General features: G+C 65.2%; 56 protein-coding genes and 1 tRNA gene (1 of these 57 only partly in view). 19 read left to right on the top strand and 38 right to left on the bottom strand.

Annotated elements, in window-relative coordinates; genetic code table 11:
* The 7 genes from PKE71_RS08660 to PKE71_RS08630 all read right to left on the bottom strand — a co-directional run.
* Positions 1-378, bottom strand: partial view of a DUF192 domain-containing protein gene (locus PKE71_RS08660; protein WP_271186567.1) — the 5' portion only. Its footprint begins 261 nt before the window's first position; 378 of the gene's 639 nt are visible here — the first part of the coding sequence; its start codon is at positions 376-378; its stop codon lies off the left edge, out of view.
* A 98-nt stretch (positions 379-476) separates the two neighbouring features.
* Positions 477-1,001 (bottom strand): cold-shock protein, encoded by a 525-nt coding sequence (locus PKE71_RS08655; protein WP_271186566.1) that lies wholly within the window; start codon positions 999-1,001, stop codon positions 477-479.
* 337 nt (positions 1,002-1,338) lie between these two features.
* A complete protein-coding gene (locus PKE71_RS08650; protein WP_271186565.1) occupies positions 1,339-1,842 on the bottom strand; it encodes a 6-pyruvoyl trahydropterin synthase family protein in 504 nt (167 codons plus the stop codon).
* A 111-nt stretch (positions 1,843-1,953) separates the two neighbouring features.
* Positions 1,954-2,028, bottom strand: a tRNA-Glu gene (locus PKE71_RS08645).
* Between the two features lie 66 nt (positions 2,029-2,094).
* On the bottom strand, positions 2,095-3,900 hold the full coding sequence (gene recJ / locus PKE71_RS08640) for a single-stranded-DNA-specific exonuclease RecJ (RefSeq protein WP_271186564.1): 1,806 nt from the start codon (positions 3,898-3,900) through the stop codon (positions 2,095-2,097).
* A 12-nt stretch (positions 3,901-3,912) separates the two neighbouring features.
* The gene (gene glpX / locus PKE71_RS08635) at positions 3,913-4,869 is read right to left on the bottom strand and encodes a class II fructose-bisphosphatase (protein ID WP_271186563.1); all 957 of its coding nucleotides are present in this window, start codon (positions 4,867-4,869) and stop codon (positions 3,913-3,915) included.
* Positions 4,870-4,916: 47 nt separating this feature from the next.
* Positions 4,917-5,255, bottom strand: a complete 339-nt coding sequence (locus PKE71_RS08630; RefSeq protein ID WP_271186562.1) for a hypothetical protein — start codon at positions 5,253-5,255, stop codon at positions 4,917-4,919.
* An 83-nt stretch (positions 5,256-5,338) separates the two neighbouring features.
* Between PKE71_RS08630 and phaC the strand changes: the two genes are divergently transcribed.
* The 3 genes from phaC (at position 5,339) to PKE71_RS08615 (ending at position 9,321) form a co-directional block, all read left to right on the top strand.
* Positions 5,339-7,216, top strand: a complete 1,878-nt coding sequence (gene phaC, locus PKE71_RS08625; protein ID WP_271186561.1) for a class I poly(R)-hydroxyalkanoic acid synthase — start codon at positions 5,339-5,341, stop codon at positions 7,214-7,216.
* 119 nt (positions 7,217-7,335) lie between these two features.
* Positions 7,336-8,040: an SET domain-containing protein-lysine N-methyltransferase gene (locus PKE71_RS08620; RefSeq protein ID WP_271186560.1), complete on the top strand. Its 705-nt coding sequence runs from the start codon at positions 7,336-7,338 to the stop codon at positions 8,038-8,040.
* A 96-nt stretch (positions 8,041-8,136) separates the two neighbouring features.
* The gene (locus tag PKE71_RS08615) at positions 8,137-9,321 is read left to right on the top strand and encodes a GGDEF domain-containing protein (protein WP_271186559.1); all 1,185 of its coding nucleotides are present in this window, start codon (positions 8,137-8,139) and stop codon (positions 9,319-9,321) included.
* On the opposite strand, the gene PKE71_RS08610 is transcribed toward PKE71_RS08615, so the two are convergent.
* The 4 genes from PKE71_RS08610 to PKE71_RS08595 form a co-directional block, all read right to left on the bottom strand.
* Positions 9,318-9,827: a DUF6702 family protein gene (locus tag PKE71_RS08610; RefSeq protein ID WP_271186558.1), complete on the bottom strand. Its 510-nt coding sequence runs from the start codon at positions 9,825-9,827 to the stop codon at positions 9,318-9,320. The genes PKE71_RS08615 and PKE71_RS08610 overlap by 4 nt on opposite strands.
* A gap of 15 nt (positions 9,828-9,842) precedes the next feature.
* Positions 9,843-12,278 carry a M1 family metallopeptidase gene (locus tag PKE71_RS08605; RefSeq protein WP_271186557.1) on the bottom strand — a complete coding sequence of 812 codons (2,436 nt, stop codon included), beginning with the start codon at positions 12,276-12,278 and terminating at the stop codon, positions 9,843-9,845.
* 70 nt (positions 12,279-12,348) lie between these two features.
* Positions 12,349-13,671, bottom strand: coding sequence for a hypothetical protein (locus PKE71_RS08600; protein WP_271186556.1), 1,323 nt, complete (start codon positions 13,669-13,671; stop codon positions 12,349-12,351).
* 66 nt (positions 13,672-13,737) lie between these two features.
* Complete coding sequence (locus tag PKE71_RS08595; RefSeq protein ID WP_271186555.1) at positions 13,738-14,508, bottom strand: hypothetical protein; 771 nt, start codon at positions 14,506-14,508, stop codon at positions 13,738-13,740.
* 270 nt (positions 14,509-14,778) lie between these two features.
* Here PKE71_RS08595 and PKE71_RS08590 point away from each other — a divergent pair, with 270 nt between their 5' ends.
* Positions 14,779-16,449: an AMP-binding protein gene (locus PKE71_RS08590; protein ID WP_271186554.1), complete on the top strand. Its 1,671-nt coding sequence runs from the start codon at positions 14,779-14,781 to the stop codon at positions 16,447-16,449.
* Positions 16,450-16,453: 4 nt separating this feature from the next.
* Here PKE71_RS08590 and PKE71_RS08585 read toward each other — a convergent pair whose 3' ends face one another.
* The 3 genes from PKE71_RS08585 to PKE71_RS08575 all read right to left on the bottom strand — a co-directional run bounded on the left by PKE71_RS08585 (position 16,454) and on the right by PKE71_RS08575 (position 19,049).
* The gene (locus tag PKE71_RS08585) at positions 16,454-17,113 is read right to left on the bottom strand and encodes a hypothetical protein (protein WP_271186553.1); all 660 of its coding nucleotides are present in this window, start codon (positions 17,111-17,113) and stop codon (positions 16,454-16,456) included.
* A gap of 62 nt (positions 17,114-17,175) precedes the next feature.
* On the bottom strand, positions 17,176-18,576 hold the full coding sequence (gene lpdA / locus PKE71_RS08580) for a dihydrolipoyl dehydrogenase (protein ID WP_271186552.1): 1,401 nt from the start codon (positions 18,574-18,576) through the stop codon (positions 17,176-17,178).
* A gap of 101 nt (positions 18,577-18,677) precedes the next feature.
* The gene (locus PKE71_RS08575) at positions 18,678-19,049 is read right to left on the bottom strand and encodes a cupin domain-containing protein (protein ID WP_271186551.1); all 372 of its coding nucleotides are present in this window, start codon (positions 19,047-19,049) and stop codon (positions 18,678-18,680) included.
* A 74-nt stretch (positions 19,050-19,123) separates the two neighbouring features.
* Between PKE71_RS08575 and PKE71_RS08570 the strand changes: the two genes are divergently transcribed.
* Together PKE71_RS08570 and PKE71_RS08565 are read left to right on the top strand one after the other, a co-directional pair.
* Positions 19,124-19,534 (top strand): ACT domain-containing protein, encoded by a 411-nt coding sequence (locus PKE71_RS08570; protein ID WP_271186550.1) that lies wholly within the window; start codon positions 19,124-19,126, stop codon positions 19,532-19,534.
* A 55-nt stretch (positions 19,535-19,589) separates the two neighbouring features.
* On the top strand, positions 19,590-20,264 hold the full coding sequence (locus PKE71_RS08565; RefSeq protein WP_271186549.1) for a 2OG-Fe(II) oxygenase: 675 nt from the start codon (positions 19,590-19,592) through the stop codon (positions 20,262-20,264).
* Here the strand turns inward: PKE71_RS08565 and PKE71_RS08560 are convergent.
* From PKE71_RS08560 to glyA, 11 genes are all read right to left on the bottom strand, one after another.
* The gene (locus tag PKE71_RS08560; RefSeq protein WP_271186548.1) at positions 20,261-21,025 is read right to left on the bottom strand and encodes a glutaredoxin; all 765 of its coding nucleotides are present in this window, start codon (positions 21,023-21,025) and stop codon (positions 20,261-20,263) included. The genes PKE71_RS08565 and PKE71_RS08560 overlap by 4 nt on opposite strands.
* Before the next feature lie 119 nt (positions 21,026-21,144).
* Entirely contained in the window at positions 21,145-23,238 is a 2,094-nt protein-coding gene (locus PKE71_RS08555; RefSeq protein WP_373878804.1) for a sodium-translocating pyrophosphatase, read from the bottom strand.
* A 201-nt stretch (positions 23,239-23,439) separates the two neighbouring features.
* A complete protein-coding gene (locus PKE71_RS08550) occupies positions 23,440-23,976 on the bottom strand; it encodes a hypothetical protein (protein ID WP_271186546.1) in 537 nt (178 codons plus the stop codon).
* Between the two features lie 39 nt (positions 23,977-24,015).
* Positions 24,016-24,978 carry a thiamine-phosphate kinase gene (gene thiL / locus PKE71_RS08545; protein WP_271186545.1) on the bottom strand — a complete coding sequence of 321 codons (963 nt, stop codon included), beginning with the start codon at positions 24,976-24,978 and terminating at the stop codon, positions 24,016-24,018.
* 2 nt (positions 24,979-24,980) lie between these two features.
* Positions 24,981-25,469 carry a transcription antitermination factor NusB gene (gene nusB / locus PKE71_RS08540; protein WP_271186544.1) on the bottom strand — a complete coding sequence of 163 codons (489 nt, stop codon included), beginning with the start codon at positions 25,467-25,469 and terminating at the stop codon, positions 24,981-24,983.
* Complete coding sequence (gene ribH / locus PKE71_RS08535) at positions 25,466-25,897, bottom strand: 6,7-dimethyl-8-ribityllumazine synthase (RefSeq protein ID WP_271186543.1); 432 nt, start codon at positions 25,895-25,897, stop codon at positions 25,466-25,468. Before ribH ends, nusB begins: the two co-directional genes overlap by 4 nt.
* Before the next feature lie 3 nt (positions 25,898-25,900).
* Positions 25,901-27,022 carry a 3,4-dihydroxy-2-butanone-4-phosphate synthase gene (gene ribB, locus PKE71_RS08530; RefSeq protein ID WP_271186542.1) on the bottom strand — a complete coding sequence of 374 codons (1,122 nt, stop codon included), beginning with the start codon at positions 27,020-27,022 and terminating at the stop codon, positions 25,901-25,903.
* On the bottom strand, positions 27,019-27,630 hold the full coding sequence (locus tag PKE71_RS08525) for a riboflavin synthase (RefSeq protein WP_271186541.1): 612 nt from the start codon (positions 27,628-27,630) through the stop codon (positions 27,019-27,021). Before PKE71_RS08525 ends, ribB begins: the two co-directional genes overlap by 4 nt.
* Positions 27,630-28,205, bottom strand: coding sequence for a RibD family protein (locus PKE71_RS08520; protein WP_271186540.1), 576 nt, complete (start codon positions 28,203-28,205; stop codon positions 27,630-27,632). The genes PKE71_RS08525 and PKE71_RS08520 overlap by 1 nt, the downstream gene beginning before the upstream one ends.
* Positions 28,202-28,687 carry a transcriptional regulator NrdR gene (gene nrdR, locus PKE71_RS08515; RefSeq protein ID WP_271186539.1) on the bottom strand — a complete coding sequence of 162 codons (486 nt, stop codon included), beginning with the start codon at positions 28,685-28,687 and terminating at the stop codon, positions 28,202-28,204. Before nrdR ends, PKE71_RS08520 begins: the two co-directional genes overlap by 4 nt.
* Before the next feature lie 9 nt (positions 28,688-28,696).
* Positions 28,697-30,004, bottom strand: coding sequence for a serine hydroxymethyltransferase (glyA, locus tag PKE71_RS08510; RefSeq protein WP_271186538.1), 1,308 nt, complete (start codon positions 30,002-30,004; stop codon positions 28,697-28,699).
* A gap of 264 nt (positions 30,005-30,268) precedes the next feature.
* On the opposite strand from glyA, the gene PKE71_RS08505 reads away from it, so the two are divergent.
* A complete protein-coding gene (locus tag PKE71_RS08505) occupies positions 30,269-30,691 on the top strand; it encodes a MucR family transcriptional regulator (RefSeq protein ID WP_271186537.1) in 423 nt (140 codons plus the stop codon).
* A gap of 15 nt (positions 30,692-30,706) precedes the next feature.
* On the opposite strand, the gene PKE71_RS08500 is transcribed toward PKE71_RS08505, so the two are convergent.
* The 7 genes from PKE71_RS08500 to PKE71_RS08470 all read right to left on the bottom strand — a co-directional run bounded on the left by PKE71_RS08500 (position 30,707) and on the right by PKE71_RS08470 (position 36,740).
* Positions 30,707-30,934, bottom strand: a complete 228-nt coding sequence (locus PKE71_RS08500; protein WP_271186536.1) for a DUF6898 family protein — start codon at positions 30,932-30,934, stop codon at positions 30,707-30,709.
* A gap of 30 nt (positions 30,935-30,964) precedes the next feature.
* Positions 30,965-32,191 carry a 5-aminolevulinate synthase gene (gene hemA, locus PKE71_RS08495; RefSeq protein WP_271186535.1) on the bottom strand — a complete coding sequence of 409 codons (1,227 nt, stop codon included), beginning with the start codon at positions 32,189-32,191 and terminating at the stop codon, positions 30,965-30,967.
* Between the two features lie 224 nt (positions 32,192-32,415).
* The gene (locus PKE71_RS08490; RefSeq protein ID WP_271186534.1) at positions 32,416-32,907 is read right to left on the bottom strand and encodes a MarR family winged helix-turn-helix transcriptional regulator; all 492 of its coding nucleotides are present in this window, start codon (positions 32,905-32,907) and stop codon (positions 32,416-32,418) included.
* Between the two features lie 161 nt (positions 32,908-33,068).
* Positions 33,069-33,959, bottom strand: a complete 891-nt coding sequence (gene mmsB, locus PKE71_RS08485; RefSeq protein WP_271186533.1) for a 3-hydroxyisobutyrate dehydrogenase — start codon at positions 33,957-33,959, stop codon at positions 33,069-33,071.
* A 38-nt stretch (positions 33,960-33,997) separates the two neighbouring features.
* Complete coding sequence (locus PKE71_RS08480) at positions 33,998-35,062, bottom strand: enoyl-CoA hydratase/isomerase family protein (RefSeq protein WP_271186532.1); 1,065 nt, start codon at positions 35,060-35,062, stop codon at positions 33,998-34,000.
* Positions 35,063-35,141: 79 nt separating this feature from the next.
* Positions 35,142-35,375 (bottom strand): hypothetical protein, encoded by a 234-nt coding sequence (locus tag PKE71_RS08475; protein WP_271186531.1) that lies wholly within the window; start codon positions 35,373-35,375, stop codon positions 35,142-35,144.
* A 228-nt stretch (positions 35,376-35,603) separates the two neighbouring features.
* Complete coding sequence (locus PKE71_RS08470) at positions 35,604-36,740, bottom strand: isobutyryl-CoA dehydrogenase (protein WP_271186530.1); 1,137 nt, start codon at positions 36,738-36,740, stop codon at positions 35,604-35,606.
* A gap of 155 nt (positions 36,741-36,895) precedes the next feature.
* Here PKE71_RS08470 and hemB point away from each other — a divergent pair, with 155 nt between their 5' ends.
* The 4 genes from hemB (at position 36,896) to PKE71_RS08450 (ending at position 40,181) form a co-directional block, all read left to right on the top strand.
* Positions 36,896-37,876 carry a porphobilinogen synthase gene (gene hemB / locus PKE71_RS08465; RefSeq protein ID WP_271186529.1) on the top strand — a complete coding sequence of 327 codons (981 nt, stop codon included), beginning with the start codon at positions 36,896-36,898 and terminating at the stop codon, positions 37,874-37,876.
* A 264-nt stretch (positions 37,877-38,140) separates the two neighbouring features.
* Positions 38,141-38,431 carry a hypothetical protein gene (locus tag PKE71_RS08460; protein WP_271186528.1) on the top strand — a complete coding sequence of 97 codons (291 nt, stop codon included), beginning with the start codon at positions 38,141-38,143 and terminating at the stop codon, positions 38,429-38,431.
* Between the two features lie 113 nt (positions 38,432-38,544).
* Complete coding sequence (locus PKE71_RS08455) at positions 38,545-39,699, top strand: trans-sulfuration enzyme family protein (RefSeq protein WP_271186527.1); 1,155 nt, start codon at positions 38,545-38,547, stop codon at positions 39,697-39,699.
* Positions 39,700-39,848: 149 nt separating this feature from the next.
* Positions 39,849-40,181 carry a hypothetical protein gene (locus tag PKE71_RS08450; protein ID WP_271186526.1) on the top strand — a complete coding sequence of 111 codons (333 nt, stop codon included), beginning with the start codon at positions 39,849-39,851 and terminating at the stop codon, positions 40,179-40,181.
* Positions 40,182-40,273: 92 nt separating this feature from the next.
* Here PKE71_RS08450 and PKE71_RS08445 read toward each other — a convergent pair whose 3' ends face one another.
* The 4 genes from PKE71_RS08445 to PKE71_RS08430 are packed head-to-tail and all read right to left on the bottom strand — an operon-like array spanning position 40,274 to position 43,332.
* Complete coding sequence (locus PKE71_RS08445) at positions 40,274-40,903, bottom strand: trimeric intracellular cation channel family protein (RefSeq protein WP_271186525.1); 630 nt, start codon at positions 40,901-40,903, stop codon at positions 40,274-40,276.
* Positions 40,900-41,946, bottom strand: coding sequence for a TIGR00341 family protein (locus tag PKE71_RS08440; protein WP_271186524.1), 1,047 nt, complete (start codon positions 41,944-41,946; stop codon positions 40,900-40,902). Before PKE71_RS08440 ends, PKE71_RS08445 begins: the two co-directional genes overlap by 4 nt.
* A gap of 7 nt (positions 41,947-41,953) precedes the next feature.
* Positions 41,954-42,472, bottom strand: coding sequence for a hypothetical protein (locus tag PKE71_RS08435; RefSeq protein ID WP_271186523.1), 519 nt, complete (start codon positions 42,470-42,472; stop codon positions 41,954-41,956).
* Positions 42,469-43,332 carry an NAD(P)-dependent oxidoreductase gene (locus tag PKE71_RS08430; protein WP_271186522.1) on the bottom strand — a complete coding sequence of 288 codons (864 nt, stop codon included), beginning with the start codon at positions 43,330-43,332 and terminating at the stop codon, positions 42,469-42,471. The genes PKE71_RS08435 and PKE71_RS08430 overlap by 4 nt, the downstream gene beginning before the upstream one ends.
* A gap of 61 nt (positions 43,333-43,393) precedes the next feature.
* Between PKE71_RS08430 and PKE71_RS08425 the strand changes: the two genes are divergently transcribed.
* Positions 43,394-45,718, top strand: a complete 2,325-nt coding sequence (locus PKE71_RS08425) for a penicillin acylase family protein (RefSeq protein WP_271186521.1) — start codon at positions 43,394-43,396, stop codon at positions 45,716-45,718.
* Here the strand turns inward: PKE71_RS08425 and PKE71_RS08420 are convergent.
* On the bottom strand, positions 45,700-46,164 hold the full coding sequence (locus PKE71_RS08420; RefSeq protein ID WP_373878803.1) for a flavin reductase family protein: 465 nt from the start codon (positions 46,162-46,164) through the stop codon (positions 45,700-45,702). The two genes, PKE71_RS08425 and PKE71_RS08420, sit on opposite strands and share 19 nt — an antisense overlap.
* Positions 46,165-46,254: 90 nt before the next feature.
* Between PKE71_RS08420 and PKE71_RS08415 the strand changes: the two genes are divergently transcribed.
* Entirely contained in the window at positions 46,255-47,187 is a 933-nt protein-coding gene (locus tag PKE71_RS08415) for a flagellar motor protein MotB (protein WP_271186519.1), read from the top strand.
* 31 nt (positions 47,188-47,218) lie between these two features.
* Here the strand turns inward: PKE71_RS08415 and chrA are convergent, their stop codons facing one another.
* On the bottom strand, positions 47,219-48,433 hold the full coding sequence (gene chrA, locus PKE71_RS08410) for a chromate efflux transporter (protein ID WP_271186518.1): 1,215 nt from the start codon (positions 48,431-48,433) through the stop codon (positions 47,219-47,221).
* A 197-nt stretch (positions 48,434-48,630) separates the two neighbouring features.
* On the opposite strand from chrA, the gene PKE71_RS08405 reads away from it, so the two are divergent.
* From PKE71_RS08405 to PKE71_RS08380, 6 genes are all read left to right on the top strand, one after another.
* A complete protein-coding gene (locus PKE71_RS08405; RefSeq protein WP_271186517.1) occupies positions 48,631-50,475 on the top strand; it encodes an SLC13 family permease in 1,845 nt (614 codons plus the stop codon).
* A gap of 42 nt (positions 50,476-50,517) precedes the next feature.
* Entirely contained in the window at positions 50,518-51,273 is a 756-nt protein-coding gene (locus PKE71_RS08400; RefSeq protein WP_271186516.1) for an arginyltransferase, read from the top strand.
* Positions 51,274-51,316: 43 nt separating this feature from the next.
* Positions 51,317-52,438 (top strand): TRAP transporter substrate-binding protein, encoded by a 1,122-nt coding sequence (locus PKE71_RS08395; protein ID WP_271186515.1) that lies wholly within the window; start codon positions 51,317-51,319, stop codon positions 52,436-52,438.
* A 5-nt stretch (positions 52,439-52,443) separates the two neighbouring features.
* Positions 52,444-53,223, top strand: coding sequence for a TRAP transporter small permease subunit (locus tag PKE71_RS08390; protein ID WP_271186514.1), 780 nt, complete (start codon positions 52,444-52,446; stop codon positions 53,221-53,223).
* 4 nt (positions 53,224-53,227) lie between these two features.
* Positions 53,228-54,823 carry a TRAP transporter large permease gene (locus PKE71_RS08385; RefSeq protein ID WP_271186513.1) on the top strand — a complete coding sequence of 532 codons (1,596 nt, stop codon included), beginning with the start codon at positions 53,228-53,230 and terminating at the stop codon, positions 54,821-54,823.
* 180 nt (positions 54,824-55,003) lie between these two features.
* The gene (locus PKE71_RS08380; RefSeq protein ID WP_271186512.1) at positions 55,004-56,119 is read left to right on the top strand and encodes an AI-2E family transporter; all 1,116 of its coding nucleotides are present in this window, start codon (positions 55,004-55,006) and stop codon (positions 56,117-56,119) included.
* Positions 56,120-56,256: the final 137 nt, after the last annotated feature.

Here is a 56,256-nt window from a genome sequence, read left to right as displayed (position 1 = left end):
GGCCTGGGCGTGGCCGACGATCTTCACGATTTCGCCGTCCGGCGCGATGAAGACCAGGTCGAGATCGATCAGCGTGTTTTCCATCCACATCGCCGTGCGGCGGGGCGGAGAATAGTGGAACAGCATGCCGGCATCGGGATCCAGCGTCTCGCGCCACATCAGGCCGCGTTCCAGCTGTTCCGGCGTGGTCGCCAGCTCGGCCGTGAAGACATGCCGGCCATCGGCGCTGTCGATAATGACCGGCTCGGGCCCGTCAAACGCAATGGCGGACGCTTCCGCGGTGGGACCGGAAACGGTGGCGTCGGGCGTTGCGGCCGCCGGTTCGGCGTCCTGCGCCCAGGCCGGCGCGGAGAGGCCGACCAGAAGGGAAAGGATCAAGCTGCGCATGTGCCGGAAGCTAGCGGGCGTCTGCGTGTTGCGCAACGCCGGACAGACGCCGCGCCCGCCTCATCAGCAGCACGCCGCTCCGGGCCGGATCACCCGGCCGAAGCGGGACGGATTTCGGCAGCCAGTGCCCCTTTGGGGCCTTCAAGGCAACGCACCTCGAGAGAATCGCCCGGCGCAACATCCTCCAGACCGGCGCGCCGCAAGGTGGCCGCATGCAGGAAGACATCGCCCTCGATCTCCGCACAATTGACGAAACCGTACCCACGCAGCGGATCGAACCATTTCACCACGGCCTGGCAGAAGGGCGCGCTGGAAACGGCATAGGGATGAAAACGCCGCGGCCGTACCTCGGCCTGCGTGTCGCCGCCACTCATCTCGACCAGTTCGATGGCCTGACGCCCCTTGTCGCCGCGGACGGCCTTGCAGACCACCCTGGCGTTCGGCAGGGCCGGACCCTGTCCGAAACGGCGCAGACAGCTGGCGTGGAGCAGGATGTCCCCCTCGCCGTCGACCGCGTCAATGAACCCGTACCCGCGCGCGGGATCGTACCACTTAACGCGGCCCTCCAGTTGAAGCACTTCGGTGTCTTCAAAAACATCGTGAGCCAGAACCATGATATCGCTCGCTTAAACAACCCTCGAGTGAAGATTTGTACACAAATTCATGACTGAAGAGAAGACGAATCGGCCGATTGGTTGCGTTTTGCGACTTCGATATCTAGTCGCTGCGAGCTATTCGCAACGCAATTAACGCAATATGTTGGGGTTGAACTGATTTTCAATCACAACCTGATGCGGATTTCCTGTCTTTCTCGTAAGGTTCATTTTTCTCCTGAGAGGCGAGTTTCTGCGCGCGAATCCGGTTCGGGAATTCACACCACGCGCAAAAACCGCCGGTCCGGCGATCGGCGGTGGCAGAAAATCGTGGAAAACTCGAAACTTTCCCGGCGTCTCAGCCGAGTTCTTCGTGCAGCCGGTCGCTTTCGGCGAGACGCGCGACGGCGCGGGTCGAACGGTAGATGGCGCTGTTCGAACCGTGCTCGGAACATTCCACCGATTCCACCCAGCAGCGCCCGCCCGTGGCTTCCCGGACGATCTCGTCCGCCTTGTGGAAGGTCATCTCGGCCATGCGCTCGCAGCTCGTCCCCGGCACCACCCGGACGCGGGCAATGCCGCGCTCGCCCAGCGCTTCCAGCGCCGGACGCTCCGGATCGTCCTCAGCGACGAGAAGCGAGTGATCGAACATCTCGTGCAGCCAGTCGCGGATCTTTCCGAAACCGCCCTTGCCGAAATCGAGCACCCAGCCGCGCTTGTCGAGCTGTTCGGCGGCAAACACGAAGCGGAAACCGAAGGAGTAGCCGTGCAGGAGGCTGCAATCGCTGTCCGCCGCCCATTGCCGCGAGCAACAGGACAGGCCGCGCTCATTGCCATAGGTCTTGGTGGAAAGATGGGCCATTGCCTCACGCTCCCGACATCGCATCCGTGATCAAGGGGACAAACCTGCCCCACCCTCGCCGGCATACCCAGCGATCCTACCACGTCTGCACATGAGAAGGAGGAGATCGCGTGGCAGGCCCTAGGGGAATCGAACCCCTCTTTCCAGGTTGAAAACCTGGCGTCCTAACCGATAGACGAAGGGCCCGCGGCGATGAGGGCCGTCGTATAGAAAAGCCTGAGACGGCTTGCAAGCGGGAATTTCGCAAAAACGTCAGTCTTGCGCAGTTGCCAGATCGTCCAGTTGCAGCTGCACCCGCTTGCGGCCCTGCCAGGCATCGCACTTCACCCGGCCGACCGCATGCCACAGCCCCTCGCCCGCGCTCAGCAGTGCCTCACCCAGCGGGGTGTCGGCGGTGCGGAAACTGATCCCCTGCACGCTCGCGCCACTGAGATCCTGCAGCGAAAAGCGCACATGATCGGTGCCGACCCGCTTGGCGAAGCTCACCCGGACCCGGGACAGCGCGAAACGCGGTTCGGGATTGCCCTGACCGAAGGGACCGGCGCGCTCGAGCATCTCCGCAAGCTCGACGGTCACGCCGGAGGCCGCCAGCACACCATCCGCCTTGAGCGCCATGGCATCGCCGGCCTCTGCCAGTTCCGGCGCAAGACGCTCGTCCAGATAGGCGATAAGCGCATTGATCCGGTCGGCCTCCACCGTCAGACCGCCGGCCATGGCATGGCCGCCCCCGGCGAGCAGCAGCCCCTCATGGCGCGCCGCGGCAATGGCCCCGCCAAGATTGACGCCCGGCACGGAGCGCCCGGATCCCTTGCCCAGCGCCGTTTCACCCCGGCGGTCGATACCGATGACGATAACCGGTTTTGAAAACCGGTCCTTCAGGCGGCCGGCGACAACGCCGATCACGCCGGGATGCCAGCCCTCGCCCGACGCTACCAGAATCGCCCTGTCCGCGCCCTGACGCTCCAGCTGGGCCAGGGCCTCGTCCTGCACTGCGGCCTCGATGGAGCGGCGTTCGGCATTGAGCGCGTCGAGCTCGGCAGCGATCCGCGCGGCCTTCGCCGGATCGTCGGTGGTCAGCAGATGAGCGCCCAGATCGGAACGGCCGACCCGGCCACCGGCATTGATTCGCGGACCGATCAGGAAGCCGGCGTGATAGACGCTGGCCTCGCCGTCGATACCGGCCGCGTCGGCCAGGGCCTTGATACCCGGCTGCAGCCACTGGCTCATCACACGCAGTCCCTGCGCCACCAGCGCCCGGTTCAGCCCCTCCAGGGCCACGACGTCGCAGATCGTGCCCAGGGCGGCCAGATCCATCCATTGCATGATGTCCGGCTCGCCGGTCTCGCCGAATGCGCCGCGCCGCCGGCCTTCGCGATTGAGCGCCGCCAGCAGGACGAAAGTGACCCCGGCCGCCGCCAGGTGGCCGCATCCGGAGGTGTCGTCCGGCCGGTTCGGATTGACCAGCGCCGCGGCCGGCGGGAAATCGTCATCCATGAGGTGATGGTCGATGACGACGATATCGAGCCCGATCCCCGCCCCGTGCCGCAGGGCGTCATGCGCCGCGGCCCCGCAGTCCAGCGTCACCACCAGTTCGGCGCCGCGTTCGCGCAGGGTCTCGAAAGCCTTGGCAGACGGTCCGTAGCCTTCCTCGATCCGGTCGGGGATGTAGATGTCGGCGTCATGGCCGACATGGCGCAGCCAGCGCACCAGCTGGGCGGCGGACGTCGCACCGTCGACGTCATAGTCGGCAAAGACGGCAATGCGCCGGCCCGCCGCGACGGCGTCCCAGATCAGTCCGGCGGCCTTGTCCATGTCGGCGAGGGCCGAGGGGTCGGGAAAGACATCGCGCAGCCGCGGCGAAAGATAGCTTCCCGCCGCCTCCGGCGGCACGCCGCGCGCGGCAATGACCCGGGCCAGGGCATCGGGCAGGCCTTGCTGGCGGGCAATGGTGGTCACGGCCGCTTCATCGGCCTCGCGCAGGCGCCATTTGCGCCCGCTCAGCGAGTGCTCCACCCCCAGAAGGGCGCCGGTGTCCCGTGTCGTGACGTCTGTGACCATCCTCTGTCCGTGCTAACCCAGCGGCCGTGCCGACCGGATGCGGCGTACGGAATGATCGGCCGAATCGAGCAGCAGCGTATGCGTGTGAACCTGACCGCCCGAGGTGCGGACACCGTCGACCAGGTCGCCGTCTGTGACGCCGGTCGCGACGAAGAGGCAGTGGCTCGCCGCCAGCTCGGAAACATCATACTTGCGGTCGAGATCCGTAACGCCCACACGCGCTGCCCGGGCGCGCTCGTCATCATTGCGGAAGAACAGGCGCGCCTGCATCTGGCCGCCGATACACCGCAGGGCCGAGGCCGCCAGCACGCCCTCCGGTGCCCCGCCCTGACCGATATACATGTCGACACCGACACCGAGGCCCGCCGCGCCCATGGCGCCGGCCACATCGCCGTCCGGGATCAGGCGGACACGGCCGCCGACGGACTTCACGCCGTCGATGATGTGCTGGTGACGCTCGCGTTCCAGCACGCAGACCGTGATGTCGGACGGGGCGACGCCCTTGGCCTTGGCCAGGTTCTTCACATTCTCCGCCGCGCTGGCGTCCAGGTCGATAACGCCGGAGGGCAGGCCCGGACCGACGGCAATCTTGTCCATATAGGTGTCCGGCGCGTGCAGCAGGCCGCCGCGCAGCGCAAAGGAGACCACAGCCAGCGCATTGGCCTGGCCCTTGGCCGTCAGCGAGGTGCCTTCCAGCGGATCGAGCGCGATGTCGATCTCCGGGCCTTCACCGGTCCCGACCTCTTCACCGATATAGAGCATGGGCGCTTCGTCGCGCTCGCCCTCACCGATCACGATCCGGCCCTTCATCGGCATGGCGTTGAGTCCGTTGCGCAGGGCGTCGACGGCGGCCTGGTCGGCGGATTCCTTCTCGCCGCGACCGATCCAGTCGGACGCCGCAACGGCCGCAGCCTCGGCTGCACGCACCGCCTGCAGCGCCAGATTTGTCAGGGCACGGGTATCGCTCATTCTTCGTCTCCGGTCATCGCCCGGCACATACCGGGCACACATTGAGTTCAGCGTTGCGGGTTTTGTGGCGGCGTGGTGCGCGCCTGTCCCTCATTCACGAAATCGGACGCGCTGGACGGCGTGTCCTGCCCTTCGCGGTCTTCCGCCTCGGCATTCAGCTCGTCGCGGCGTTCGAGCAGCCGGCGTGCCTGGGCATCCATTTCTGCGCCTTCACCGCGCGGAAGCGTGCGGTCGGGCACGGTGCGCGGTGCGGCGCGGTCCTCCACACCGGCTTCGAGGCGCTCCTCGACCCAGTCGGGATGTGTGGCTTCCACATCCGGCATATCGACCGCTGCGCAGCCTCCCAGAAGGGCGGCAAGACCCGCGGTCGTGACAAAGCGATGCATGACAACTCCTCGCGCTGGACGCGCGACGCGCTTTCTATACGCTGATCGGTGTCAGAGTCACCTGCCGAAGACAAGGACAATCAATGCCGGGCAAGACGGAAAACGACGCGCAAGACCGCGACTCCAACCCCTGGGCCGGCATGACCGCAGCGGAATGGGAAGCGCTCGACGAAGTGTCGCGCAATCTCATGCAGGCTTCGCTGAAGTCGCAGAAACTCATGTCCGAGGCGATGCAGAAGGCGCTCGAGGGCGAAGCCGTCCTGCCCAAGGCCGATCCGTTCAACGCCGCGCCGGAATTCGGCGAGGTCTGGAATCACATCGTTCACCAGCCCGAACTGATGATGCAGGCCCAGGCCGACCTGATGAAGGGCTATCTCGATCTGTGGTCGAACACGACCAAGCGCTTCATGGCCGGCGAAGACGATGGCGGCGGCGCACCGGTCATCGAGCCGGAAAAGGGCGACAAGCGCTGGAAGAGCGAGGACTGGTCCACCAATCCGGTATTCAATGCCATCAAGCAGTCCTACCTGCTCAACCAGCATTTCCTGGTGGGGCTGGTGCGCAATGTCGAAGGGGTCGACGAGCGCACCCGGCGCAAGGTGGAATTCCTGACGCGGCAGATGACCGACGCCCTGTCGCCGACCAATTTCGCCCTGACCAATCCGGATGTGCTCCGCGAGACCATGGTCTCGCGCGGCGAAAATCTGACGCGCGGCCTGCAAAACCTTATGAATGATCTGGAAGCCGGTCACGGACGGCTGGCCCTGCGCCAGACCGATACCGCAGGCTTCGAGGTCGGCAAGGATCTCGCCACGGCGCCCGGCCAGGTGATCTTCCAGAACGATGTGATGGAGCTGATCCAGTACGCTCCCGCGACGGAGACGGTGAAGCAGCGGCCGCTGCTGATCGCGCCGCCCTGGATCAACAAGTTCTACATCATGGATCTGCGGGAAAAGAACTCGATGATCCGCTGGCTCACCGAGCAGGGCTTCACGGTGTTCCTGATCTCCTGGGTCAATCCGGGTCCGGAACTCAAGGACAAGACCTTCTCCGACTACATGCATGAAGGCCTGTTCGCGGCACTGCACGCGATCGAGGCGGCCACGGGCGAAACATCGGTGAATGCCGTGGGCTACTGCGTCGGCGGCACGCTGCTCGCCAGCGCCCTCGCCTGGCTGGAAGCCGAGGGCCAAGCCGACCGGATCGCGTCGGCAACCTTTTTCGCCGCCCAGACGGATTTCGAACAGGCCGGCGACCTCCTGCTGTTCATCGACGAGTACTGGCTCAAGGAGATCGAGCGCATCATGGACGCCCAGGGCGGCGTGCTGGACGGGCGCTCCATGGCCGACACGTTCAACCTCCTGCGCTCGAACGACCTGATCTGGTCCTTCGTGGTCAACAATTACCTGCTCGGACGCCAGCCGCAGGCCTTCGATCTGCTGTACTGGAATTCCGACCAGACCCGCATGCCCAAGGCGCTGCACCTGTGGTATCTGGACAATCTCTACCGCAACAATCGCCTGTCGCGCGGCGAGCTGGAGCTTGACGGCCACACGCTCGATCTCGGCGCGGTGAAGACGCCGGTCTACATGCAGGCCTCGCGCGAGGACCATATCGCGCCCTACCCGTCCGTCTATCGCGGCGCCAAACGCTTCGGCGGACCTGTCCGCTTCCTGCTGGCGGGGTCGGGACACATTGCCGGCGTGATCAACCATCCGGCCGCCGGCAAGTATCAGCACTGGACCAATGACAAGCTGCCCAAGACCGTCGAGGCCTGGATCAAGGGCGCCAAGGAGCATCCCGGGTCCTGGTGGGCCGACTGGCGCGACTGGCTCTATGAACGCTCCGGCGATGACGTGCCAGCCAGAACACCGGGCGACGGCAAGCTGAAACCGATCTGTCCGGCCCCGGGCCGCAATGTGCTGGTGCGCAGCGACACACCGCAGAAGACCGAGGCCTGACACGGCCTGCATTCCCGCCCGGGGTGAGCGCGCGTTTACGCAAACCCTGGGTTTTTCTTGCGCTGCAGCGTATCCTGGCTAGCCTCGACCGCGTACTGCCGCATAACCGGGAGATCGCCGTGCAGGATGCCGCTGCCAGCCGCGAACGCCACATGCTCGGCTTCTTCGTCGATGCCGGTGGCAAGCGGCGTTTCGACCGCTTTCACCTGCTTGCCCATGGCGACCGGTGGGACGGCGAGATCCTGCGCCTGACACCGGGCCGTTCCGACGCCGTCCCGATCGCTGTCACCGGCCGTGTCAACGGCGCGGAACTGGAACTCGATCTCGACCGCCGCGACCGCCGGCCCGCCGAGGCGCTGCGCGTCCGCGCGGAAACACCGGACATCGATGCCGGCTATATCGGCACGCTGGACATGCAGCAGCCGGGGGATGTCCGCACACGCACGGCCTATGTCCTGGAAGAGGCGCCCGCCGTCCGGCTGGACCCGAGCCCCACGCATGGCTGGGGCACTGTCGCGGTCGCCCCGCTGGCCCGGGGCGCCGAAGTCCTGCCGATCCGCGGTCCGTTCAGTGCGGTGCAGACCCCCTACTCCTTCCGGACATCCGACGGCCGCCATGTCGAGCCGACCGGCTATGGTCATTTCGTGAACCATGCCTGCGAGCCGAGCTGCGAGATCGTCTACCGGCCGGACGGGCGGCCGGTGCTTGTCGCGCGCCGCGACCTGCCGGCCGGAACCGAAATCACCTTCGACTACACGGCCACCGAGGGCAAACTGGCCAACAGCTTTGCCTGTCTTTGCCCCGCTGACGCGCATAAAATCTGAACAAAATCCTGAGATTGCAGCGCTCGGGCCTTGCCCCCGCCGCACCGCACTGCAAAGACTGCGGCCACACCGTTAACGCCGCGACGAGGACAGGACATGCTCGACACCCGATCGCTTGTCAGCGCCCTTGCGCTCATCCTGACGATCGGGATCCTGCTGCACTTCGTGAACTGGCGCATCCACCGCACCAGCGAGGGTGCGAAGTTCTGGTGTATCGGGCTGAGCGTCCAGACCGTCGGCCTTTTCCTGTCGGCCGCCTTCAATGTCGGTCCGGACACCGACCCGGTCTTCCTCTTTTTCATGAACATGATGGTGAGTTCCGGCCACGTCCTGATGCTGTTCGGAACCGCCTCCTTTGCCGAACGCCCCTTCCGGCCGTACGTCTATGCCGGCCTCGCCGGTGTCATGGCCCTGGGCTATGGCTGGTTCTGCCTGGTCGACACGAATGTGATCGGCCGTGTCCTGACGCTCGCGAGCGTCCTGATCGCGACCAATATGCTCAGCCTTACCCGGCTGTGGACGATCGCCCGCCGCGACGGTCCGGCCGGCGCCGTGGTACTCGGCGCCGCAATGGTCGCCACGATCCTGGTCTCGGCCGCCCTGTTCGTTCTGCAGCTGACCAATGGCGGGGCGGTCCAGAACGTCTATGACGGCGACAACCCGCTCCTGCCCGTCGCCGTGATGACGCTGATCGCCTTCGAGACGACGACGATTTTCGGCTATCTGCTGTTGAGCGCCGGCTATTCCCAGGCCCGGCTGAGCGAGATGGCGCTGACCGACCCGCTGACCGCGCTGGCCAATCGCCGCGCCTTTGATCGCGAGATCGTGCGGCGGCTGGCAACCTCAACGGCACCGGATCGCCAGATCGCCCTGATCCTGTTCGATATCGACCGTTTCAAGCAGGTCAACGACACGCATGGCCATGATGTCGGCGACCGGGTTCTGCAGCATATCGCCACGATTGCCCGCTCGGTCTCCCGGCGGCGCGATGTGCTGGCCCGCATCGGCGGCGAGGAGTTCGCCATCATCGTCGACGAACGCGACAGCGAGGCCCTGGAGCCCCTGGCGGGCCGCCTGCGCTCGGCCGTGGAGGCAGCGCCGGCGCGGGTCGAGGGACTGCATGTCCCGGTCACGGTCTCGGCGGGCTGTGCCCGCGCGGTCTGCCGCGATGCGGGCGATGTGGAAAAGCTGTTCCGCGCCGCCGACACAGCGCTCTACGCCGCAAAGTCAAACGGCCGCAACCGGGTGGAAATGGCTGCTGCCTCTGCCGGCGAAGCCTAACGCTCGAAGCGGACACGCACCGGCGCGCGACGTCCGGGCCCCTGCATCGCGGTGCGGACATGGGACTGGAAGCGCAGATTGGTCATCATCACCTGGTCGTCGAAGGCTTCGGCGAGGAGATCATTGTCGACGATGAAGCTTTCGGTTTCCGCCGGCTGCGGTGCGATGAAATAGATCCAGGCAAACTCGCCATCGACCTCGGCGCCGACATAGTTCAACTCGAACAGGTCGCCCTCACCATCCGCCATGCGGAAACGCTCACCGGCATAGGCGCCGACCGTTTCCAGCCCGGCTTCGGTCTCGAGGAATTGCGCCGCATCCTGTTCATCGCGATCGAGCGCGGTCAGGAGGTCGTGGGCGAAGAGCCGGTGCACGATCTCCATCTCGCCGGTGCGCGGATTGACGGCGATCTCGGTGACACCGGCATGGACGCGATGGGCACTGGCCGGCGCTGCCACAAGCAGAACACCGGCCAGGCCCGTCAGAAGTGTGCGAAGCCGCAGCATTCGCGCAGGTCCTTCCTATTGCGGACGCGTACGGATCGAGTCGCGCGTCACGCGCTGATCCATGTCGTCCATCATCGTGTCATTGTCCGAGGACGAACGATAGACTTCCAGCCGGGTCGGCTCGATGCGCGGCGGGAAGAAATTGTCGGACCGGTCCGCATCGGCGGTTTCGTGCAGCGGATCGAGTTCCACCGAAACGACCTCACGATCGGTCATATAGGTCCAGGTGACATTGTCCGGATTGTAGCGCCAGACCTCGGCCGGGATCCGCACGATCTCGCTGCCGCCGTCCGCGAAGGTGAATTCGAGGATGATCGGCATCACCACACCGCCCTGGTTGGTGAAGTCGAGATAGTAGATGCGCTCGTCGCTGTCGACGATTGCGGCTTCCCAGTCCTCCAGCTCCTCGCGGAAACTGTCATAGGCCTCGCGTTCGCGATTGGTCACCGTGTGCTCGTCATTGCGCGAGTAGAAGTCGACCACTTCCGGATTGCGTTCCTCGTAATAGGCGATGCCTGCCTCGCGATTGCCGGCCTGGGTCAGGCTTTCCGGATCGGCGTCGTCCTCGGCGCGCTCGCGGGCATTCTCGATCTCCGGATTTTCCGTGTTGAACGTGCCCTCGATCACCCGGTCGAGCGAGATGTCGACATGGTCGGTCGAGTAGAACCAGCCGCGCCAGAACCAGTCGAGATCGACACCGGACACCTCTTCCATCGTGCGGAAGAAATCATACGGCGTCGGCCGGCGGAACCGCCAGCGATTGGCATAGGTGCGGAAGGCTTCGTCGAACAGTTCGCGGCCCAGGATCGTCTCGCGCAGCACGACGAGCGCCGTCGCCGGCTTGCCATAGGCATTGCTGCCGAACTGCAGCACCGAGTCCGACTGCGTCATGATCGGCATCTGGTTGGTCGACACCATGTAGTCCGCGATCAGGTCCGGATCGCCGCGGCGGGACGGGAAGTCCTCTTCCCACTGACGCTCGGCCTGGAATTGCAGGAAGGTGTTGATGCCCTCATCCATCCAGGTCCACTGACGCTCGTCGGAATTGACCGTCATCGGGAAATAGATGTGGCCGATCTCGTGGATGATCACGCCGATCAGCCCGCGCTTGGCGCTGCGCGAATAGGTCAGATTGCCGTCATCATCGACCACCGGGCGGCCATAGGTGCCGCCGTTGAAGGTGATCATCGGATACTCCATCCCGCCCTGCGGGCCGGCGATCGATTGCGCCACCGGATAGGGATAGGGGAAGGAGAAGGAGGAGTAGACGTCCAGCGTGTGCTCGACGGCACGGGTCGAGAAGGCCGACCACAGCGGCTCGCTCTCATTGGGGTAGAAGGACATCGCCATGACGAGCTCGGGCGCCGCGCCCTCGCCGTCCTGTTCGACGCCGACCGCGTCCCAGATGAATTTGCGCGAACCGGCCCAGGCAAAATCGCGGACATTCTCGGCACGGAATTCCCAGGTGGCTTCGGACCGCGTGCCCCGGCGCTCATTGGCGCGGGCTTCGGACGGCGTCACGATGAAGACCGGCTCTTCGGAGGTCCGGGCTTCTTCCAGACGGTCACGCTGGGCCTGATTGAGGACATCTTCGGGGTTCTGCAGCACACCGGTCGCGGAGACGATGAAGTCCTGCGGCACGGTGATGGACACGTCGTAATCGCCGAATTCCAGGGTGAACTCGCCGCGGCCGAGGAAGGCCTTGTTGTGCCAGCCCTCATAATCGGAGAAGGCTGCTGCACGCGGGAACCATTGCGCGATCTGGTAGATACAGTCGCCGCCGGTATCCTCGGTTTCCTCAAAGCATTCCCAGCCAGCTCGGCCGCCGATCACGCCGGTCTCGATCAGGCGATAATCCCACTCGATGTTCAGCACGACGCTTTCGCCGGTCTCCAGCGTATCGTCGAGATCGATCCGCATCAGCGTGTCGACAATGGTGAAATCCACCGGATTGCCGTCGGCATCGGTCACGGCCGTGATGTTGTGGCCATAGCCGTCATCGGCGATCTGCTGGCGCCGGCGCACGGCAGAGGCAGAAATACCTTCCGGATTGGAGCCGCCCACCCGGCCGGACGAGCGGCCGCCATCGCCGACCGTCTCGGTCATCACCGCGATGGAGTCGGGGCGGAAACGGTTCTGGTCGAGCTGGAACCACAGGAAGTCCAGCGGATCCGGCGCATTGTTGGTGTAGGTAACCGTCTCGGAGCCGTAGAGATGCTTCTCTTCCTCATCGAGACGGATATCGATGTCGTAATCGACATCCTGTTGCCAGTAGTCCGGCCCCGGCGCGCCGGTGGCGCGGCGTTCGCGGTTCGGCGACGGCCAATCCTCGTCCTCGAGCTGGCGGAAGGCATCGCGCCAATTGTTCGTGGTCTGCTGAATCGGCTGGGCGGCCGCAACGTTGAACGTCGCGGCCGCTGTCGCCATGGCAATAAGACTGAAGTTACGCATATCCCAGGTTCCCCATACCCCTAAAACGGGCTCTCTTCGGGAACTCATGTAGCGTCTGCCCGGGACCGCGTCACCCCGCGGTTACGGTTTTGTCATCTTCCGGACTGAATGCCGCAGCCGGAGCTGTATGGCCGTTGTCCCGGCCCAGCGACATCAGCCAGGCGCCCAGGCCGATAAACATCAGGAAGAGACCGACCAGCGCACCCAGTACAGGCACAGCGCCCAGCGCGGCAGAAACCGCCAGCACCAGCATCAGGGACAGAAGGCGCATACCCATGCCCAGGGACTGTTCCGGCTTGCGGTTGAACACCAGGTCGCCGACTGCCAGTGCGCCCAGCGCCAGGCACAGCAGCAGGAAGGGCCAGAACAGCAGCCACATGATCGGGATCAGCAACACGCCGATCACGGTGATCGCCAGCAGCACCGTCATGATGATCAGGAAGACAGGCGACAGGGCGAAGCTGATAAAGCCCAGGAAGCCGGAGAGCACGGGTTTGCGGCGGAAGGTGCGGGCCACCCGGGCGGTGCCGCGCGGTGTCATCAGCACGGCCAGCGCACCCAGCAGAAGGGCGGCGCCCGGCACCGCCAGGCCCAGGAAGGCGAAGGGTGCACCGATGATCTCCCAGGGCCCCTCGATATCGATATCAATGTCGTCCCAGTGCTTCGCACCGAAGTTGAACGGCTCGTATTCATAGTCGACCGGGCCGATCTGGGCGCCGGCAGCCACGACGGGCTGGGACGGGCCGCGCACGGAGATCTCGCCGGTCACCCGGGCCGAGTCGAGGATGTAGATTTCCTCGGCCAGGATCTCGACATCGCCGTCTATCAGGCCGGACAGCGTGACTTCGGAGCCTTCGATATCCACGTCGCCTCGGACGGTACCGGCAATCTCGATCTCGCCGCCCGCGACCTCCAGACCGTCGGCGAAGACAGCGTCGCTGTGCACGCCGACATATCCGCCAGCCAGCTGGACCATATCGCCAACGGTCGCCTCGATCTCGACATTGCCGCCGGCTGCAGCGAGTTCGCCGCCGATCGTGCCGCCGATACGGACATCGCCACCGGCTGCGCTGACATCGCCGGCGACATTGGCGTCGATTTCGACATCGCCACCGGCAATCTCGATATCTTCGCCGACAGAGCCGCGAATGTAGACGTCACCGCCGAAGAAGTGGATCGAGCCGGTAACGTCGGCATCGATCTCGCCCTCGCCGGCAATCGCGGAAATATCGCCCTGGACATTGCCGCGGACCGTCATGTCGCCGCCGAGGAAGACGACGTCATTGCCGCTGCCGTCGATCTCGACTTCGCCGCCGATCACCTGGGCACCCGCGGCGCCCGTCATTGCGGTGATGGCCAGCCCCAGGGCCATGATTGTGTGCTTGATGCTCATAACTCTCTCCCTGCGCCCCCCGGCAGTCAGGTCGGTTGTTGAAATGAATTCCGGTCCCTACCGGTTTCAGTTGTCGATCAGGTCTTCGCAGTCGCGGCGGTCGCGCGGGGTGAAGACAAGGTCATCCACACGGGCGCCCGACTCGACCACCGGCTGATGCTCGGCGAAGACTTCAAAGTGGCCATCGATGCGGGCCGTCGACGCGATGGTCACACGGATGCCGCAGACCTGGCCGCCATCATGGACGCGGGCACCGATCTCGATATCGCCCTCATCGTCATAATCGCGATTGCGGCGCATCTCGTTGATCGCAACGAGTTCGAGCGGGCCATGGACCTCGCCATTGATCGTCATCGAGCCGGCATGCGCCGACAGGCCGTCCCGGAAGGTCGCATCGACCTCCATGTTACCGGACGCCAGGCTGGCCGGACCGGCAATATGGCCGTGCACCGTCAGATTGCCTGCCGCGATCGAGAGCTCGTCACCGGCCTCGCCGTTCCAGCTCACATCGCCGCCGGCAATGGAAACCTCGCCATCGACCTTGCCGGTGAAATTCACGTCACCCGCCGCGATGGAGACCTCGCCGCCGACTTCGAGACCGTCGGCATCGACATCGCCGGAGACCAGGCTGAGATCGCCGCCCAGACGGCCGCGCAGGTTCAGATCGCCGCTCAGGCGGCTGTAATCGCCGTCCCGGTCGAGCACGATATAGCCGTCGGCGGACCGGTGCTGGCGCATCATCTTGGCGCCATCGCCTTCATCGGCGACGACAATAACGCAGCCCGACGTCATCAGTGCGGTTGTCAGGGCCGTGGCAGCAAGCCAGAGCTTGGTCATTCAACTCTCCCATAACGTCCCGGACCTCCTGCCACCTGGCGTTCTGGAAATCCGGGTCTACGCTCCCCAGCGTTGATTCAGACCATACATTATCGAAAAACGATATCAAGGATATTTTTCCGTTTTTCGATAAATATTTTTTGAATTACGAGATGCCGCCCGCTGAAAGGACGCCCGCACGCAGCCCGCCCCTTCCCTACGCGTCAAGCGCAGCTAAAATCATCTCCAATACACGGCGCCTGCACGTATGGGCGTACACGGGAGGATTACATGGCTGACACTCCGGCCGCCGGGCTCGCCCCGGAAACCGGTGCGCAGGGCGCAACCGGGCAGGTCTACACCGGACAGGTCTACAAAGGCGCCTATCTCGATCCGGCGCGAATCCGCAAGCCGGTCTTCAAGTCGCTGATCGAATCGAGAAACCGTTATGGCGGCAAGAAGCTCGCCGCCGTCGATGCCGACGGCCGCGAGCTGACCTACAACGATCTGGTGAAAGCCTCCTTCGCTCTGGGCCATGCCCTCAAGGCGGGCACCGAAAAGGGCGAGGCCGTCGGTGTGCTCCTGCCCACCGGTGCAGGTGCCATCATCTCCTTCTTCGCGATCTCGGCCTATGGCCGCGTCCCGGCCATGCTCAACTTCACCGCCGGCGAACGCGCGCTGAAGGCGGCCTGCCAGGCCTGCAAGGCGAAGCGCATCGTCACTGCGCACCGCTTCATCGAGTTGGGCGAGCTGCAGGATCTCGAGGCCGAGCTGAAGAAGGATCACGAGCTGATCTATCTGGAGGATGTGCGCGAGAACCTGTCGCTGGGCGACAAGCTTGCCGCTGCCGTCGGGATGGTGATGCCGTCCCTGGTGCGGGCGCATCCCGATCCGGACAGCCCGGCCGTCTACCTCTTCACTTCGGGTACGGAGGGCGACCCCAAAGGCGTCGTGCTGAGCCATGCCAACCTGCTGGCGAATGTCGAGCAGGTGCGCGATCACATCAAGATCTACCCGACCGATCTGGTGTTCAATCCGCTGCCGACCTTCCACTGTTTCGGACTGACCGGCGGCGTGCTGGTGCCGCTCGGCCTCGGCGTGCCGGCGATCTGCCACCCCACGCCGCTGCAGGCCAAGACCATCGTCAAGCGGATCGCCGAGACGAAGGCGACCATCCTGTTCGCCACCGACACCTTCATGAACCAGTATGCCCGCGCCGCCGATCCGGACGATCTGTCATCGCTGCGCTTTGCGGTGTGCGGTGCGGAACGGGTGAAGGACGAGACACGCTCGGCCCTGCGCCGGCGCTTCAATGTCGAGATCGTCGAGGGCTATGGCCTCACCGAGGCCGCGCCTGTCCTGTCGGTCAACCAGCCGGAAAACAACCGCCCGGGCACGGTCGGCCAGCTGCTGCCGGGCTGCGAGGCGCGTCTGGTGCCGGTCGAGGGGATCGATGATGGCGGTCAGCTGCATATTCGCGGCCCCAATATCATGAAGGGCTATATCCGCCCCTCCGCCCCGCTGCAGCTGGAGGCGCCCGAGGGCGGCTGGCACGATACCGGCGATATCGTCTCGATCGACGAGGACGGTTTCATCCGCATCCGCGGCCGGGTGAAGCGCTTTGCCAAGCTGGGCGGGGAGATGGTCTCCCTCGCCGTGGTGGAGAACTGCGCCACCTCGCTCTGGCCGGACAGCATGCACGCCGCTGCCGCCATTCCGGACAAGCGCAAGGGCGAACAGGTCATCCTGCTCACCGACGATGCCAAGGCCGACCGGGCCGACCTCGTGGCCTTCGCCCGCAATCACGGCATCTCCGAACTGGCGATCCCGCGCAAGATCATCCACGTCGAATCGATCCCGGTGCTGGGCACCGGCAAGACCGATTACGGCACCGTCCAGAAGACGGTGGAGGCGTTGATGGCCGACGAGCTGAAGCCGGCAGCCACCGAACCCGCAGAATAGCCGGTCAGAGATCCTCGCAATCGCGGCGGCCGAGGGCTTCCCACTCGAAGCCTTCGCCGTCCGGTCGCGTATGGGAGATCACCAGGAAACCGCCTTCCAGCCGGGCACCGGAGCGCAGCTCGACTTCCGCGGCGCAGATCAGGCCGCCCTGCCCCAGACGCCCGAAAATCTCGACCCGGCCATCGCCATCGTCGCGGCCATGGCCGCGCACGGTCACCGGCCCGTCGACATCGGCGCGCAGCACCATGTGCCCGCCATCCATCTCCAGCGATCCGTGCAGATGACCGTCCAGCGTGACCCGGCCGGCCGCGATTTCGGTATTGCCGGCAATGCGCGCATCGATGTCGGCCGTGCCGGCCGAGATTTCCGCATCCCCGCCGACTTCGCCGGTGAACCGTACCCGCCCGCCGGAGGCTTCCAGATCGCGCCCGACGATCATGTTCGAGCGCACCGTCGCACCGGACAGTTCCAGATCCCGGCCGACGCGGCCATCGGCACCGACGAACATGCCGGAGAATTCGGCATCGCCGGGCACGTCGACATTGCGCGAGGCCACCAGGCCGGCGGCATCGACCGAGCGATCCTCCCCCCTGCCGCGGACATCATAGGTACAGGCCGACAGAGCTGTCGCAGCCGCGGCGCAGAACAGGAAAGACTTCAGCATGGCATCCTCACGAAATCGGTTTTCGATCCCATGATGCCCGGCACACGCGTTTTGGATGCGGATCAGATGTGCAGCGCCCGCCCGTACGCATCCAGCACGCTTTCATGCATCATTTCCGACAGGGTCGGGTGCGGGAAGACCGTGTGCATCAGCTCGGCCTCGGTGGTCTCCAGCTGACGCGCCACGGCATAGCCCTGGATCAGCTCGGTGACCTCGGCGCCGACCATGTGGGCGCCCAGCAGCTCGCCGGTCTTCGCGTCGAACACGGTCTTCACCAGGCCCTGATCGTCGCCCAGGGCAATCGCCTTGCCATTGCCCACGAAGGGGAAACGGCCGACCTTCACTTCGTGCCCCGCCTCCTTCGCCTTCGCTTCGGTCAGGCCGACAGAAGCGATCTGCGGATGGCAATAGGTGCAGCCCGGGATATTGCCGGTCTCGAAGGCGTGCACGTCCAGGCCGGCGATCTTCTCCACGCAGACCACGCCTTCGTGCGAGGCCTTGTGCGCCAGCCAGGGCGGTCCGGCAACATCGCCGATGGCATAAAGCCCCTTCACATTCGTGCGGCCGAAACCGTCATTGACGACATGGCCCTTCTCGATCTTCACGCCGAGCTCTTCCAGGCCGAGATTCTCGACATTGCCGACAATGCCGATGGCCAGGATGACCTTTTCGACCTCGATCGTCTCGGTCTTGCCCTTCGACGTCTTCACGCTGACCTTCGCCGTCTTGCCCGACGTGTCGAGCTTTTCGACCTGGGCGCCGGTCATCAGCGTCATGCCCTGCTTCCTGAAGCTCTTGGCGGCGAAGGCGGAGATCTCCTCGTCCTCGACCGGCAGCACGCGATCCATCATTTCGACGACCGTCACATCGGCGCCCATCGTGTTGTAGAAGCTGGCAAACTCGATACCGATCGCGCCGGAACCGATGACCAGGACGGACTTCGGCATGCTCTCGGGCACCATGGCCTCGCGATAGGTCCAGATCTTGTCGCCATCGGGCTCGAGACCGGCTTGCGGCACAGTGCGCGCCCGGGCGCCCGTCGCCAGGATGACGTGCTTGGCGGTATAGCTGTCCTTGCCGACGACGACCTTGGGGGCCTCGCCGCCCTTGGCCAGTTTCGCTTCGCCTTCGATCACCTGGATCTTGTGCTTCTTCATCAACATGCCGACACCGCCGGAGAGGCGGCCCGCGACATCGCGCGAGCGCTTGACGATCGCCTTGACGTCATAGCCGATCTTCTCGGCCGACAGGCCGAAATCCCTGGCATGCTGCATCAGGTGATAGACTTCCGAGGTCCGCAGCAGCGCCTTGGTGGGGATACAGCCCCAGTTGAGACAGATCCCGCCCAGATGCGCGCGCTCGACAACCGCCGTCCTGAAACCCAGCTGGGAAGCCCGGATCGCGGCGACATAGCCGCCAGGTCCGCCGCCGATCACGATCACGTCGAATGCGTTGGAGCTCATGCGGAGACCTCATTTGTTTGCATGCGAAATAAACCCCGGACCGGGAGTCGCGATATACCGGCTGCTCACTTTGCGATCAATGGGAGAGCCGGGCAGATCACCTAGAGATCCGTGATCATCTGGGTCAGATCGCTGTCCGGATTGTCGCCGGTATTCACCACACCGGCGCGTTCGATCAGCATCATGTGAACTTTCTCGGTCTGTGCGACCGGCCGGTGCCGCACGCCCTTGGGGATCACACACATCTCGCCCGGTCCCAGAATGACCGGATCGGCGCTCTCGATCTCGATCTTCAGGATGCCGCGCGTGACGAGAAAGAACTCGTCCTCTTCCAGATGTGCATGCCAGTCGAACGCCCCTTCGGCCTTCGCCAGCTTGATCTCGTAATTGTCCAGCTTGGCCACCCGGCGCGGCGCCCAGGCGTCCTTGAACTGGCTGTGTTTTTCCGCCAACGAGATGACTTCAACAGACATGGCATCCTCCAACCGCCTATATGGCGATGATGTATCAGCCATACCATGTTCTGCACTGAACACAGGAGTCCGCGATGCACGGCGAGACCGATCTTGAAACCCTGCTCAAAGGCCTGTCTGCCCGCCTGCACCCGGGCGTGTGGGCCTTTGCCACCCTGCCGCCCGGCATGCCGGAACCGGCCGGCCTCTCGCCCCTGATGCGCTATGTCGAGGATGAGGGTGTGACGCTCATTGTCGACGCCGCTGCGGCCACCGATGCCGGCCTGGAAACCGTCTTTCCCTGCCGCCGCATCACCCTGCAGATCCATTCAGCACTCGAGGCCGTCGGCTTCATGGCAGCCATCGCGCAGGCACTGGCCGGAGCCGGAATCGGCTGCAATCCGGTGGCGGGCTATTTCCATGACCATCTCTTCGTCCCCGTCGACCGCGCCGAAGACGCCTTGGCCGTTCTCGAACGGCTCTCGGCCGGCTCCGATTTCGATTGACCGCCCGGCCCGCCGGCCCTATCAGCGCGCATCTTCCTCGACAGGTGACACGGCATTGAGCCTTCCTGCCCTGGGCCTGACCGGCCTGCCCGCCTTCAACGCCGACACGCTGTGCGACGATCTCGCCGGACAGGGCTGGTCGGTGTGCCGCCTCGCCGATGCGGACATGCTGGGCGCACTGGCGCAGGAAGCCGAGACCCTCTGGCAGGACTGCGAAATGACCGCTGCCGGTATCGGCCGCGGTGAGGATCACGAGCTTGTCCGCCAGGTCCGGCGCGACAAGACCAGATGGCTCGATGGTTCAAGCCCGGCCCAGACCGCCTATTTCGCCTTTGCCGAAGCGCTGCGCCGCGAGGTGAACTACCGCCTCATGCTGGGCCTGTTCGCCTTCGAGGCCCACTACGCGGTCTACGAACCCGGCGGCTTCTACAAGCGCCACCTGGACAGTTTCCGCGGCGCCCGCAACCGGGTCCTCTCCTCGGTGCTCTACCTCAATCGCGACTGGGACGCCGCCGATGGCGGACATCTGCGCATCTATGCGCCCGACAGCGACCAGGTGCTGGACGAGGTGCGGCCGGAATTCGGCACGCTGGCCGTTTTCCTGTCCGAGGATATCCCGCACGAGGTGATCCCGGCCCGGCGCGAGCGCTTCTCCATCGCCGGCTGGCATCGCTGCAATGATCGCGGCCTCGCACCGGCACTGCAGACCCGGGCACTGCCGATCGCCTAACCTGCCAGCCGGACCAGCATCCACAGGCCCATGCCCAGCATCATCAGGTTTTCGCTCAGCGAGACGAAACCCAGCGGCACATCGCTGCCGCCGCCCATGCAGGCGCATTTCAGCTCGCGCCTGTCGATATAGACGGCCTTGAACACCGATACCGCCCCGATGCCGCCGATGAGGATCGCCACCGGCGCGGCGATCACGGTCAGCGCCCCGGCCAGCATCAGCACGCCCGCCAGCGCCTCGCCGAAAGGATAGAGATAGCCATAGGGCACCCAGCGGCGCGCCAGCAGGTCGTAATTGAGGAACATGGTCGAGAAGCTCTCGACATCGCGCAGCTTCTGCACGGCCAGAAGGCACATGGCGACCGGGATGGCGGATGTCAGCCAGAGCCCGGGATCCAGCCTGCCCAGGGTCAGCCAGCTGACCGCGCCTCCCATCAACGCGGCCATGACGAAAAGCGCAATGACAGACTGGTAGCTGGTCTGCCCCGTCCCCTTCAGGGGATGGCCGAAGAAAGCGCGAAGCGCGTCATAGCCACCGATCCGCTCATCCCCGATAAAGGTCTGGGGCGTGGTCTCGACATCATGCGCGGTCTTGAAGGCGTCGGTCTCCTCGCGCGTTGAGAGGTGATGGTCTTCGACCGTGTACCCGTTGCGCTCCAGCAGCGCCTTCGACTTCAGGCCGTAGGGGCACACATGGTCCGGCATCACCATGCGGTAGAGACGGGCGGTCTTTGCGGCGGCCGGCGTATCGGTCGCAATCATTGCAGCCTCGCTGTCTGCTTCCAGAGGATGCAACGCAAGGCCCGGCGCAGCGTTCCAAAGCACAAAAAAGCCCCGGCCAGCTTGGCCGGGGCTTTCCAGTTTCTCAGGTGCGCCCTGCCCTAGCTTGCCAGGAAGGCCAGCAGGAGGAGTGCCACGATATTGGTGATCTTGATCATCGGGTTCACAGCCGGACCGGCCGTGTCCTTGTAGGGATCGCCCACCGTATCGCCGGTCACGGAGGCCTTGTGGGCTTCCGAACCCTTGCCGCCATGATGGCCGTCCTCGATATACTTCTTGGCATTGTCCCAGGCGCCGCCGCCGACGGTCATCGAGACCGCGACGAAGAGGCCGTTGACGATCACGCCGAGCAGCATCGCACCGACGGCTGCCAGGGCCTGGGCCTGGCCGGCAATCAGGTTGATGGCGAAATAGAGCACGATCGGCGAGAGCACCGGCAGGAGCGACGGCACGATCATCTCGCGGATCGCCGCCTTGGTCAGGATGTCCACCGCCCTGCCGTAATCCGGCTTGGCCTTGAACTCCATGATGCCCGGGATCTCCTTGAACTGGCGGCGCACCTCGGCAACGACCGCGGTCGCAGCCCGGCCCACAGCCATCATCGACATGCCGCCGAAGAGGTAGGGCAAAAGTCCGCCGAACAGGAGGCCGACGATCACATAGGGGTTCTCGAGCGAGAAGTCCGGCTCGATCCCCAGGAGGTGTTCGACATCGGTCGTGTAGGCGGCAAAGAGCACCAGTGCGCCCAGGCCGGCAGAGCCGATGGCATAGCCCTTGGTGACGGCTTTCGTGGTGTTGCCGACCGCATCCAGCGTGTCGGTGGTTTCCCGCACCGAGTCGTCCAGACCCGCCATTTCCGCAATACCGCCGGCGTTGTCGGTGACCGGGCCGAAAGCATCGAGCGCAACGATCAGACCGGCCAGGGCCAGCATGGTCGTCACCGAGATGGCGATCCCGAACAGGCCGGCCAGGGTGTAGGTGCCCAGAATGCCGCCGATGATGATCAGCGCCGGCAGGGCGGTGGACTCCAGCGATACGGCCAGCCCCTGGATCACATTGGTGCCGTGACCGGATTCCGACGCCAAGGCGACGGATTTCACGGGCCGGTAGCCGGTGCCGGTATAGTATTCGGTCACCCAGATGATGGCCGCCGTCACGACAAGGCCGATGAGGCCGGAGATGAACAGGTTCATGCCCGTGATCATCTTGCCGTTCACTTCGGCAATTTCGCCCATGCCGATCGTGAAGTTCGTGACCAGCCACAAACCGCCGATGGACAGGATGCCCGCCACGATGAGGCCCTTGTAGAGCGCGCCCATCACATTGGTGCCCTTGCCCAGGCTGACGAAGAAGGTGCCGATGATCGAGGTGACGATGCACACAGCGGCAATCGCCAGCGGGTAGAGCACCATCTGCGAGGCCAGGCCGCCGGTGAAGAAGATCGCCGCGAGCACCATGGTGGCGACCACGGTCACCGCATAGGTTTCGAACAGGTCGGCCGCCATGCCGGCACAGTCGCCGACATTGTCGCCGACATTGTCGGCGATCGTCGCGGCGTTGCGCGGATCGTCTTCCGGGATCCCGGCTTCGATCTTGCCGACCATGTCGCCGCCGACATCCGCACCCTTGGTGAAGATGCCGCCGCCCAGACGGGCAAAGATCGAGATCAGCGAAGCGCCGAAGCCGAGCGCCACCAGGGAGTCGATGATGATACGGCCGGAGGCCCCCTCACCGAGGACCAGTCCCATCGGGCCGGTCAGCACCCAGTAATAGCCGGCGACCCCCAGGAGGGCCAGGCCTGCCACAAGCATCCCCGTGACCGCGCCGGAGCGGAAGGCTACCGCCAGGCCTGCTGCAAGGCTCGTGCTGGCAGCCTGCGTGGTGCGCACATTCGCCCGCACCGAGACCAGCATGCCGATAAAGCCGGCCGCGCCGGACAGGACCGCGCCGATGGCGAAGCCCAGGGCGACCTGCCAGCCCAGAAAGACCGCGATCAGGATACAGACGACGATGCCGACAATGGCGATGGTGGTATATTGGCGCTTGAGATACGCGTTCGCGCCTTCCTGGATGGCCGATGCGATCTCCTGCATCTTCTCGGTCCCTGCGCTCGCCGCCATCAGACGCTGCGTCTGGACGACGCCGTAGATGATGGCAAGGACAGCGGCCCCAATGGCCAATAAAAGCATGTTCATGGCTTCCAGCCCCGTTTTATGACTTCTCTCTGGTCACGAAAGGATAGGGGGAAGCATACGCGTGAGAACCACGCGATCCGCCTGCATGTCCCCCGCTTCTTCTTGTTATTGTTAAGGGGACTATGCCCAAGTCATGAGGGCGGCGCAACATGCGAACTTTGGATTTCGAAATCCAATACTTACCGCAGTTGCGAAGAAGTTCTAGCGCATCAGCAGGCGCGTGTCGGAGCTGCGAATCTCGATGTGGTCGATCGCATTGGCGCCATACTGTTCGCGCAGCACCTCGGACCAGACCTCTTCGGCCCGGGCAATATCGAGTTGCTGGCCGTCCGCCCGGCTGACCGGGATGCGGTAGGCGGCCCGCACGAGCGCATCCAGCGCGTAGTGCGCATTCTCCTGCATCGACCAGACATTCTGGCCGTCCGCCGCACGCACCCGCACATGGACATAGGCAAAGCCCGTCAGGCGTCCGTCGCGCGACAGGGGTGCCACGAGGGCCGGCAGGTTGAAGGCGCGCGGATCGTCGTCCACCTCGTCTTCCTCGCCGGCATAGCTGTCGCCATGATCTTCCTCGTCCTCGACCGTGCGGTTGAAGACCAGGAGAAAGCGATTGCCATTACCGCCGCCGGACGATCCGTGACCGCCATTGCCGCCACCACCACCGCCGCCTCCGCCCCCGAGGGCGAAGGCCCCGGATTGCAGGGCAAGGGTCAGGATCGCGGCAAGCAGAAGACGCATGGGATCAGCTCCAGTCGCCGTCACCCTGCCAGAGACGCCTCAAAAATGCGTAAATCCGGCCCGGTCAATCTTCACGGGTTGTCCGTCCGGTCCCAGACAGGTCACGCCCTCGCCTGCCACCGCGCGGCCGATCCGCGTCACCGGTGCATCGAGCGACAGGGACTCTATCTCTGCCCGCCGCGAGGCCGGTGCGGTGAAGAGGAGTTCGTAATCGTCGCCGCCGCTCAGCAAGCGGCCCAGACCGCCCTCTTCGCCCGCATCGAGCCAGGCCCGCGCCGGCACCGACAGCGGCACCCGATCTGCGGATATCTCGAGCGCCAGCCCGCTCGTTTCTGCGATATGGGCCGCATCGGCCAGGAGACCGTCGGAAATATCGATCGCGGAGGTCGCGATTCCCCTGAGGGCCAGACCGGCCGCCAGGCGCGGCGTCGGGTGGGTATAGCGCGACACCAGCTCCGCCGGAGCGCCGGTTTCCCCCTCGAGCGACGCCAGTCCCAGCACGGCATCGCCGATCGTGCCCGTCACCCAGACATCATCGCCCGCAATGGCACCGGAACGTAGCAGCGATGTCCCATCTGTGACGCATCCAAGGAGCGTCAATGTCACTGTCATGGGGCCGGGTGTGGACGTTGTGTCACCGCCCAGAAGCACCAGGCCGAACCGGTCCTGCTCGTCCGCCAGCGCCGCCACGAATTCATCCCGCCAGCGCGGATCGATCCCGCGCGGCCAGCTCAGCGCACTGAGATAACCCAACGGCTGAGCGCCCATCGCAGCAAGATCCGACACGTTGGAGCGCATGGCGCGTGCCGCCGCGACTGCGGCGCCGTCATCCACCCTGAAATGTACGCCCGCGACCAGCGTGTCGCAGGCCAGCACCAGCTGCTGCCCCGCAGGCACATCAAGCACGGCCGCGTCGTCGCGCAGGCCGAGAGCGGCCGCATGGTTCCGGGTCAGCGGTCCCAAGCGTGTCCGGATGAAATCGAACTCGCCGCCGGACACCATGATCAGAATTCGTCCGGACGCGCCTGGCGGGCACAGCGGTCGAGCGCTGCATTGACGAATTTCGGTTCGGAACCCTCGAAAAAGGCATTGGCGACATCGACATACTCGTCGATCACCACACGCGCCGGGACATCCTTGCGCTGGAAGAGCTCATAGCCGGCGACGCGCAGGATGGCGCGCACCGTGGCGTCCAGCCGTTCCATGCGCCAGCCATCAGCGAGCAGGCCGTCGATCGCCGGATCGACCACGGCCTGGCGCTCCACGACGCCGGATACGAGCGAGTCGAAGAAGTCCTCATCGGCCTCGACGAATTCCTCGCCCTCGCCGGCTGCACCGAAACGGTGGTCGCGGAACTCGCGGATGACCGTGCTGGCACCCCGTCCGCCGATTTCCATCTGGTACAGCGCCTGAACGGCGGCCAGACGGGCCGCACGGCGCAGACGCGCACGGGCCTCGGACGGCGTTTCCCTGGATTTTTGCGGTGCGCTCATTTCGCACTCCCGAAGCGGTCGCGCAGCGCAATCAGCGCCAGGGCTGCATTCGCTGCATCCGCACCCTTGTTCTTGTCGACGGCCCGCTTGAGGGCCTGGGCACGGTTCTCGACGGTCAGGATACCATTTCCGGCGATCACACCGTTGAGATTCAGCTCCATCAGGCCGCGCGCGCTTTCGGTGCAGACATAATCATAGTGCGTCGTCTCACCGCGAATGACACAGCCCAGGGCGACATAGCCGTCAAAATCCGCCTCGGCGATCTCGGCCTGGACGATAGCGCCCGGGATTTCCAGCGCACCGGGAACCTCGACCAGTTCGGCCGTGGCGCCGGCCACCTCGGCGGCCCCTTTTGCGCCCTTGATCAGCGCATCGGCAATATCGCGGTAGAAGGTCCCCGCGACAATCAGGAGTTTGGGGGCGCTCATGCGCTAGTCCTCCGGAAAATGGCGCTCTTCGCGCACGCTCAGCCCGTAACCCTCCAGGCCGACAATCGTGTGCGGCTTGGTGGAGAGCAGGATCATTTCTTTCACGCCCAGGTCCAGCAGGATCTGGGCACCGACACCATACTCGCGCAGGCGCTGGGCCTCGCGCTCATCGTCCGCCTTCACGGGCTTGGCGCCCAGGCGCTCCATGATCGCGGTGTGGGAAGTCTCGCGGATAAAGACCATCACCGACGGGCCCTCGGCAGTCGCGATCGCACGGATACCGGCCTCGACCAGTTCGCCGCGCGGACCTTCCTCGTGCAGCACGTCATCCACGAAGGACACCTTGTGCATGCGCACCGTGGTCGGCTGGGCGTGCGACGGCTCGCCCTTGACCAGCGCGACATGCTCGGCGCCATCGATCGTGTTGCGGAAGACGATCAGTTTCAGCGGACCGCCATGCCGGCTGGTGAAACCGGTCTCCAGACGCCGCTCGATGAAGCGGTCATTGCGGCGGCGATAGGCGATCAGGTCGGCAATCGTGCCGATCTTCAGCCCGTGCAGCTGGGCAAAGGCGACGAGGTCGGACAGCCGCGCCATCGTGCCGTCTTCATTCATGATCTCGCAGATCACGCCGGCCGAACCGGCGCCCGCCAGCCGGGCAACATCGACGGAGGCTTCGGTGTGGCCGGCGCGGACCAGAACCCCGCCATCGCGCGCCACCAGCGGGAAGACATGTCCCGGTGTCGCGATATCGTCCGCGCCCTTGGACGGGTCGGTCGCGACCTCGATGGTGCGGGCACGGTCATGGGCGGAAATGCCGGTGGTGACACCCTCGCGCGCCTCGATGGAGGTCGTGAAGGCCGTCTGGTGGCGCGAGCGATTGTCCGACGCCATCAGCTTGAGCCCGAGATGCGCGATCCGCTCCTGATCCATTGCCAGGCAGATCAGGCCACGGCCATGCTTGGCCATGAAGTTGATCGCGTCCGGCGTCGCGAACTTGGCGGGGATGACGAGGTCGCCCTCGTTCTCGCGGTCCTCCGCATCGACCAGGATGAACATCCGGCCATTGCGGGCGTCCTCGATGATGTCCTCGATCGGGGACAGGGGAATATCGCTCTCGCTCACGCGGGGGTCTCCGAAAACTCGTTCAGGCGCGCGGCGTAGCGCGCCATCGTGTCGACCTCAAGATTGACGCGCGCGTCTTTTTGCAGCCCGCCCAGCGTCGTGACCTCGGCGGTGTGCGGAATAATCATCAGATCGAAGGTGGTGCGGGTGACTTCATTCACCGTCAGGGACACGCCGTCGACCGTGATCGATCCCTTTTTCGCAATGAATTTGTTGAGGTTTTCCGGCGGCTCGACGGTGAAGACCAGCCACTCGCCCTCCTCGCGCCGCTCGACGATCCTGCCGACACCGTCCACATGCCCCGTCACGAGATGTCCGCCCAGCTCGTCACCCATTTTCAGTGCGCGCTCGAGATTGACCGTTCCGCCCTCACTCCAGGCGCTCAACGTCGTCAGACGCAGGGTCTCCGGCGAGACCTCGACCGTATACCAGCCGCCCTCGCCCCATTCGCCCTTGTCGACCACGGTCAGACATACGCCGGCATGGGCGATGGAGGCCCCCATATCGATCGTGTCCGGCTTCCAGGGCGCCTCGATATCGAAGCGGCGCACCTCATTGCCGGTTATGTTTCGGATACGGCCCCTGGCCGTGACGATACCGGTGAACATCAGCGGATCCGTTCGTAGCTTTCCTGCAGGTCGGCACCGCGTTCGCGGATACCGGTGCGCTTGAAGATGGGGGCCGCCTCCAGCGTCTCAAGGCCGAGGGCTGCGACGACCGGCAGGCCGTCACCGCCCAGCATCACGGGCGCGCGAAACCATTCGATCCGGTCGACCAGATCGGCCGCGATGGCCGCGGCGGCGATCTGTGCGCCAGCCTCGATCATCACCGTATTGTACCGGGCAACCGCCCGCGCCAGGTCGCGATGCGGGACCAGCGTCACCGAACGGCCCGCCTCCGCGAACACGGCCGCATCGCTGGGGGTGCGGTCCCGGCTGTCCATGATCACGACATCGGGCTGGCGGTCGCAGCCGCCTTCCGGCCGCGCCGTGAGACGCGGATTGTCGGCGAGAACGGTGCCGATACCGGTCAGGATCGCCTCGTGCGCCGCGCGCATGCGATGCACCTCGGCCCGGCTCTCGGGGCCCGTGATCCATTGCGACGCGCCATTGGCCAGGGCAATCCGCCCGTCCAGCGAGGTTGCCAGTTTCAGGGTGACACGCGGACGCGCCGCGCCGGTCATTCGTCGTCGTCAGCCGACACGCCCTTGCTGGCGGTCAGATGCTCGTCGGTGATGAATTCGCGGAAATCCTCGACCTTGTGGAAGTCCTTGTAGACCGAGGCATAGCGGACATAGGCCACCGCATCGAGCCCTTTGAGGCCTTCCATCACCAGCTCGCCGACCCGGTCGGACGTGACATCGGTCTCGCCGGTCGACTCCAGCCGCCGGACAATGCCCGAGATCATCTGGTCGATACGGTCCGGTTCGATATTCCGCTTCTGCATCGCCAGCTGGATCGACCGGTTCAGCTTCTCGCGGTCGAACGGCACGCGCCGGCCCGACTTCTTGAGCACGGTCAGCTCGCGCAGCTGCACGCGCTCGAACGTGGTGAAACGGGCCGCGCAGGACGGACACTGGCGACGGCGACGGATGGCATTCCCGTCCTCTGCAGGACGGGAATCCTTAACCTGGGTATCGGGATGACCGCAAAAAGGACAACGCATCCGGTCAGTTTAGGCCAGTTCCGGGTAGATGGGGAAGCGTGCGGTCAGTGCTTTGACCTCGTCGCGCACAGCGGCCTCGATTTCGGCATTGCCGTCCGGGTTGTCGACCAGCGCGTCGAGCACCCGGACCATCATCTGGCCGATCTGGGTGAACTCGGCCTCGCCGAAGCCGCGCGTGGTGCCGGCCGGCGAGCCGACACGCAGGCCGGATGTGACGGTCGGCTTTTCCGGATCGAAGGGCACGCCATTCTTGTTGCAGGTGATATAGGCCCGCTCGAGCGCCTGCTCGGCCGCATTGCCCTTCAAGCCCTTGGGACGCAGGTCGACCAGCGCGAGATGGCTGTCCGTACCGCCGGAGACGATGGCATAGCCACCATCGATGATCGCCTGGGCCATGGCCCGGCAATTGACGATGACCTGGCTCGCATAGTCCTTGAAGTCCGGCTGCAGCGCCTCGCCGAAGGCCACGGCCTTGCCGGCGATGACATGCATCAGCGGACCGCCCTGCAGGCCCGGGAAGATCGCCGAATTGATCTTCTTGCCCAGCTCCTCGTCGTTCGACAGGATCATGCCGCCGCGCGGACCGCGCAGCGTCTTGTGCGTGGTCGTGGTGACGACATGAGCATACGGCAGCGGGTTGGGATAGCTGCCCCCGGCCACCAGGCCGGCAAAGTGCGCCATGTCGACAAGCAGGTAAGCACCGACCTCGTCGGCAATGCTGCGGAATTCCGCGAAATCAATCTCGCGCGGATAGGCCGAGCCGCCGGCCACGATCAGCTGCGGCTTGACCTCGTTGGCCTGCTTGCGCAGCGCGTCGTAATCGATCCGGGCATCCTCCTCGCGCACGCCATAAGCGTGGGCCTCGAACCATTTGCCCGACAGGTTGGGACGCGCGCCATGGGTCAGGTGACCACCGGCATCCAGCGACATGCCCAGGATCCTGTCGCCCGGCTTGAGCAGCGCCAGGAAGACACCCTGGTTCGCCTGGCTGCCGGAATTCGGCTGGACGTTGACATAGGCCGCACCGAACAGCGCCTTGGCGCGCTCGATGGCCAGGGTCTCGACCACATCGACATGCTCGCAACCGCCATAATAGCGGCGGCCGGGATAGCCCTCGGCATACTTGTTTGTCAGCGGCGAACCCTGTGCTTCCAGGACAGCGCGCGAGACGATGTTCTCGGAGGCGATCAGCTCGATCTGCTGTTGCTGGCGCTGAATCTCGGCGTGGATCGCATGGGCCACTTCACGGTCGGATTCGACGATGGAGCGGGAAAAGAACGGGGTGTTGGCGCCCGTTTCGGCCTGATTGTCCGGCATGACGACTCCTTACTCGGCTGCCCCGTGTGATAAGGCCCGCTCCCGTGCGACACAAGCCGGGTTTTCCGCCCTGCAGCGCAGATTTTCCGCCATCGTCTCAATTTGAGATTATTTGAAACTGCTGCAACCAACTGCTCCGGCACAAATGTTATTTGCCGCTTGAGCTTGAACTTCACATTGCCACATAATATCCAACATCCATCGATAATTTGAATCGGGCCACTATTCCGGCCCTGCCGCCCCCGAACGTTTGAAGGTTTGATCATGGCAGATGACAATTTCCCCGAAATCGACAAGGAAGAACTCCTGCGCATGACGACGGACGTCGTCGCCTCCTATCTGTCCCACAATTCCATGCCGGCCGAGCATGTTCCCGATCTGATCAAGTCGGTACATGCGACCATGAAGGACGTGTCGGAAACGACGGTGAAGCAGGAGCCGAAAACGAAGCCGGCCGTAGCCGTATCGAAGTCGGTGAGCGACGATTACATCGTCTGTCTGGAAGACGGCAAGAAGCTGAAAATGCTGAAGCGCTATCTGCGCTCGCAATACAACATGTCGCCGGACGACTATCGCCGCAAATGGAACCTGCCGTCGGATTATCCGATGGTCGCGCCGGCCTATTCGCGCAAGCGCTCGCAGTTTGCCAAGGATATCGGCCTGGGACGCGGCAAGAAGGACGGCTGATCTTCCGTTCGGATATCACACACGAATACCACGGCCGGACCCTGTGTCCGGCCGTTTTTCATTGTCTGCATTGCGTGAGAGTTTCCACTCGACCTTCGCCCGGGCAAGCGCGTCGATCTCCTGGCGCGGCGTGTTGCGGGGAACCTGGAAAACCAGCTCCTCGCCCGTCTCGGCGTCGATCGCAGCGACCCGGAGTGCCTGCCCGATCGCCATCACCTCAATGTAGATCTCACGACCGGACATCGCCGCTCCAGAATGACCGCCGCCGGATTGTCAGGCGCGGGCCACCCCGGTCTGTTCCGACGCGCGCTGCCAGACATCGTCCAGCGCCTCGATCAGCGTGTCGAACATTGCGTCCGTGTGCAAGGGCGTCGGGGTCAGGCGCAGCCGCTCCGTGCCGCGCGGCACGGTGGGATAGTTGATCGGCTGAACGTAGATGCCGTGATCGTCGAGCAGCATGTCGGAAATGCGCTTGCACAGCACCGGATCGCCGACATGCACCGGCACGATGTGCGTGACGGAGCTTTCCAGCACCGGGAAACCGGCGCCGTTGAGGCGGGCCTTCAGCGTGGCGGCGCGCTCCTGGTGCTGTTCGCGCAGGTGATGCGCGGATTTGAGATACTCCACGCTGGCCCGGGCGCCCGCGGCCAGGGCCGGCGGCAGCGCCGTCGTGAAGATAAAGCCCGGCGCCATCGAGCGGATCGCATCGCAGATCGCCCCGTCGGCGGCGATGTACCCGCCCATCACGCCAAAGGCCTTGCCCAGCGTACCCTCGATGATGTCGACGCGGTGCATCAGACCGTCACGCTCGGCAATGCCGGCGCCACGCAGGCCGTACAGCCCCACCGCATGAACTTCATCGAGATAGGTCAGCGCATTGTATTTCTCGGCCAGGTCGCAGACCGCCTCGATCGGGCCGATATCGCCATCCATCGAATAGACCGACTCGAAGGCGATGACCTTCGGCGCATCGGCCGGTGCCGCAGCCAGCAATTCTTCCAGGTGCGCGACGTCATTGTGGCGCCAGATCCGCTTCTCGCAGCGCGCGCCCTTCACACCTTCGATCATCGAGGCATGGTTCAGTTCGTCGGAGAACATGATCAGCCCCGGCAGGATCTTGCCCAGGGTCGACAGCGTCGCCTCATTGGCAATGTAGCCCGAGGTGAAGAGCAGCGCGCCGTCCTTGCGGTGCAGGTCGGCCAGCGAACGCTCCAGTTCGACATGATAATGGGTCGTGCCGGAGATATTGCGGGTACCGCCGGCGCCGGAACCGACATCGTCGATCGCCTTCTTCATCGACTCGACGACGCAGGGCACCTGGCCCATGCCGAGATAATCGTTCGAGCACCACACCGTCACATCGCGCACATTGCCGTCCGGCGAACGCCAGCGTGCAACGGGGAATTCGCCCTTGCGGCGCAGAAGATCGGCAAACACCCGGTAGCGGCCTTCAGCCTTGACCCGGCGGACCGCGTCCGCGAAGGCGTTCTGATAGTTCATGGGCGGAGCCTTTCTTGATTCTGCAGCCAAAACAGGCCTCGGACCGGGTTTTAGAGGGATTGTTTCCCGACCGCGACAGGACAGAGCGCCGCACCTCAGCAATATTTCACAACAGGCGCCGCACAGCCCTGTTATAGCTGCATCATAACCGACACTTAGGCGCAAAGAAAAGGCGCGGTTTCCGGGGAAACCGCGCCTCGATCCTGGTCAGAGACAGTCACTGCCTACATGCGGAACCGGATGTGATCGGCCCAGAAGCGTTCAATACGGGTCAGCGCCGTATTCACCGCCGGCAACTGGTCCACCTCAACGCCGCCGACCGGCGACAGCGCCGTGCCCTGGCGGGCGAAGAGCGTGTTCAGCCGGGCGCGGACGGCATGACCTGTTTCGGTCAGGCTGACGCGGACCGAACGGCGGTCGACTTCCGAGCGCTCGTGGCGGATATAACCGGCATCGACGAGCTTCTTGAGATTGTAGGAGACGTTGGAGCCGAGATAGTGACCGCGCGTACGCAGTTCGCCAGCGGTCAGTTCCTGGTCACCGATATTGAAGAGCAGCAGCGCCTGGACCGAGTTCAGATCGTCCAGCCCCTCGCGATCGAGCTCATCCTTCACCACATCCAGGAGCTGCCGGTGCAGGCGCTCCACGAGTTGAAGAAGCTCGAGATATTCCATGTTCGGCGCCGCATCCGGCGCCATGTTTTCTGCCATGACCATTTGACCACTCCACCCGATCTTTTTCGATCTTGTGAGCGGAGCCTAGCGGCAAAGGGCAAAAATCCCCTTAACGGGACGCAATCCGTTGCGGACGGCGGCGCGCTGCCCGCTGCCGGACGCGTTGGCAGGCCTTGAAAACCCTCAGAATCTGGGTCCGCCGGCTAATCGCCCCAGCTGCCGTCGAGCAGCTTGTAGATGCCGGAGAAGTCCGACGCGCCGCCACCGAGATTGTCGAACATGGCGTAGAGCGCTTCAGCCTGGGCACCCAGCGGCGTCGCCGCACCGGCGGTCTGGGCGGCATCCTGGGCAAGCTTGAGATCCTTCAGCATCATCGCCGTGGCAAAACCCGGCTTGTAGCCATTGTTTGCCGGCGTGGTCGGGATCGGCCCCGGCACCGGGCAATAGCTGGTCATCGACCAGGACTGGCCGGACGCCCTGGACGAGATGTCGAAGAATTTCTGCGCATCCAGACCCAGCTTGTCGGCCAGCGCAAAGGCCTCGCACGTGCCGATCATGGTGATGGCGAGCAGCATGTTGTTGCAGATCTTGGCCGCCTGCCCGGCGCCCAGATCGCCGGCCCGCAGCACCGCCTTGCCCATCGCATCAAGGAAGACCTCGGCGGCCGCGAAATCGGCTTCCGATCCGCCGACCATGAAGGTCAGCGTGCCGCCCTGGGCCGCCGCCACACCGCCGGAAACCGGCGCGTCGACAAAGCGGAAGCCCTTCTCCACCGCCAGCCCGCCGACATGCCGCGCACTGGCAACGTCGATGGTCGAGCAGTCCATGAACAGCGTACCGGGCGCCGCAGCGCCGAAAATCTCGCCCTCATAGACCGCGCGCACATGCTTGCCCGCCGGCAGCATCGTCACCACGGCTTCCGCCGCCGCGACCGCATCGCCAGCCGACGCAGCGGCGCTGGCGCCACTGTTCACGGCGTGCGCGACGGCATCGGCGCTGAGATCGAAGGCCAGCACTTCATGTCCGGCCTTCACCAGATTGGCCGCCATGCCCGATCCCATGTTTCCAAGACCGATAAAGGCAATCTTCGCCATCACTGCTTCTCCCGTGGAATTGTCTCGCTGGACCGGCGCTATTCGCCGAGGAATGTCATTTCATGGTCGCTGTCGAGCGGCGCAAAGGCGGCCTCGATCGCCGCATCGTCGACCTCGGCCACCGTCGCCGGCGACCATTTCGGCGCGTGATCCTTGTCGATGATCACGGCGCGCACGCCTTCGTAGAAATCCGTGCCTGTCAGGCACCAGCTGGACACGCGCAGATCCTGGCGCATCACATCCTCGAAGCTGAGATCCCCGCCCCTGCGCAGGCAGGCCAGGGTCAGTTTCAGCGCCGTCGGCGACTTGCTGGCGATGATCTGGGCCTGCTTGGCCGACCAGCTGTCGCCCGCGCCCTCGATCCGCGCCACGATGTCCTCGACCCGGTCGCCGGCAAAGGCGGCGTCAATCAGGCCACGCGTATGCGCCAGCTCGCTGTCGCCGGGATCGCCGGAGAATTCCTCCAGCAGAACCTCCAGCGCGTCCTCGTCGGACAGGTCCGCCGCCTCCAGCGCCGCGATCAGCGCTTCGGTCTGGCCGGAGGGGCAGTAATGCGTTGCCAGGCCCGCCGCGATGCAGTCCGGCGCCTTCAGGCGTGCCCCCGTCAGCCCCATCCAGGTGCCGATCTCGCCGGCCAGGCGCGGCAGGAAATAGGCGCCGCCGACATCCGGGTGAAAGCCGATCCCGGTTTCCGGCATGGCGAACACCGTGCGATCGCCGGCCACCCGGTGCGAGCCGTGCACCGACACGCCGACACCGCCCCCCATGGTGATGCCGTCGATCAGGGCGACATAGGGTTTGGGATAGTGATGGATCAGCGTGTTGAGCCTGTATTCGTCGCGCCAGAACAGCCAGGCCCGGTCATCACCGGCCTTGCCCGAATTGTGCAGCTGGAGAATGTCGCCGCCGGCGCAGAAGCCCTTCTCGCCGGCCCCGTCGACCACGACCGCCTTGACCGCGTCATCGTCCTTCCAGGCCTCCAGCGCCTCGATCATGGCAAGGCACATGCCATGGGTCAGCGCGTTGAGCGCCTTGGGACGGTTCAGCGTGATACGGCCCACCTGGCCGGTCTTGCGGGCGATGATTTCCGGTTCGTCGGTCATGGGCGCAGGCCTCTTTGTCTTACTCACTGATGCGCTGTTTAGGCCGGACGCCGCCGGCATCCAAGACCGCGTCTGCGGCCTATTCGGTATCGCCGTAGAATTCGCGCATCACCCAGTCGCCATCCTTCCATTCCGGCTCCAGGGCCGCGAACACCAGGCCGACCCAGCCAAAGCGCGGATCGTTGGATTCCCCGGCCAGCGCCTCGTCATGCTGCAGCGGCACCCAGCACACCAGGTCGCCGGCATCCAGCCCCTTCTGCGGGGCTCCGATGGTGCGCGAGAAGACGATGAAACCGCCGTCCCCGGACGCCACTTTCAGCATCACATTGGCGTTGCCGTCGCTGTCGAAGGCGAGCGGCGCGTCCGAACCGAACTCGCTGCGCGCATCCAGGATGATGGCCGGCAGCGGCTGCTCCGGCGCGAGAACGGTATTCAGCTCGTCGCAGGCCGCCTGGAACGCGGCCTCGCTGGTCTCGAAGGCCCGGTTCGACAGGCCAGGCTGGTTTTCCTCGGCGATGATACTCTCCTGCTTCAGCTCGGCCTATTTCAGCTCATCTTTCGCGATGATGACGCGCATGATCTCGTTCGTGCCCTCCAGGATCTGGTGGACGCGCAGGTCACGCACGATCCGCTCGAGCGGATAATCCTTGAGGTAGCCGTAGCCGCCATGCAGCTGCAAGGCCTGATTGGCGACGTCGAAACACGTATCCGTCGCGAACCGCTTGGCCATGGCGCAATACTTGGCCGCAGACGGATCGCCGGCATCGACCGAGGCCGCGGCGCGGTAGAGCATCAGGCGCGACGCCTCCAGCTCGGTCGCCATGTCGGCCAGCCTGAACTGGGTCACCTGGAACTGCGACAGTTCGCGGCCGAACTGCTTGCGGGTGCCGACATAGGCCTTGGCCACCTCGAACGCCTCGGTCGCGCCGCCCAGCGAACAGGCGCCGATATTGATGCGGCCGCCATTCAGCCCCTTCATCGCCAGGGTGAAACCCATGCCCTCTTCGGCGAGCAGGTTCTCCGCCGGCACACGGCAATCCTCGAAATTGACGATGCGCGTCGGCTGGGCATTCCAGCCCATCTTCTTCTCATTGGCACCGAAGGAGAGGCCCGGCGTGTCCTTTTCCACCACGATGGTCGAGATGCCCTTGGGCCCCTCGCCGCCCGTGCGGCACATGACGACGTAATAGTCGGACGTGCCCGCGCCGGAGATGAAGGCCTTGGCGCCGTTGAGCACGTAGTGATCGCCGTCGCGCACGGCCCTGGTCTTCAGACTGGCCGCATCCGAGCCCGCACCCGGTTCGGTGAGACAGTAGGACGCGATCTTCTCCATCGTCATCATCTGCGGCAGGAAGCGCTGGCGCTGGTCCTCATTGCCCCAGGTGTCGATCATCCAGGCGCACATATTGTGGATCGACAGGAAGGCCGCCGTGGCGACACAGCCGCGCGACAATTCCTCGAAAATGAGTGCGGCATCGAGACGCGTCAGATTGGAGCCGCCGACATCCTCGCGCGTGTAGATACCGGCAAAGCCGAGCTCGGCCGCCTCGCGCATCACCTCGACGGGGAAGTGCTTTTCCTCGTCCCAGCGGGCCGCATTGGGCTTGAGACGGTCTTCGGCGAATTTTCTCGCCATGTCGCGAATGAGGGTCTGATCTTCTGTAAGAGCGAAATGCACCGCAGCGCTCCTGTTGCTTATATGGTCCTGTGGAGACAAATTTTGCCGAAGCGATCTGGAACGGAGCCGTAACGCGGGCTGACGCGCACGGCAAGTTCGATAACGCACACCCCGGCCGTCATTCCGGCCTCTGACGACAAGGACACGCGCCCGCCATGTACCCGTCCACACGCCTTCGCCGCACCCGTCAGGCCGACTGGTCGCGCCGCCTCGTGCGCCAGAATACCCTGACAGTGAACGATCTGATCTGGTCCGTCGTGGTGTCCGACACGGCCGATCCGGTCGAACCGGTGATGGCGATGCCGGGCGTCGACCGCCTGTCGCTTTCCGCACTGGCGAAGGCGGCGAAGGAAGCCCAGGATCTGGGCATTCCGGCGATGGCGATTTTCCCGCACATCGATCCGGCGAAGAAGGATGATTCCGGTTCCGAGGCCCTCAATCCGGACGGTCTGGTGCCGAATGCGATCCGCACCATCAAGGAGGCTGCACCCAATGTGGGTGTGATCTGCGATGTCGCGCTCGACCCCTTCACCACGCACGGTCATGACGGCGTGCTCGACGGCGATCGCATCGCCAATGACGCCACCGTCGAACAACTGGTCGCCCAGGCCCTGGTCCAAGCGCAGGCCGGCTGCGACGTCGTCGCCCCGTCCGACATGATGGATGGCCGCATCGGCACGATCCGCGACGCGCTGGAAGCGGACGGCCATCACGACACGATGATCCTCTCCTACGCCGCCAAATACGCTTCCGGCTTCTACGGCCCCTATCGCGAGGCGATCGGCTCGGCGGCGGCCCTGAAAGGCGACAAGCAGACCTATCAGATGGACCCCGCCAATCGCGACGAGGCGATCCGCGAGGTCGAGCTCGACATCGCCGAGGGTGCCGACATGGTGATGGTCAAGCCCGGCCTGCCCTATCTCGATATCGTCCGCGCCCTTTCCGATACCTTCCCCGTCCCGGTCTACGCCTTCCAGGTCTCCGGCGAATACGCCATGATCGAGGCCGCCGCCGCCAATGCCTGGATCGACGGCGAACGCGTGATGATGGAAAGCCTCCTCGCCTTCAAGCGCGCGGGCGCCGCAGGGATCATCACCTATTTCGCACCGCGGGCGGCGCGAGTGCTGAACGGATAGCCGGCCACCCCGGTGTCATCCCGGCCGGAGTCCCGCGGCGGCGGGACGCAGTGCCGGGACCCATACGCCCGGCTTGCGCACAAGCAGGCTTGATGCCGGTACAGCGAATGTCCGGAGAAGCACCGGGATTATGGGTCCCTGATCTCCGCCCGGCCCGGAGCCGGGCATCCGTCAGGGATGACACGGGACATTGGCCAGAAAGTCCCTGAGTTTTCATGCAGTCATGACGTGCTATGCTTGGTCTTACGCAGTAGGAACGTTACCATGCACAAGACCTGCCCGGCCTGCAGCGCAAAGCTGCCCGCCAACACGATCTGGCGGATGAATACCGGCAGCCAGTTTTCCTGCAGTCAGTGCGATGCCATTCTGGGCTGGCAGGCCGGCGGGCTGCTGGCGCTCGTGCTGCTGATCGCCTTCGCATCCGTTCCCATTTTCGTCTGGCTGGCCGGGTGGCTGGGCCCCACCAGCCTGGTTGTCGCGATCCTGCTTCTGATTGCCGGATGCGGCCTGGTGGCAATCCAGGGCATGCGCCCCGTTCTCCTCCGCCGAACCTGACCGGTCCTGCGACCCGCTTCCCGACGACACTCACCCCGTTCAGCCTTTGACCTCGAACGCGGTCTGCGGCATGCCCATATCCCGATAGCGACAGCTTCACCGGGACGTGCCTCATGACTTCCTCCACCCGCGAAACCCGTACCGTGCAGGCCATGCATGCGATCGACCGGCTGACCGGTGCGGTCATTCCGCCGCTGCACACCTCGACGACCTATGCGCGCGATGCCGATAACGCACTGATCGGCGCCCAGGATTACCGCCGCCCGAAAGGACCGACCGAGCAGCAGGCAGCGCAGGTCCTCGCCATGTTGGATGACGGAGCCGATGCGCGGCTGTTTTCCTCGGGCATGGCGGCCATCGCCGCCGTGCTGGAGAGCGTGCCCACGGGCGGGCATGTCGTCGCCCAGACCGAGATGTATTACGGCGCGCGCGGCCTTTTGCAGCGGGCGCTGGCGAAGAAGCGGATCACGCTGAACCTCGTTGCGCCGGGCGATCTGGATGCCCTCACCGCCGCGGCCCGTCCCGCCACCGACCTGATCTGGATCGAAACGCCTGCCAACCCGTCCTGGGCGATTGTCGACATCGCCAAGGCGGCCGATATCGCTCATGCCGTCGGTGCCACGCTGGCGGTCGACTCAACCTGCGCCCCGCCCTGCACCACGCGGCCGCTGGAGCTGGGTGCGGATATCGTCATGCATTCGGCGACCAAATACCTCAACGGCCATTCCGACGTGCTTGCCGGCGCGCTTGTGACCCGCAAGAGCGACACCCGCTGGGACGAGATCTGCGAGATCCACAACAAAACCGGCGCCATTCCCGGCGCCTTCGAGACCTGGCTCCTGCTACGTGGCCTGCGCACCCTGCATATACGCTATGCCCGCCAGAGCGGGACGGCGCTGTGGCTGGCCGAACAGCTGGCCGCCGATACGCGGCTTGCGGCCGTGCACTATCCCGGACTTCCCGGCCATCCCGGTCACGATGTGGCGCGGCGCCAGATGACGGGCGGGTTCGGCGGCATGCTGTCGGTCGAACTGGCCGGCGGTTTCGAGGCGGCGCGCCGCTTTGCGGCAGCCACGAAAATCTTCATCCAGGCGACTTCGCTGGGCGGGGTGGAAAGCCTGATCGAGCACCGCAAACCTGTCGAGGGAGCCGACAGCCCGGTGCCCGACGCGCTGGTGCGCCTGTCGGTCGGACTGGAAACACCGGCCGACCTGCTGGCCGATATCGATCAGGCGCTCGCCGCGGCCGCGGCGACGAGCAAAGAGTAGCCAATCGCTACCTGCATTACACCAAAGCCCAGTACTCCACACGTTTCTCGACATCTCTATTGTCGAATCTGAAAATATTTGCCTACGGTACAGGCGTTCTGTTGTGGTTCGTGTACGCGTTACTCAAGAAAAGTAATGGGGAGATCCACATGTCACTCGACAAGATCGTCTGGGCCGTCGCGGCCATCGCCGCTATCGTCTTCGCCTTCATATCCGGCTTCGAATGGGGCGGGCTGATACTGGCGCTGCTGGGTCTGGCCAGCGGCTTTTTCATCAAGGGAGACCATCGCCGCGCCGTTATTCTCGCGGCCATCTTCCTGATCGCCGGCGGGGCCGGCGCGCTCGGCGTCATACCGGCGGCGGGCGAGTATCTCACGGCCATCTTCACCAATTACGGCGCCGTCCTGTCGGCGGCGTCTCTCATGGTGATCGTCATGGCGACGGCCGAACGCCTCGTGCCGGGCATGCCCGCACAGTCGTAGACACACTCAGCGCCGCCGCGCCCGGTCCGGATCTCGCCCCGGACTGCATCGCGGCGGCGCCTTTCATCGTGTCCGGCCGCGCCGCGAATTGCCTATTCGCTGATCCGTACCGCAGGCAGCGACCATTTGAACCGGATCGCACAGCCGCGCAGGATCAGTGCAAGAGCCGCCGACCCCAGTGTCACGGCGCTGGGGTTGAAGCCCAGGGCCAGTCCCGCCACATAGGCCGCCGCGCCCGCCATCGCCGCGAGGGCGTAGATGTCCTCGCGCAGCACCAGCGGCACGTCGTTGACGATGATATCGCGCAGGAGGCCGCCAAAGGCCGCACTCATCATCCCGGTGAGGATGGCAATGGTCCAGTGCGCCCCGGCGGCCAGACCGGCCTCGGCTCCGATGACGCAGAAAACGGAAAGTCCGATCGCGTCGGCCCAGATCAGGGCGGCGCGGCGGGTGGCGATGGCCTGCGCCCAGGGCGAGGTGAAATAACCCAGCAGCGCGCCGCCGACGGCGACCGCGAGATAGTTCGGCTCGGCGACCCAGTAGACCGGCAATTGCCCCAGCAGCACGTCGCGCAGCGTGCCGCCACCCATCCCCGTCACCGCACCGACGATGGCGGCACCGAACGGGTCGAGCGCCTTGCGTGCCGCCAGCATGCCGCCGGAATAGGCGAAGAAGGCGATGCCGCCATAATCCAGCAGGGTGAACAGGAATTCGACATTCATGACCCCGCTCCTGTTGCCTCGGGAAGCGCCGGCACGATCGGCACCCCCTCGCCTGTCTCGACCGTCAGCAGCACCGCCAGCCCCGTCAGGGCGACGATCAGCACGGCCCAGACCGCCAGATTGATATAGACCGACCGGGTCGCCGAGCGCCGTTCCAGCCAGGTGCGCGGCCTTATCCCCTTGTAGAAGAAAACCAGCAGCGCGGCGAGATTGACGCTGACCACATTGATCGCCAGCAGGAGGCCGGCGCGCAGGGCGAGTTCGGTCTCGCCGGCGCCCAGCAGCAGGCCCGCCGTCGCCGCCGGCGGCAGCAGCGCCACGGCGACCATCACGCCCACCAGGGTGGAGGACAGCCCCGTCGCGATCGACAGCGCTGCGGCCGCCCCCGACGCCAGGGCGAGCACGGTGGAATCGAGCCCGACAACCGTGCGGCCGGAGAGTTCTTCCGACGTCAGATCCGCGCCGAAAGCCAGGCCGATCAGCGCCGACAGCGCCATGCCGAAGGCGAGGCCCACCAGCGCCGTGCGTGCCGAACGGGCCATCAGCTCCAGATCGCCCAGCGCCGAAGCAAAGGAGAAGGCCAGGATCGGGCCCAGCAGCGGTGCGATCACCATGGCGCCAATCACCACGGCGACATTGTCGGCCGAGAGGCCGAACACGGCGACGATGGTGGATAACAGGGTCAGGAGCAGGAAGTCGCGATGCAGTTTCGCGCCGCCCGCCACGTCCTGGTAGAGCTCCTCGCGCAGGGCGATGAATTTGCGGCGCGCCGAAGCCTCGACCAGTTTCGCCGCCGGCTTGGGCAGGCTGGCCTCGACCGGCAGCACGACCAGGCGCCAGTCCTCCAGACCGTCCATCAGACCGTTGATGGCATCGATGGCGGCCTGCCCCTCGCCATCGCCGAAGACCAGACGCAGCACGCGCCGGCCGCGCGAGGTGGGTTCGCTCAGCACGGTATCGAGCGGTTCGGCGCGCTCACTGGCTGCCATCAGGCGGTCAACAAGGGCCGCATCGTCCCGGAAACTCAGCTCGATCAGCCGCATCTTGCGCTCACGCCTTGCCCCGCCGACGTGCCAGCATCTCGCGGCGTGCGTGCTCGAACTCCAGCAGGTCGGCCAGATCGCGCGCCCGCCAGGCCGCGCCCATCATCATCAGGCTGCACACCATCCAGACCCCCAGAATACCGATCAGCGTATCGATCCGCTCGAAGCCGATCCGCGCCCAGAAATCCGGCTCGATCTCGGAGATGCCGAAGACGGCGGCCACCGGAACGGAGACCAGCAGCAGGGTCGTGGTGCGGAAGACGCGCTCGACGCGTTGCGCATTGAGCGCGGCATAGGTTTTCAGGAATTCGACCTGGGCATCGTCCAGCCCGCCCAGCAGGCCCAGCCCGACCTTCCAGTGCACCGCCCGCGTCAGCGGCGTCAGCTGGTCGTTGGCCATCTGCGACAGGGAGCGCCGGGTAAAGCCGGCCAGCAGCATGCGCCAGGTCGCGAACAGCGAAGTCAGGCGTTTCCACACGCCCATCGCGACCGGATCGGTGCGGATCAGCTGGCCCTCATCGCTCACAGGTCACGCTCCAGCCGCGCGATCAGCGAAGAGGTGTCCCAGCGATTGCCGCCCATGGCCTGCACATCGGCGTAGAACTGGTCGACCAGCGCCGCTACCGGCAGGCGCGCACCATTGCGGCGGGCCTCTTCCAGCGTGATGCGAAGGTCCTTGCGCATCCAGTCGATGGCAAAGCCGAAGTCGAACTCGTCCTTCACCATGGTCTGCCAGCGGTTTTCCATCTGCCAGGACTGCGCTGCGCCCTTGGAGATCGCGCCGATCACCAGCGCCGGGTCCAGCCCCGACCGCTTGGCGAAGTGCAGGCCTTCGGACAGGCCCTGGACGATGCCGGCGATGCAGATCTGGTTGACCATCTTGCACAACTGCCCGGCACCGGCCGGACCGATCAGCGAGCTTGCCTTGGCATAGGCATCCATCACCGGCTCGGCGCGCGCGAAGGTGTCGGCCTCGCCACCGCACATGATGGTCAGCTGGCCGTTTTCCGCACCGGCCTGACCGCCGGAGACCGGGGCATCGAGAAAACCGATCCCGGCATCGCGGGCCGCCTGGTCCAGCTCCCGCGCGAGCTCTGCGGAGGCCGTGGTGTGATCGACCAGCACCGCGCCCGGCTTCATCGCCGGAATCGCCTTTTCGGCGACGCTGCGCACATCGGGATCGTCGCCCAGGCAGGCAAAGACGAAGTCCGCATCCGCAACGGCCGCCTCGACCGAGGGGGCGGAGACGCCGCCATGCTCGGCCGCCCATTGCTCCATCTTCGCCGCTGTGCGGTTCCAGACGACGACGTCATGGCCGGCTCCGGCGAGGTGGCCCGCCATCGGATAGCCCATCACTCCCAGACCGAGAAACGTGCAGCGCGCCATGAAGCTCTCCCCTTTGCGTTCCCCCCTTGCTAGTCTTCCGGCAATTGGGGAGCAAGTCATCATGATCGCACGTCTTCTTCGCTATGCCGGTCTGGCTGTCGCCGGACTGCTGGCTCTCGCCGTCATCGCGGCGCTTATCGTCGGCAACCGTCTCTACGCCTCGCTGCCGCAGACACGCGGCACGATGGACGCTCCCGGCCTGCAGAACACCGCGCATATCGTGCGCGACAGCTGGGGCATTCCGCACATCTTCGCCGACCGCGATCGCGACGCCTTCTATGCACTCGGTGTTGCCCACGCGCAGGACCGCCTGTGGCAGATGGAGATCACCCGCCGGGCCCTGCGCGGCCGCGTCGCCGAAGTGCTGGGCGAGCCCGGCGTCTCCTCCGACATCTTCTTCCGCACGATGGGGCTCGGCCCGGCGGCGGACATCGCGGCGGAAAACCTGCCGGCCGACATCCGGGCGGCGCTGGAAGCCTATGCCGCCGGCGTCAACGCGGTGATCGACGCCCCGGGCTTTGTCGCGCCGCCGGAATTCCAGATCCTGATGATGCAGCCGGAACCCTGGACGCCGGCCGACACGGTGGTGGTCTACAAGGCGATCGCGCTCGACCTGTTCGGCAATGCCTTCGAGGAACCGCGCCGCGCGGCGCTGGAGGCCCGTCTGGGCGCCGAGCGCACGCTGGAATTCATCGGCCGCTACCCCGACGACGCTCCCCGCTCGCTCTCCATGGCCGATCTGGGGCTGGAGGAGACGGCCGCGACACCCGAGACCGAAACGCCGACCCAGGGGCCGGAAGACAATGGCCGTGACGGATCGAACAACTGGGTGCTCTCCGGCAGCCGCACCGTGTCCGGCCTGCCCATCCTGGCCAATGATCCGCATCTGGGCCTGCGCGCACCGGCGATCTGGTATCTGGCCCGCATCACATCGCCGGACGGATCAGCGGTCGGCGCCACCCTGCCCGGCACGCCTTTCGTGACGCTGGGGCGCAATGACAATATCGCCTGGGGCTTCACCAATACCGGTCCCGATGTCGGCGATCTGCACGCCGTGACCGAGGCCGACGTGACCGGCTCGCGCGAAGAGATCATCGCCGTGCGCTTCGGTGACGACATCACCATCACGCGGCGCGAAACGGCGACAGGCCCCGTGCTCGATCCGGAACATTTCCCTGCCTACACCGTGCCCGAGGGCGCCGATTTCTTTGCCCTGCAATGGATGCTCGACGAGCCGGACGACGCGACGACCGGTGTCGGCATGCATATTCTGGCCGGGGAGGACTGGCAGGACTTTGTCGATGCCGTCCGCAATTTCGTGGCGCCGCAGCAGAACATGGTCTTTGCCGCACGCGACGGGGATATCGGTTTCTACGCCCCGGCGCGCATTCCGGTTCGCGATGCCGACGGCAACTGGGTCTCGACCATTCCCTTCGAGGACCTGCCCCACACCCGCAATCCCGAGCGCGGCTTCATCGCCACCGCCAACAACAAGATCGTGCCGGACGGCTATCCGCACTATCTGACCGGCGACTGGTATGGCGTGAACCGGATCCGGCGCATCTATGAGGGTATCGAGAGCACCGACCGCCACGACCTGGACAGCATGGCCGCGCTGCAGGTCGACACGGTGTCGGTGATGGCCCGCCAGGTCCTGCCGGTCCTGATGACCGCCGAGCCCGCCAGTGAAGCCGGCCGCGAGGCCCTTGCGATGCTCGCCGGCTGGGATGCCGACATGGCTGTCGACCGGCCCGAACCGCTGATCTATGCCGCCTGGATGCGGTCGCTGTCGCGCGCCGTCTATGCCGACGACCTCGGCGATCTGTTCGATCGCTGGTATGCCGACCGCCGTGTCTTCATGACCGATGTGCTGACCGGCGATCTGGGCGCCTGGTGCGATGACAGCACGACCGAAGCGGTGGAAACCTGCCTGGACCTTCTGGGCCCGGCCCTCGACGACGCCATGGAACAGACGATGGCGGATCACGGGGCCGACATGCCGGCCTGGCGCTGGGGCGATGCCCACTACGCCCGCCACGCCCACACGCCGTTTTCCGATTTCCCGGTCCTGTCGGACTGGTTCACGATCGAAACGCCGATCCCGGGCGATGGCTCGACGGTGAATGTCGCCCACTTCTCCTACCGCACGCCGGGCTATGAAGCCTTTCACGGCGCCTCCTACAGGGCGCTCTACGACATGGCGGATCCGGACGCCTCGCGCTTCATGATCACGACGGGCCAGTCCGGCAATGTCATGTCACGGCATTATGACGACCTGGCGCCGCTGTGGGGCCGCGGCGAATATGTGGAGATCCCGACCGGCTGGACGATGTATGCCGTGCCCGAGGGCATGAGCGTGCTGGAGCTTCAGCCCGGCTCGCAATAGGTCGAGGTGTAGAAGACCAGCGCCGGCACGTCGCGCGGGGTGTCCAGATCGATCACCTCGCCGACGATGATGTCATGATCGCCGCCGCGGTGCACGGCGCTCTGCCTGCACACGAAATGTGCCACGGCGCCATCGATCAGCGGCGCCTGCTCGCCGGTCCACACAGCGTGGCAATTGCGCAGGTCCGGCTGCAGAGCACAGGCATGGGCCAGCCCCGCCTGGTCGGCTGCGAGCACATTGATGGCGTAGGTCTGCGCGTGCCGGAACATCGCGTAGCGCTCGGTCTCGCACTCGATCGACCACAGCACCAGAGGCGGATTGAGCGAGACCGAAGCGAAAGAATTCACGGTCATCCCGACAGCCCGGCCTTCGTGAAAGGCCGACACGATGGTTACGCCGGTCGGAAAGCGCCCGAGTGCATCTCTGAATTCGCGGCTGTCGATCAAGGGGCTGACCTCGCAAGCTGGGATTTTGAAACCTGGCCTTAACGCTAACCGTCTACAGGAGGGAGGGATAAGGAAACAAGGCGGGTGGACATGGCGTCGAAAGATCAGCCGATTGTCATCAAGAAAGTCGTAAAGGGCGGAGGCGGCGGCCACCATGGCGGCGCCTGGAAAGTGGCCTATGCCGACTTCGTGACCGCGATGATGGCCTTCTTCCTTCTGATGTGGCTGATCAACACGACCACGCCGGAACAAAAGCGCGGCATTGCCGACTATTTCGCGCCCGCCAGCGTCTCGCCGGCGAACTCGGGTTCCGGCGCACCGCTGGCCGGTACCGCACCGGGCGATGACGGCGTGCAGGGTTCCGGCGACAGCTCGATGCGCCAGCGCCTCGCCCCGTCGGCCCCGCAGCTCAATGACCGCGACCGCCAGCAGACGCCGGAAGGCTCGCCGGAATCGCCGGACGAAATCCAGGAATCCGCCGCCCAGGTGATGGCGTCTGCCATGGCCGAGGCCCAGGCCCGCCGCGATGCGGCCCAGCTTCACTCGGCCGCCATGTCCCTGCGCCAGGCGATGCAGGACATGCCGGAACTGGCCGAACTGTCCAACCACATCATTGTCGACGAGACGCCGGAAGGCCTGCGCATCCAGCTGATCGACCAGGAAGGCCGCCCGATGTTCAATCCGGGCGCAACCGAGCCGACCGACCGCGCCATCACCCTGCTGCGCGCCGTCGCCCGCATTGCCGAACGCCTGCCGAACCGGCTGTCGATCGCCGGTCATACCGACAGCGCGCCCTCGACCGGCGGCAGCTATACCAATTGGGAATTGTCCTCCGACCGGGCCAATTCCGCCCGCCGCGTCCTGCAGACCTCGGGCATCTCGAACGACCGCATTTATGAAGTGCGCGGCAAGGCCGGTTCGGAACCGCTCTATCCGGACGATCCCTACATGCCGGGCAATCGCCGGATCTCCATCGTGCTCCTGCGCGAAGCCCCGGTCCTGCCCCGGGGGCACGAACTCTAGGACGGAGTACCACTCCGGCCCGCCGGGGCGCCTATAGCCTGCCGGCGAGTTCGAGCCCCGTGCCGCCAACCGCCGCGATCAGGACTACGGCCCACGGCGGCAATTTCCACGACATCAGGGCGAGGACGCAGATCAGCGCGAGAAGCAGATCCCGCACATCGCCGATGGCGCTGGTAAAGACCGGCGAATACAAGGCCGCGCCGAGAATCCCGACCACGGCCGCATTGGTCCCCTGCAGGACGGACTGTGCCCACGAGAGCGCCCGCAACCTGTCCCAGAAGGGCAATACGGCAATCAGAACCAGGAATCCGGGGAGAAATAACGCCAGCAGCGCGAGCAAGGCCCCGGCAACCGCATTCGGCGCCGGGTCCAGCAAGGCGCCGAGATAGGCAGCAAAGGTGAAGAGCGGCCCCGGCACGGCCTGTGCGGCGCCATAACCGGACAGGAAAGCATCCCCGGAAACCCAGCCGGGACCAACGACCTCCGCCTGTAACAGAGGCAGCACGACATGGCCGCCACCGAACACCAGGGCGCCTGCCCGATAGAACCCGTCGAGGATCGCCAGCACCGGTGACTGCCCGGACACGAGCGGCAGCAGAACGAGCAATACAAGGAAGACTGAAAGCGCGGCGATACCCGTGCCTGGAGATACCGGCAAGCCGATCCGCCCGCCAGCCGGCACGCCCGCGCCCCGGCCCAGCAGGAAACCGGCCGATCCGCCCAGTGCGATCGCGCCGGTCAGTCCGAATGTGCCGGGAATGAAAGCCAGCATGGCCACCGCAGCGACGGCAATACTCGCGCGCGCAGGGTCGGGACAGAAGACCCGGGCCATGCCCCACACGGCCTGGAACACGATAGCCACGGCAACGATCTTGAGGCCATGGACCATCCCCGCTGCGACGGGCCCCGCCAGACTTCCGGCAGACAGGGCGAGGCTAAACAGAAGCAATGCAGACGGCAGGGTGAAGGCCAGGAAGGCTGCGAGCCCCCCGAGCCAGCCAGCACGCATCAGACCGAGTGCGAAACCGGCCTGGGACGACGCCGGCCCCGGCAGGAACTGGCACAGAGCAACGAGATCGCCATAGGCCTGTTCCGACAGCCAGCCGCGCCGCGTGACCAGTTCGTCGCGGAAATAGCCCAGATGCGCGATCGGTCCGCCGAACGACATCAGTCCCAGCCTGAGAAAGACAAGGAAGACCTCAAGCGGGCTGCCCTGCCGGCGCGATGACTGCGTCGTTTCATTCATATTCGCATCCACCTCACCAGCCCCGGGCCGGGTCGCCCGCTACAGGTCCGGCATTCCAACGCCAAGAGAGAATACAGCCGGTCCGACCGCAAGCGATCGATTGCGCGGCAGCGGCAGGCGGGGGCTTCGCAAGCGCACATAACGCGTGGTAGCGTCGTGGATCGCACATGTCGGATCCATAGCCTCCTGAAATCAAAATGATAGAAAGCGCGTCGCTAGACGTCTGGCAGATGTGGGCAATTCTCGGCGGCCTGGTCGTCGCAATTGTCTTCTTCGTGTGGGACCGGTTCCCGATCGAGATCGTTTCGGCCTCGATCGTGGCGGCGCTCATGCTGTTCTTCCATTTCTTTCCCCTGGAAGACGGCCGGCCCAGCATCGCCGCCCTTCTGGAGGGATTTGCGAATCCCGCACTCTTCACCATCCTGTGCCTGCTGATTGTCGGCCAGGGCATATTCCAGACCGGCGCGATGGAGGGGCCGACCCAGTTCCTCCTCTCCTCCTACGACCAGCGGCCGCGCGGCACGCTGATCGCGATGTTCGCCTTCGTCTTCGTGGTGAGCGCCTTCATCAACAATACGCCGGTCGTGGTGATGTTCGTGCCGATTCTCGTGGCGATCGCGCGGCGGATGGAGAAAAGCCCGTCCAAGCTGATGATCCCGTTGAGCTATGTCTGCATCCTGGCCGGCATGACGACGCTGATCGGCTCCTCGACCAACCTGCTGGTCGCCGAACAGCTGCGCACGATTTCCGGCGTCAGCCTCGACTTCTTCACACCGACCGTGCCGGGCCTTTTCCTCGCCGCCTTCGGCCTCGTCTACATCGTCTTCGTCCTGCCGCGCCTGCTGCCCGACCGTGACACGATGGAGGGCGAGCTGGCCGGCTCCGGCGAAGGCCGGCAATACATCGCCCAGATCGAGGTGACCGCCGACCACCCGCTGGCCGGCAAGCGTCCCGTCGCGGGCATGTTTGCCGACCTGCCCGACATGACGGTGCGCATGATCCAGCGCGGCGAGCACGCCCTGCTGCCGCCCTTCGACCAGATCGAGCTTAAGGCCGGCGACCTGGTGATCGTTGCCGCCACCCGCCAGACCCTGTCCAACCTCCTGTCCAAGCGCGCCGACTTCATGCGCGGCATGCTCGAGGCCTCGGGCCCCGGCGAGAATCCGACCCCGGGCGACAGCCTGATGATCACTGAAGCCGTGGTGGCCCCTGGTTCGCGCCTGATCGGCCGCACCATCCAGCAGATCGGTTTCCGTCATGCCACGGGCTGTATCGTGCTGGGCATCCAGCGCCGCAGCCGCATGATCCGCTCGCGCATGGGCGAGATCCGGCTCGAGGCCGGCGATACGCTGCTGCTGTTCGGCTCGACGAGCTCGATGCGCCAGCTGCGGTCCGACCGCGACCTTCTGCTGATGGAATGGGCGACCACGGCTCTCGCCGATCCGCGCCGCGCCAATGTCGCGCGCGCCATCTTCGCCGGTGTGGTGATTGCGGCCGCGACCTCGCTGATGCCGATCGCGCTGGCCTCCTTCCTCGGTGCCGTGGCGATGATTGCCGGCGGCTGTCTCAACACCCGCCAGGCGGCGCGTGCCGTCGACATCCGCATCTATCTGCTGATCGGCTCGGCGATTGCCTTGGGCACGGCGCTGCAGATCACCGGCGGGGCCGACCTGCTGGCGACGGGGGTCGTTACGGTCTTCTCGCCTTTCGGGCCGGTCGTGCTGATGTCGGCCATGTTCATCCTGATCGCATTGCTGACGAACGTCCTGTCCAACAGCGCCACTGCGATCCTGTTCACCCCGATCGCAGTCGGGGCGGCCAACCAGATCGGTGCCGACCCTTCACTGTTTGCCCTGACCGTGCTGTTTGCTGCCAACACCTGTTTTGCGACGCCGATCGGTTATCAGACCAATCTTCTCGTGATGGGCCCCGGCCACTATCGCTTCATGGACTATATCCGGGCGGGCGCACCGATGGTGGTGTTGTTCTGGATCGCCTTCACCCTTTACATTTCTCTCCTCTACGCCTTCGATCTGGTGTGAGTTAGCATGACGGTCCGGTACAGCTGAGTCGAAGAGCGCGCAGTGACCCATCCATTCGCGACACGGCAAATTCCCTTCTTCCTGACGGCGGCAGCGCCGTGCCCGTATCTGCCCGGGCGCTGGGAGCGAAAAGTCTTTACCCGGATCGATCTGGGCGAAGGGCCGGCGCTCAATGACGCCCTGACCCATGCCGGCTTCCGCCGCAGCCAGGGCGTGCTCTACCGTCCGGCCTGCGAGGCCTGCGACGCCTGCAAGTCGGTGCGCATCGACGCCGGCGATTTCGAGTGGAAGCGCCGCTGGCGCAAGAATCTCAACCGCAATGACGATCTCACCGTCTCCACCGAGACCCAGACGGCGACAATGGAGCAGTACGAGCTGCTCAGCCGCTATCTGGACAGCCGCCACGGCGATGGCGACATGGCCGGCATGTCCTTCGGCGAATACGTCATGATGGTCGAGGAAGGCGCCCAGCGCACCCATGTCACCGAATACCGCGACGCCTCGGGGACGCTCGTCGCGGCGGTGCTGACCGATGTGCTCAAGGACGGTCTTTCGCTGATCTACAGCTATTTCGATCCGGACGAGGAGAAACGCAGCCTGGGCGCCTTCATGATCCTGGACGCCGTGCGCCAGGCCGAAGCGGCCGGCCTGCCCTTCGTCTATCTGGGCTATTGGGTGCGCGGCAGCCGCAAGATGGGTTACAAGGCGGCCTACCAGCCGCTGCAAGTCCTCACGCCGTCAGGCTGGCAGGCCTATGGCGAACTCGCTAACCATGAGGACGAAAACGACGAGGACTGACACCGGCCGGAACGGGCGGGCACGATCCTCAAGGGGGAGAGACATGGATCGACGCACATTCATCAGCGGCGGCGCCGTCGCCGCTGCGACGGTGGCAACTGCCTGCGGGGAGACGGGGCAGGAGAACGCGGCCGGACCGGCCGCACCGGCGGTCAATCGCGGCGTGAAACGCCTGCGCATGGTGACGACCTGGCCGGCCAATTTCCCCGGCCTGGGCACCGCCGCCAACAATGTCGCCGCCTATATCAACCGCATGTCCGGCGGTTCGCTGGATGTGCGCGTCTATGCCGCCGGCGAGATCGTCAGCGCTTTCGAGGCTTTCGATGCCGTCTCCGAAGGCACGGCCGACATGTATCACGGCGCGGAATATTACTGGCAGGGCAAGTCGCCGGCCTTCAACTTCTTCACCGCCGTGCCGATGGGCATGACCGCCTACGAGATCATGGGCTGGGTGGAATATGGCGGCGGCCAGGCGCTGTGGGACGAGCTGGCCGGCCAGTTCAATATCAAACCCTTCCAGGCCGGCAATTCCGGCCACCAGATGGGCGGCTGGTTCAAGCGCGAGATCAACACGCTGGACGATTTCCGCGGTCTGCGCATGCGTATCCCCGGGCTGGGCGGAAACGTGCTGCGCGAGCTGGGCGGCGCGGCCGTTACCCTCTCCGGCGGGGAAATCTATCCGGCACTGCAGAACGGCACGATCGACGCCACCGAATGGGTCGGTCCCTGGAATGACCTCGCCTTCGGCTTCTACCGCGAGGCGCCCTATTATTACGGTCCGGGCTTCCACGAGCCGGGCTCCTGCCTGGGTGTCGGCATGAACCGTACCGTCTGGGACGAACTGGCCGACGATCACAAGGCGATCATCCAGTCGGCCTGTCTGACGGCGAACAATCTCTCCCTCGCCGAATTCCAGCACCAGAACGGCATCGCGCTCGACGTGCTCGTCAACGAGCATGGCGTCGAACTGCGCCGCTTCTCCGACGAGATCTGGACGCGGATCGGCGAGATTTCCGAACAGGTCGTCGCCGATACCGGCAATGCCGATGCGATGACCCGCCGCGTCTATGAGAGCTATCTGGATGCGCGCAACAAGATGCGCCAGTGGGGCCGGGTTTCCGAAATGCCCTACATGGTCCAGCGCGAACGCGTGCTGGGCGGCTGACGCCCATGCGCCCCGGTGACCGCCTGATCCTGGCCGTTCTGGCCATCATCATCGTCCTGACCGCGCTGGACGCCGCCACCGGCGGCGCCATTGCGGGCCGGGCCAATGCGCACCTGGCCGGCTGGGCACAGGCGCTGGGCGGCTGGCTGATGCGGATCGGCCTCTTCATCTCGCCCGTCCTGCTGCTGCCGCTGCTCACCGCGCTGATGGGGCGTTTCCTGTCGGTGCCCGCCGGGGCATGGAATTTCGAACGCAGCCTGATCGGCATTCTCGACCGCATCACCCTGACCATCGGCGGCGCGGCGCGCTGGTTCGCCCTCGGCCTCGTGGTCGCCACCGCGGTGATCGTGATCCAGCGCTATGTCTTCGGCTATGCCTCGACCAAGCTGCAGGAGAGCGTGATCTACATGCACGCCCTGCTCTTCCTGCTCGCCTCGGCCTCGGCGCTTCTCAATGGCGGCCATGTGCGCGTCGACGTGATCTATGAAAAGCTCAGCGAGCGCGGCAAGGCCTGGACCGACCTGATCGGCACCTATCTCGCCCTGATGCCGATGAGCTTTCTCATCCTGTGGTCCTCGACCGGCTATATGAACTCCACCTGGCGGATCCTCGAGCAATCGCGCGAAAGCGACGGCCTGCCTTTCGTCTTTCTGCTGAAGACCGCCATTCCGGTGTTTGCCGTCATGATGATCCTGCAGGGCTTTTCGATGGCCGCCCGCGCCGCCATGACGATCGGCAGGGAAACCCCGCCGCCCCTGCCCGATACGTTCAAGGGCGAGGTCTGACGCCATGAGCTTCTTCGTCGAGATCCTGCCCTTCCTGATGTTCATCGCCGCCTTTGCGGCGCTGCTGCGCGGCTATCCGGTCGCTTTCACCCTGGCCGGTGTCGCCCTGGGCTTTGCCCTCCTGGGCATCTCCATGGGCCTGTTCGACCCGATCCATTTCCGCGCTTTCCCGCAGCGTATCTACGGCAATCTGATGGAGATGGACCGGCAGATCCTGGTCGCCGTGCCGCTCTTTGTCTTCATGGGCGTGATGCTGGAAAAATCCCGCATCGCCGAGGAATTGCTCGAAGCGATGGGCGCGCTCTTCGGCACGCTGCGCGGCGGGCTGGGGATTTCCGTTATCGTGGTCGGCGCGCTGCTGGCCGCCTCGACCGGCATTGTCGGCGCCACCGTGGTGACGATGGGCCTTCTCTCCCTGCCCACCATGCTCAAGCGCGGCTATGATCCCGCCCTCGCCGCCGGATCGATCGCGGCCTCGGGCACGCTGGGCCAGATCATCCCGCCATCGATCGTGCTGGTGCTGCTGGGTGACCAGATCTCCAATGCCTACCAGGAAGCCCAGCGCGCCCAGGGCATTTTCTCGCCGGACATCGTCTCGGTCGGCGACCTTTTTGCCGGCGCACTGATCCCGGGCCTGATGCTGGTCGGGCTCTATATCGCCTACCAGATCGTGATGGCGATCTGGAAGCCGGAGAGCGCGCCCGCCGCGCCGGCCAGCGAAGCCCATGCCGACTGGGGCGCCATCCTGCACGCCCTCCTGCCGCCGCTGGCGCTGATCATCGCCGTGCTCGGCTCGATCCTCGCCGGGCTGGCGACCCCCACCGAAGCCGCCGGTGTCGGCGCCGTGGGGGCCAGCTTCATTGCCGGCGCGCGCAATGCCGGCCGCGACGGCAATCCGCCGCTCGGCCAGCTGGCCAGCTATGCCGGCCTTGTCGCCCTGATTGCGCTGATCGGCCTGGTGGTCGTCGCCAATATCGGCTCGGACAGCCGGATCTATGTCGCCGATCTGGGCACGCTGGGCGGTATCGCCGCCGGTGCGCTGGTCACCCTCACCCTGCTGGGCGCCGGCTGGAGCCTGTGGCGTCTCAAGCGCAATGGCGTGCTGGACGAGGTGATGACCTCCACGGCAACCATTTCCGCCATGGTCTTCGTGATCCTGATCGGCGCCTCGCTGTTCTCGCTGATCTTCCGCGAGCTGGGCGGCGACGAGACCGTACAGGCCGCCCTCGAGGCCGTGCCCGGCGGCGTGTTCGGCGCGCTGGCCGTGGTCATGCTGGTGATGTTCGTCCTCGGCTTCTTCCTCGACTTCATCGAGATCACCTTCGTGGTGGTGCCGATCGTGGCACCGATCCTCCTGATGATGGGCGTCGATCCGGTCTGGCTGGGCGTGCTGATGGCGATGAATTTGCAGACCAGCTTCCTTACCCCGCCCTTCGGCTTTGCGCTCTTCTATCTGCGCGGCGTGGCGCCGGAGGCGGTGAAGACGACCGACATCTATCGCGGCGCCATCCCCTTCGTGATCATCCAGCTGCTGGCAATTGTCGCGGTTGCGGCCCTGCCCTGGCTGGCCACAGCCCTGCCGAACTGGCTTTATGGGTAGATGGATTCACCTGGTCCTTCCCCTTGACGGGGAAGGTGTCCGGCGCAGCCGGACGGAAGGGGTGAATCCCGGTGGTGAAAGGTTCACGATGGCCTTGCCCCCACCCCCTCCGACCCGGGGCTGCGCCCCGGCCCACCTCCCCCATCAAGGGGGAGGACGAAAACGAAGGATATCCGTTCGATGACCGCGCTGAACAAGATCGAGCTGGAACGGGTTTTCATCGCCGTGCTGGCGCTCGCGATCACGGCGGTCTTCGCCTGGATGATCCGGGACTATCTGGCCACGCTCTTCCTGGCCGGGGTAATCGCGCTCTTCCTGTCGGGCCCGCATCGCTGGCTGGCGGCACATATGGGCGAGCGCCCCAAGCTGGCTGCAATCCTGCTGGTGACCGGTGCCCTGCTCGCTTTCGTCATACCCTCGGCGATCCTGCTCGGCGTGGTCGCCGAACAGGCGATCGACATCACCCAGCGCGTCACGCCCTGGGTGCAGGAACAGGTCTCCCAGATCCGCGATGACGGGCTTTACGGCCTGCCCGACTGGATGCCCTTCCGCGAGACCATCATCCAGTACCAGGCCACGATCACCACCCAGCTGGGCAATCTGGCCGGCACGGTGGGGCGGCTCCTCGTGTCCAGCCTGCGCGCCGGCACGGGCGGCTTCCTCGTTGCCACGCTGAACTTCTTCATCCTGGTCTATGCGCTGTATTATTTCCTGCTGACCGGCCGCAAGAGCGCACACCAGGCGCTCAGCCTGCTGCCGATGACCGGCGAGGATCGCGACCTCCTCGCCGAACGCGCCATCTCCACCATCCGCGCGACCGTGAAGGGCACCTTCGTCATCGCCCTCGTCCAGGGTGCGCTGACCGGGGCCGGCCTCTATGTTGCCGGTGTGCCGGGCGCGATCTTCTGGGGCGCGGTGACCGCCCTCCTCTCGATCATCCCGATGATCGGCCCGCCGCTGGTCTGGGTGCCCGCCGCAATCTGGCTGACGGCCTCAGGCCAGGTCGTGCCCGGTATCGCGCTGGCCGTATGGGGCGCCATCGTCGTCTCGACCTCCGACAATCTCCTGCGCCCGGCCCTGGTGGGCAAGGATGCGCGCATGTCCGACCTGATGGTGCTGATCTCCACCCTGGGCGGGCTGACCCTGTTCGGCGCCGTCGGCATCATCATCGGCCCGGTGGTGGCCGCGCTCTTCACCTCGGTCTGGTACATCTTCCGGGAGACGTATTCGGGGCTTCTGGAAGAGGAGGCTGAGGAGGAGGAAACCGGCGACAACACGCCTATGGAAGAGCCGTAAATATCATTCTCTCTCCCACCGGCCGGGAGAAATGCGGAGGGTGAAAGCGCAAAACCTGAACACCCCTTCTCCCCGGCCGGGGAGAAGGTGGGCGGAGCCCGGATGAGGGGCGGCCGCGGCAGCGGCCCACTTGAAGC

The sequence above is a fragment of the Maricaulis virginensis genome (assembly GCF_027922185.1).
Classification (GTDB): domain Bacteria; phylum Pseudomonadota; class Alphaproteobacteria; order Caulobacterales; family Maricaulaceae; genus Maricaulis; species Maricaulis virginensis.
This window is presented reverse-complemented; position numbering and strand designations above follow the sequence as displayed.

Excerpts from the sequence above, each read along its gene's own strand:
- PKE71_RS08655 (WP_271186566.1), bottom strand. The coding sequence starts at position 1,001 with ATGGTTCTGGCTCACGATGTTTTTGAAGACACCGAAGTGCTTCAACTG.
- PKE71_RS08650 (WP_271186565.1), bottom strand. The coding sequence starts at position 1,842 with ATGGCCCATCTTTCCACCAAGACCTATGGCAATGAGCGCGGCCTGTCC.
- recJ (WP_271186564.1), bottom strand. The coding sequence starts at position 3,900 with ATGGTCACAGACGTCACGACACGGGACACCGGCGCCCTTCTGGGGGTG.
- glpX (WP_271186563.1), bottom strand. The coding sequence starts at position 4,869 with ATGAGCGATACCCGTGCCCTGACAAATCTGGCGCTGCAGGCGGTGCGT.
- PKE71_RS08630 (WP_271186562.1), bottom strand. The coding sequence starts at position 5,255 with ATGCATCGCTTTGTCACGACCGCGGGTCTTGCCGCCCTTCTGGGAGGC.
- phaC (WP_271186561.1), top strand. The coding sequence starts at position 5,339 with ATGCCGGGCAAGACGGAAAACGACGCGCAAGACCGCGACTCCAACCCC.
- PKE71_RS08615 (WP_271186559.1), top strand. The coding sequence starts at position 8,137 with ATGCTCGACACCCGATCGCTTGTCAGCGCCCTTGCGCTCATCCTGACG.
- PKE71_RS08610 (WP_271186558.1), bottom strand. The coding sequence starts at position 9,827 with ATGCTGCGGCTTCGCACACTTCTGACGGGCCTGGCCGGTGTTCTGCTT.
- PKE71_RS08605 (WP_271186557.1), bottom strand. The coding sequence starts at position 12,278 with ATGCGTAACTTCAGTCTTATTGCCATGGCGACAGCGGCCGCGACGTTC.
- PKE71_RS08600 (WP_271186556.1), bottom strand. The coding sequence starts at position 13,671 with ATGAGCATCAAGCACACAATCATGGCCCTGGGGCTGGCCATCACCGCA.
- PKE71_RS08595 (WP_271186555.1), bottom strand. The coding sequence starts at position 14,508 with ATGACCAAGCTCTGGCTTGCTGCCACGGCCCTGACAACCGCACTGATG.
- PKE71_RS08590 (WP_271186554.1), top strand. The coding sequence starts at position 14,779 with ATGGCTGACACTCCGGCCGCCGGGCTCGCCCCGGAAACCGGTGCGCAG.
- PKE71_RS08585 (WP_271186553.1), bottom strand. The coding sequence starts at position 17,113 with ATGCTGAAGTCTTTCCTGTTCTGCGCCGCGGCTGCGACAGCTCTGTCG.
- lpdA (WP_271186552.1), bottom strand. The coding sequence starts at position 18,576 with ATGAGCTCCAACGCATTCGACGTGATCGTGATCGGCGGCGGACCTGGC.
- PKE71_RS08575 (WP_271186551.1), bottom strand. The coding sequence starts at position 19,049 with ATGTCTGTTGAAGTCATCTCGTTGGCGGAAAAACACAGCCAGTTCAAG.
- PKE71_RS08570 (WP_271186550.1), top strand. The coding sequence starts at position 19,124 with ATGCACGGCGAGACCGATCTTGAAACCCTGCTCAAAGGCCTGTCTGCC.
- PKE71_RS08560 (WP_271186548.1), bottom strand. The coding sequence starts at position 21,025 with ATGATTGCGACCGATACGCCGGCCGCCGCAAAGACCGCCCGTCTCTAC.
- PKE71_RS08555 (WP_373878804.1), bottom strand. The coding sequence starts at position 23,238 with ATGAACATGCTTTTATTGGCCATTGGGGCCGCTGTCCTTGCCATCATC.
- PKE71_RS08550 (WP_271186546.1), bottom strand. The coding sequence starts at position 23,976 with ATGCGTCTTCTGCTTGCCGCGATCCTGACCCTTGCCCTGCAATCCGGG.
- thiL (WP_271186545.1), bottom strand. The coding sequence starts at position 24,978 with ATGGTGTCCGGCGGCGAGTTCGATTTCATCCGGACACGCTTGGGACCG.
- nusB (WP_271186544.1), bottom strand. The coding sequence starts at position 25,469 with ATGAGCGCACCGCAAAAATCCAGGGAAACGCCGTCCGAGGCCCGTGCG.
- ribH (WP_271186543.1), bottom strand. The coding sequence starts at position 25,897 with ATGAGCGCCCCCAAACTCCTGATTGTCGCGGGGACCTTCTACCGCGAT.
- PKE71_RS08525 (WP_271186541.1), bottom strand. The coding sequence starts at position 27,630 with ATGTTCACCGGTATCGTCACGGCCAGGGGCCGTATCCGAAACATAACC.
- PKE71_RS08520 (WP_271186540.1), bottom strand. The coding sequence starts at position 28,205 with ATGACCGGCGCGGCGCGTCCGCGTGTCACCCTGAAACTGGCAACCTCG.
- nrdR (WP_271186539.1), bottom strand. The coding sequence starts at position 28,687 with ATGCGTTGTCCTTTTTGCGGTCATCCCGATACCCAGGTTAAGGATTCC.
- glyA (WP_271186538.1), bottom strand. The coding sequence starts at position 30,004 with ATGCCGGACAATCAGGCCGAAACGGGCGCCAACACCCCGTTCTTTTCC.
- PKE71_RS08505 (WP_271186537.1), top strand. The coding sequence starts at position 30,269 with ATGGCAGATGACAATTTCCCCGAAATCGACAAGGAAGAACTCCTGCGC.
- PKE71_RS08500 (WP_271186536.1), bottom strand. The coding sequence starts at position 30,934 with ATGTCCGGTCGTGAGATCTACATTGAGGTGATGGCGATCGGGCAGGCA.
- hemA (WP_271186535.1), bottom strand. The coding sequence starts at position 32,191 with ATGAACTATCAGAACGCCTTCGCGGACGCGGTCCGCCGGGTCAAGGCT.
- PKE71_RS08490 (WP_271186534.1), bottom strand. The coding sequence starts at position 32,907 with ATGGTCATGGCAGAAAACATGGCGCCGGATGCGGCGCCGAACATGGAA.
- mmsB (WP_271186533.1), bottom strand. The coding sequence starts at position 33,959 with ATGGCGAAGATTGCCTTTATCGGTCTTGGAAACATGGGATCGGGCATG.
- PKE71_RS08480 (WP_271186532.1), bottom strand. The coding sequence starts at position 35,062 with ATGACCGACGAACCGGAAATCATCGCCCGCAAGACCGGCCAGGTGGGC.
- hemB (WP_271186529.1), top strand. The coding sequence starts at position 36,896 with ATGTACCCGTCCACACGCCTTCGCCGCACCCGTCAGGCCGACTGGTCG.
- PKE71_RS08460 (WP_271186528.1), top strand. The coding sequence starts at position 38,141 with ATGCACAAGACCTGCCCGGCCTGCAGCGCAAAGCTGCCCGCCAACACG.
- PKE71_RS08455 (WP_271186527.1), top strand. The coding sequence starts at position 38,545 with ATGACTTCCTCCACCCGCGAAACCCGTACCGTGCAGGCCATGCATGCG.
- PKE71_RS08450 (WP_271186526.1), top strand. The coding sequence starts at position 39,849 with ATGTCACTCGACAAGATCGTCTGGGCCGTCGCGGCCATCGCCGCTATC.
- PKE71_RS08445 (WP_271186525.1), bottom strand. The coding sequence starts at position 40,903 with ATGAATGTCGAATTCCTGTTCACCCTGCTGGATTATGGCGGCATCGCC.
- PKE71_RS08440 (WP_271186524.1), bottom strand. The coding sequence starts at position 41,946 with ATGCGGCTGATCGAGCTGAGTTTCCGGGACGATGCGGCCCTTGTTGAC.
- PKE71_RS08430 (WP_271186522.1), bottom strand. The coding sequence starts at position 43,332 with ATGGCGCGCTGCACGTTTCTCGGTCTGGGAGTGATGGGCTATCCGATG.
- PKE71_RS08425 (WP_271186521.1), top strand. The coding sequence starts at position 43,394 with ATGATCGCACGTCTTCTTCGCTATGCCGGTCTGGCTGTCGCCGGACTG.
- PKE71_RS08415 (WP_271186519.1), top strand. The coding sequence starts at position 46,255 with ATGGCGTCGAAAGATCAGCCGATTGTCATCAAGAAAGTCGTAAAGGGC.
- chrA (WP_271186518.1), bottom strand. The coding sequence starts at position 48,433 with ATGAATGAAACGACGCAGTCATCGCGCCGGCAGGGCAGCCCGCTTGAG.
- PKE71_RS08405 (WP_271186517.1), top strand. The coding sequence starts at position 48,631 with ATGATAGAAAGCGCGTCGCTAGACGTCTGGCAGATGTGGGCAATTCTC.
- PKE71_RS08395 (WP_271186515.1), top strand. The coding sequence starts at position 51,317 with ATGGATCGACGCACATTCATCAGCGGCGGCGCCGTCGCCGCTGCGACG.
- PKE71_RS08390 (WP_271186514.1), top strand. The coding sequence starts at position 52,444 with ATGCGCCCCGGTGACCGCCTGATCCTGGCCGTTCTGGCCATCATCATC.
- PKE71_RS08385 (WP_271186513.1), top strand. The coding sequence starts at position 53,228 with ATGAGCTTCTTCGTCGAGATCCTGCCCTTCCTGATGTTCATCGCCGCC.
- PKE71_RS08380 (WP_271186512.1), top strand. The coding sequence starts at position 55,004 with ATGACCGCGCTGAACAAGATCGAGCTGGAACGGGTTTTCATCGCCGTG.